The sequence below is a fragment of the Streptomyces changanensis genome (genome assembly GCF_024600715.1).
Lineage (GTDB): Bacteria > Actinomycetota > Actinomycetes > Streptomycetales > Streptomycetaceae > Streptomyces > Streptomyces changanensis.
Genome location: NZ_CP102332.1, coordinates 917,864 through 975,534, shown reverse-complemented (window position 1 = coordinate 975,534; position 57,671 = coordinate 917,864). Strand labels below are relative to the sequence as shown.

Here is a 57,671-nt window from a genome sequence, read left to right as displayed (position 1 = left end):
GTCCGCCCTGCACTTCGTCGGCGCGGCGACCTGGTCCGCGCTCTCCGGCAACCCGGTGTCGGCCGAGGTCTGGGACGACGTCCACGAGGTCCCACACGTACGCATCGGGCAGACCGCCGACCTCGTCGTCGTCGCCCCCGCCACCGCCGACACGCTGGCCAAGGCGGCCCACGGCCTCGCCGGGGACCTCCTCACCAACACGCTCCTCACCGCCCGCTGCCCGGTCGTGTTCGCCCCGGCCATGCACACCGAGATGTGGGAGCACCCGGCCACCCAGGAGAACGTCGCCACGCTGCGGCGCCGCGGCGCCGTCGTCATCGAGCCCGCCGTCGGCCGCCTCACTGGTGTCGACACGGGCAAGGGGCGTCTCCCCGACCCCGGAGAGATCTTCGAGGTGTGCCGCCGCGTCCTCGCCCGCGGCGTCACCGCGCCCGACCTCGCCGGCCGGCACGTCGTCGTCAGCGCCGGCGGCACGCGCGAGCCGCTGGACCCCGTCCGGTTCCTCGGCAACCGCTCCTCCGGCAAGCAGGGCTACGCCCTCGCCCGCACCGCCGCCGCCCGGGGTGCCCGCGTCACCCTCGTCGCCGCCAACACCGGCCTGCCCGACCCGGCCGGCGTGGACGTCGTCCCGGTCGGCACGGCCGTGCAGCTGCGCGAGGCTGTACTGAAGGCCGCCGCCGACGCGGACGCCGTCGTCATGGCCGCCGCCGTGGCCGACTTCCGCCCCGCCGCGTACGCCGAGGGGAAGATCAAGAAGCGGGAGGGGAAGGAGCCCGAACCCGTCGCCCTCGTCCGCAACCCCGACGTCCTCGCGGAGCTCTCCGCCGACCGCGCCCGCCCCGGCCAGGTCGTCGTCGGCTTCGCCGCCGAGACCGACGACGTGCTCGCCAACGGCCGTGACAAGCTCCGCCGCAAGGGCTGCGACCTGCTCGTCGTCAACGAGGTGGGGGAGCGCAGGACCTTCGGCTCGGAGGAGAACGAGGCCGTCGTCCTCGGCGCCGACGGCAGCGAGACCCCGGTGCCGCACGGCCCGAAGGAGGCCCTCGCGGACACCGTGTGGGACCTGGTCGTTCCCCGCCTCGCCTGAGGGCGCCCGACCGTGATTCCCCTCACAGCCCCCGGCGCCCGCGAGCAGGGCGAACTCCCGCGTTCGGACGGGTGATCTTGCCGGTGCCGGTGCGGCCGATGTGGCCAATCAGGCTCCCGTTGTGCGAGACACCTGGTCCAATGCCCGAGAGTGCCCGATAAACTGTTCCCGGAACGACGCGGGGCGCAGCCCCCTGCCGGTCCGCCAACGATCAGCCAGCAGCCGCTGCAAACCCAGGGAGCGTTGTGTCCCGTCGTCTGTTCACCTCGGAGTCCGTGACCGAAGGTCACCCCGACAAGATCGCTGACCAGATCAGCGACACCATCCTCGACGCACTGCTGCGGGAGGACCCCACCTCCCGCGTCGCCGTGGAGACGCTGATCACCACCGGCCTCGTGCACGTGGCCGGCGAGGTGACGACCAAGGCGTACGCCGACATCCCCACGCTGGTGCGCAACAAGATCCTGGAGATCGGCTACGACTCCTCGAAGAAGGGCTTCGACGGCGCGTCCTGCGGCGTCTCGGTCTCGATCGGCGCCCAGTCCCCGGACATCGCGCAGGGTGTGGACACGGCGTACGAGAAGCGCGTCGAGGGCGATGAGGACGAGCTCGACAAGCAGGGCGCCGGCGACCAGGGACTGATGTTCGGCTACGCCTCGGACGAGACGCCCGAGCTGATGCCGCTGCCGATCCACATCGCGCACCGGCTGTCCAAGCGGCTGACCGAGGTCCGCAAGAACGGCACCATCCCCTACCTGCGCCCCGACGGCAAGACCCAGGTCACCATCGAGTACGACGGCGACAAGGCCGTCCGTCTCGACACGGTCGTCGTCTCCTCGCAGCACGCCTCGGACATCGACCTGGAGTCGCTGCTCGCGCCCGACATCCGCGAGTTCGTCGTCGAGCACGTGCTGAAGCAGCTCCTGGACGACGGCATCAAGCTGGAGACCGAGGGCTACCGCCTCCTGGTGAACCCGACCGGCCGCTTCGAGATCGGCGGCCCCATGGGCGACGCCGGCCTCACCGGACGCAAGATCATCATCGACACGTACGGCGGCATGGCCCGGCACGGCGGCGGCGCCTTCTCCGGCAAGGACCCGTCCAAGGTCGACCGCTCGGCCGCGTACGCCATGCGCTGGGTCGCCAAGAACGTCGTCGCGGCCGGCCTGGCCGCCCGCTGCGAGGTCCAGGTCGCCTACGCGATCGGCAAGGCCGAGCCCGTCGGCCTCTTCGTCGAGACCTTCGGCACCGCCAAGGTCGACGTGGAGCGCATCGAGAACGCCATCGCCGAGGTCTTCGACCTCCGCCCGGCCGCGATCATCCGCGACCTCGACCTGCTCCGCCCGATCTACTCCCAGACCGCCGCGTACGGCCACTTCGGCCGCGAGCTCCCCGACTTCACCTGGGAGCGCACGGACCGCGTCGACGCCCTCCGCCAGGCCGCGGGGCTGTAAAAGCGCAAGCGAACCATCGACGGCTCCGGACCGGATCGGTCCGGAGCCGTCGACATCACGGGACGCCTCGATCGGCCCAGAGGTTCTCCGGGAGTCACTCAAGTCCGCTGCCACTCCGCATCCGGACTCTCCGGACCTGCGCCGTCGTCGGTGTCGGACTCCGGTGGCACGGAGGAGGCCAGGGGATCGAAGCGTTCCCGCAGCGCCGAGGAGAGGTCGATGTCGAAGTCCTTGAGCGTCGTGGCCGTCTGCTCCGTCAGGAAGACGTACACATCGTCCTCGGGTTGCAGCCCGGCGGCGTGGAGGAATCGGGCGAAGAGGTCGGGGGCATCCCGCTCCCCGGCGTCCCCGGAGGAAAAGGACTCCGGCACCCCGAACGCGGCTCCGGGTTCCCGGTCGCCGGGAGCCTCGGGCACGAGGTGCCGGAACGGCTCCGCCACGTGCTGGTTCTTCGAAGCGGACGTCAGCTGGGCCAGCAGGCCGATGTCCTCGACGGTCTTGGCCACCGAGTCGTCGTTCTTGTTCAGCCACCAGACGACGGCGCTCCCGGTGTCCCGGAGTACGTCCTCACCGAGATAGGTGCGGCGACTCTGCTCGTACCTGCGTTCGTGCGCCCACACTGCTTCGTCCTTCCGGACGGCGGCCAGTTTGTCGAGGCGTTCCTGGTCTTCGTCGGAGAGGGTCAGGGAGACATCCAGGGCCATCGAGCGCACCAGTCCGGAAGCGTCCGGTTCCATGGTGGCCAGCAGGCCGCCCAGCTCATGGCGCACGAGCGCGCACCGCGAAGGCTTGCGATCAGTGGTGATCGCCCGCGCCCTATCGAGGATGGCCTCCACGGCGAGCCCGCTCGCGTGGACCGCGGGTGACTCCGCTGACGGCTCCGAGGGGCACCAGCGGACGGTGGCAGAGAACAGGAAGTCGTAGTCTTCCGCCTTGCTGGGCAACGCCACCCCGGTGACGCGTACCTCCCGGCGTTCCACCGGTGGAATGGGGAGGTCGGGATCAGGCAACGACCCCGGTGGGAACAGATCCGTGCGGTGACGACCGGCGCCCACGAGCAGGAACGGAAGCACCAGGAGGAGACCGCCGGCCACAGGCCAGACCCACAGGGCCCAATCCTGGGACAGACCGATGATGGCGACGAGCAGTGCCGAAATGAGGGTGACGAATACGGTGATGGTCTTCTGGCCGGTGGTCACGGTGCCGGTGCCTCCTCGTTGCCCGCCGCACGGTTGCTGCGCTGGCTTTCACTGATCTTCTGCATGACCACTTCGGCCACCGCTCCGCGCGACGCGTCCCCCGGGGAGCATCCGGTGGCCCAGGACCGCGCCGTCGCGTACAGGCGCACCTGCGCCTCGCTGCTCTCCTGGCAGGCCTCGACCAGGACGTCGAGCAGCAGGTGTGCGTAGCGGGTTTCCGCGCTCACACATGCGCCGAGCCACGCGTACACGGGGCGGCGCCACGCCTCCCACGCCACGTCCCTCAGAACGCCCCGCCAACCGTCCACCAAGGACCGGACCACCTCCGCCTCGGCGACCAGGGGCACGGCCCGGCCGCCGACCGCAAGCAGGCGCGCAGGATCCGTGAGGGGGAGGAAGAGCGCGAGGTCGGTCCCTCTGTTGCGCTGTGTTCCCGGGCGCGCGAGCCTGCCCAACATCCACCGGTGCAGGCGATGGTCCCCGAGGGCCAGTTCCACGAGTGCTTCACGCGCTTCCGTACCGGGCCCCTCGTGCGTGGCGAGATGGTGAAGCCGAACCATCGCTGCGTAGGGGTGGCGAACCGGCAGGACGGCGAAGCAGACACTGATCAGTACCCGCCTCAGTCCCTTGGAGATGTTCCGGTCAGTGGCCCACTTGTAGATCCTGTTGCGGCAGTCCCGGCCGATCCTGTGGTCGTGCACCCCGTACTTCAGGAGATGGGCCGCGGCCCGGACCGCCGCTCCGCGGTCGGTCCGGGAGGCCCAGCGTTCCACCAGGTGGAAGAGGTCCTCGGGGCGTCGCGTGCGGCAGCACTGTTCAGCGAAGCGGATCACCAGACGTTCTGCGTCGGCGTCGGTCAGACCCGGTAACCACAAGGCGCTCCCCACCCAGTCCCGGAGCGGGCCGTGCAGATCGGGGTGGTTGTCCCAGAAGTGGTCGCGCACGGCTTCGTCGAAACGCAGCTTGTCGAACCGCACCAGCCTGTCGGGTCCCTGCCCGGCCCGGATCCGTTCCAGCCGTCCACCCAGGCCCTGTCGTTCGAGGAGCGAGGTGGTGTTCTCAGGGTGGGAGACGTCCGCCAGCAATCGTGTCGCGGCCAGATGCACCGTGTCCGCTCGGGCGCCATGCAGCATGGCCGCCGACAGTAGGAGTGCACGATGCGGAGCCCGACGGAGTCTCTTCAGGAGATCGACGACGTCGGGGCCGCAGTCGGTGACCGCGGCGATCGCTGCCTCGCACCAGTGGAGGAAGCTCTCGCCAGGGCCTGCCGAGCGGCCGGCCTCGCACAGGAGGTGCGCCAGGTCGGCGACCTCGCGGAGCGGCGGGCGCTGGTCGAGGTGCTGTCGCAACCGCGCAGGCAGGGGATCGGCGACCGTTGCGTCCAGGCCGGCCAGCCGCAGGCGCCGCTTGATGAGGTCGTGCTCCAGGCGGTGCCGCGGTGGCCGGCTGATCTCCACACGCAGTGCCCCGTACTCCGGGCTCAGGAGACGGCCGACCCGGTGGGGGAGCACCACCGCCAGATGCGCCCTCCTGTCCCTCACCACCTTGCGGAAGCCGGACAGCCTTGCTTCGACGTGAGGCCAGTCCTGTTCGTCCCTACCCGACAGGTCGAGGAGGAGCTGGTCCGCCTCACCCACCTGCTGCGGATCCAGCCATTCCTCCTCCGCCTCCCTGTACGGGAGCAGTTCGAGGAACCGCCCTTCCTTACGAGGCAGACTGCAGAGCAGTACGCGCGCCGTCGCCCGCCTTCCACTGCCGGGGGAGCCGTCCACCAGCACCGTGTGGCGCTCCTCCAGCACGTCGTAGGCCGTGGTGTATCCCACGGGGTGGATGAACCGGTGGCGCAGCCACTTCAGTTCGTCCTCGGCCACGGCCCTGGGCGCCTTGCCCTGGGAACTGTCGGCCAGTCGCCGGGGGTCTGCGTCCCCGTTCGAGAAGAACGTGTAGTTGTTCTGGGTGCCATGGCCGGTGTGTACCTGAGCGGCCGGCCCGTTGCCGCCCAGTGGGGGCGAGTCGTTCACTGCTGCTGGTTCCCATCCCCCTGTGGGGCATTCCAGGTGTGGTGTACACCGCCATTGTTGTCGCCGGCGACGTACTGGGCGCCGTTGCCCGTGAGGCGGGGCGCGTGGTTGTGCTGGTCGCCCGAGCCCATGTGCACGGGTCCGCGCACGTGCTTGACGACCGTGCCGCCCACATCGCCGCCGATGTCACCCGCCTGGATGCTCGTGCCACCGGTTGTCCCCGTCATCGAGTTCTGCACCGAACGCCCATCGGGGGCGGGGACGGCAGGGGACGTGGAAGCGGCGCGCCGCTGTTCCGCCTGTGCCAGTTCCGGGACGAGTTCGGCCGCGATGTCGCCGATCCTGCGCAGCCCCGAGTCGGCGTCCTGGGTGTCGAAGCGGATCGAGTGGCACCGGGCCAACGGTTCCAAGGGGGGAGGCAACATGTCCGCCCGCAGCCGTTCGGTGTGCCTCCCCACCAGGAGCGGTACGACCGGGACGGCACTGCGGAAGGCTTCCTCGAGCTCCCTGCGCACCCAGTCGTCCACGTCGTGGAGCCGGGGGGAACCGGCCCATCCGGGGCCGATGACGGCGACGACCACGCCGCTGCGCCGAACGTTCCTGAGCAGCGCCTCGTCGAAGGCGTCCCCCGCCCGCAGCGATTTGCTCGCACGGAAGATCCGGTCGCTCCCGAAGCGGTGCGACAACTCCCGGTCGACGACCAGAGCGATGTCCTCACCGTCGCCGGTGCGGTAGTTGACGAAGACGTCGGGCATGGCGGATTCCTCTCCTGGGCGGGAAACGTCACTGAGGTGCGGAATGCGGCGGAGGCGGGAAGGGTCAGCCGACCGCGGGCCTCGGCGCTGCGGCGATCGCGTCAGTGAGCCGGTGCGCGATGCTCTGGTAGGCCGGGTGGTGCGAGTACCGGGACAGGGTGCGGCCGAGGCGCCTCAGGTCGACCGCGATCGTGGCCGAGCCGACGATGTCGGCCGTCAGCAGCAATCGGTCAGCGATGCCACAGGCCTCGTCAAGATCCCCGGCCAGCGCGTGGGCGAGACTGCGCCTGAGGCCGTACCGAGCCTGCGTGCGCAGGGCTTGAGCGGGGATCCGCAGGCACTCACGGTCGAGGACCTCCACCGCCTGCGCAGGGCGGCCCAGGTCCACGAGACACCAGCCCATGGTCATCGCAGCGGGATCCGCCACGTGCGCCGTACCGATGACGGGGGCACCGTCGATCTGTGAGGCGATGCCGAGCAACTCCCGGGCTTCGTCCAGGTTGCGCATGCACGCGTCGTACTCCCCGGCGAGCGCGTGTCCCTGCGCACGCCGCTGGGAGGCGAGACCACGAATGCGCGGAGGAAGCCCTCCGGACTGGGCGCTCCGGGAGAGTGCGACCGTCTCGTGGGCGTTGCCTCGGTAGTAGGTGATCAGGGCGCGACGGACGTGGGCGTACGAAGCGAGGTGTTCGTCTCCCGCGGCCGCCGCGAGCGCCACGGCTTGTTCCGTCCAGCGCAGGGCGGCAACGTCGTCCCCACCCTCCTGCGCCATCCACCCGGCGAATTCGGCGTAGCGGGCGGCGAGTCCCACGAGCCCCCGGGCGGTGTGCCGGCCGGTGCGTTCGGCCAGCGACCGCAGAAGCCGGATCTGTTCGACCAGGGCGGGGAGGACCGCGGTCGGCGGCGCCGACTGCCCGAGGCGCCGGAACTCGTCGAAGAGCCCACGGGACACTTCCAGCAGGGTCTCACCGCCCGTATCACCGTGGGCCGCCGGTGCTTGAGTTCCAAGCGCCAGGACGCCGGCGGCCCCGGCTCCCAGGAGCTGCCGCCTCCCCAAGGTGGGGCCGTGGTCACCGGACGGTCCGGCCGGGATCGGGCCGCTCTGAGTGCGGACGGGCGGTGGTAACAGCGCCTCCAGAGCTCCGCGGGCCGCCAGCTCCGCGTCGCACAACCGGGCCAGTTGCGGCGAGGGCGGCTTGGCACCCGTCTCCACCTTGCTCAGCTGACCCTTGCTGTAGTGCACCCGGGACGCCAGCTCGCCCATCGTGAGTCCGGCTTCGATGCGGCGCCTGCGCAATTCCGTGCCGAACATGTGTGCCCGCTGAAACACCTGTCTCCGTCCCCCTCGTGCACCGACCACCAGATGCCCGGTCGTCCCTCGTCGCCCCGCCAGGTTCGGGCTCTCGGAGAACCTCCGGCAAGGCGAACGCCGCGGTTTCCCGTTTCCTCTTCGACCGCCACCCGGGCGCTGCTTCCGCACCGGAGGGAACCCGATACCCACGGTGATGTCGAGATGGCCGTTTCGGCCATGACTGCTTACCGGGCCGTTCTGTCAGCGGGATCTGATAGTCATGGGGCTGTGAGCAGCGAGGACGGGAAGGTGGAGGGTGGCCGGGGGCCGGGGGACGAGCCGCCCGAGCAGCTCGCGCTGATACGGGAGAGCGTCCGGGCGGCGAAGGCGCCGCGGGCCAGGCCGCGGACGTGGCGGGGGGCCGCGCTCGCCGCGGAGCTGCCGGTCGCGCGGGTCGTGGTGAACAAGGGCGTGCTCCACCTCGACCAGTTCTTCGACTACGCCGTGCCCGCGGAGCTCGACGCCGTCGCCCAGCCCGGTGTGCGGGTGCGGGTGCGGTTCGGGGCCGGGGCGCACCAGGTGCGGGGCGGGCGGCGCGAGGGCGGGCGCCTCATCGACGGGTTCCTGGTGGAGCGGCGCGCCGACTCGGACTACTCCGGGCCCCTGGCGGCCCTCGCCGACGTGGTCTCGCCCGAGCCCGTCCTCAGCGCCGAGCTGCTCGCCCTGGCCCGGGCCGTCGCCGACCGGTACGCCGGGAGCCTCGCCGACGTCCTCCAGCTGGCCGTCCCGCCGCGCAGCGCCCGCGCCGAGGGCCGCCCCTCCCCGGAGCCGCTGCCGCCGCCCGTCGCGCCGGAGCCGGGGACGTGGTCGCGGTACGCGCGCGGGGAGGCGTTCCTGGCGGCCCTCGCGCGGGGCGCCGCGCCGCGGGCCGTGTGGAACGCGCTTCCCGGGCCGCACTGGGCGGAGGAGCTGGCCCGGGCGGTCGGCGCCGCGCTCGCCTCGGGGCGCGGGGCGCTCGTCGTGGTGCCCGACGGGCGCGCGGCCGGGCGCGTGGACGCGGCGCTGACCGCCGTCCTGGGCGAGGGGCGGCACGCGGTGCTGACCGCCGAGGCCGGGCCGGAGAAGAGGTACGCGCAGTGGCTCGCCGTCCGGCGCGGGGCCGTGCGCGCCGTCGTGGGGACGCGCGCCGCGATGTTCGCCCCGGTGCGGGACCTCGGGCTCGTCGCTATCTGGGACGACGGGGACTCCAGCCACAGCGAGCCGCACGCGCCGCTGCCACACGCCCGCGAGGTGCTGCTGCTGCGCGCCGCGCACGACCGGTGCGGGTTCCTCCTGGGCGGTACGGGCTGCACGGTCGAGGCGGCCCAGCTCGTCGAGAGCGGCTGGGCGAAGCCCCTGGTCGCCCCGCGTGACCAGGTGCGGGCCGCGGCGCCGCTCGTACGGACGGTGGGGGACGGGGAGCTGGCGCGGGACGGGGCCGCGCGCGCCGCCCGCCTGCCGTCCCTGGCCTGGCAGGCCGTTCGGGACGGGCTCAAGAGCGGGCCGGTGCTGGTGCAGGTGCCCCGGCGGGGGTACGTACCGCGGCTGGCGTGCGAGCGGTGCCGCGCTCCGGCGCGGTGCCGGCACTGCTCCGGCCCCCTGGAGGCGCCCGAGCAGCGGGAGTTGCGCTGCGGCTGGTGCGGGCGCGGGGAGCCGGACTGGCACTGCGCCGAGTGCGGGTCCACCCGGTTGCGCGCCCAGGTGGTGGGCGCCCGGCGCACCGCCGAGGAACTGGGGCGCGCCTTCCCGGCCGTGCCGGTGCGCACCTCCGGGCGGGACCACGTCCTCGACGCCGTACCGGCCCGGCCGGCGCTCGTGGTCAGTACGCCGGGCGCCGAACCGGTCGCCGAGGGCGGGTACGCGGCCGCGCTGCTGCTGGACGGCTGGGCGCTGCTGTCCCGGCCCGACCTGCGGGCCGGAGAGGAGGCGCTGCGCCGCTGGATCGACGCGGCGTCGCTGGTGCGCGGTCAGGCCGAGGGGGGGACGGTCGTGGTCGTCGCCGAACCGACGCTGCGGCCGGTGCAGGCGCTGGTGCGGTGGGACCCCGTGGGGCACGCCCAGCGGGAGTTGGCCGAGCGGGCCGAGCTGGGCTTCCCGCCGGTCTCCCGGATGGCCGCGGTGGCCGGGCCCGCCGAGGCGGTCGCCGACTTCCTGACGGCCGTGCGGCTCCCCGCCGACGCCGAGGTCCTCGGGCCGGTCCCGGTGCGGCAGGTCGTCCCGGGCGGTCCGCGGCGTCCGGGCGACCCACCGCCCGGTGAGGTGTGGGAGCGGGCGCTGCTGCGGGTGCCGCCGGGCAGCGGGGCGGCCCTGGCGGCGGCGTTGAAGGCCGCGCAGGCGGCCCGGCTGGCGAAGGGCGGCACCACGCCCGTGCGCGTCCGGATCGACCCGCCCGACATCGGCTGACGGCTGCGGGCCGGCCGGCCGTGGACGGGCGACGGCCGCCCGGCCCGCCGCGGGGAGGGGCGGCGGGCCGGGCGGCCGGAGAGGGGAGGGTCAACCGTTGCGCGGGCCGGGGAAGGCGCCCGGGCGGATCTCCTCGCGGTGCGACGGGTCCCGCAGTGACTGGGCCGTCGGCTGCGGCGGCATCGAGCGTGCCGCGGGGACGGACGCCACGGGCGCGGTGACCGGGAGGGTGCGCGTCGTGCCGGTCTCACCCGTGTGGTCCGCGCCGGCCGCGGCCGGCTGCTGCGCCGACGCCCGGCGGGCGCCGTACCGGCGGTGTACCGCCTGCTTGGTCACGCCCAGCGCCGAGCCCACCGCGTCCCACGAGAAGCCCAGCGAGCGGTCGAAGTCCACGGCAGCGGTCACCAGCGTCTCCACGCTGTCGCGCAGCTCCTGCGCGAGCCGGACCGTGGGGGCCGGGGCCCTGCCGTAGACGACGAAGCCCGTCGAAGGGCCGGAGCGACGCGGGCGGTAGACGTTGCCCAGCTGGGCGGTGAGCGTGCGCAGAGCGTCCACCTGCCGGCGGACCCGCTCGATGTCCCGCACCAGCAGGTGCAGGCTCGCCCGGGCTTGGGCGTCGTGGGTTGCGTGGTCGGCCATTGACAAGCCTCTCGAACCGGCGTTGAAAGGGGGCGGGCCGCGGTCGGGAGCGGCCCGATACGGTCAATCTGCTTTGACAACGCGCCACCCGTGGCCGGGGTCACGCAGCGGGGGCGTATCCGCATATGCACAGGGCGCACGGATATGCGTACGCCCCCCGGCCGCCCCGCCCCCCCCGGCTCCTCGGAACCCCGGACGCCCGGGACTCCCGTCGATCACGCCGTGCCATCGGTGCCCGGTGCGCGCGCCGGCGGTCCTAGACTGGTGCGTTGCCCACCGCCCCCGCGGATCCGGCAGGGCTTCTCCCGCCGCGCTCCGACGAACAAGCGAGGTATTACGGAGTGAAGCTCGTCTTCGCAGGCACCCCCGAGGTCGCCGTACCCGCCCTGGACGCCCTCATCGCCTCCGACCGGCACGAGGTGGCCGCCGTCGTCACCCGGCCCGACGCGCCCGCGGGCCGGGGTCGCAGGCTGGTCGCGAGCCCGGTGGCGGAGCGGGCCGCCGAGGCGGGGATCGAGGTCCTCAAGCCGGCCAGGCCCCGCGACGAGGACTTCCTCGCCCGGCTCCGCGAGATCGCCCCGGACTGCTGCCCGGTCGTCGCCTACGGGGCGCTCCTGCCCAAGGTGGCGCTCGACATCCCGGCGCACGGCTGGGTCAACCTGCACTTCTCCCTGCTGCCCGCGTGGCGCGGCGCCGCCCCCGTCCAGCACGCGCTGATGGCGGGGGACGAGATGACCGGCGCGTCCACCTTCCTGATCGAGGAGGGTCTCGACTCCGGGCCGGTGTACGGCGTGGTCACCGAGGCGGTCCGCCCCACCGACACCAGCGGCGACCTGCTCACCCGGCTGGCGTTCGCGGGCTCCGGGCTGCTCGCCGCGACCATGGACGGCATCGAGGACGGCACCCTCACGGCCGTCCCGCAGCCCGCCGAGGGCGTCACGCTCGCGCCGAAGATCACCGTCGAGGACGCCCGGATCGACTGGACCGCCCCGGCGCTCCGCGTCGACCGCGTCGTCCGCGGCTGCACCCCCGCCCCCGGGGCGTGGACCCTCTTCCGCGGCGAGCGCCTCAAGCTGGTCCAGGCCGTGCCCGCGCCGGGCCGTACGGACCTGGCCCCCGGCGAGCTGGCCGTCGGCAAGAACGACGTGCACGTCGGCACCGGCTCGCACGCCGTCGAGCTGCTGTGGGTCCAGGCCCAGGGCAAGAAGCCCATGCGCGCCGCGGACTGGGCGCGCGGCGTGCGCATCGGCGCGGGCGAGCGCCTCGGCGCCGTCTGACGCACCGGCCCCGCCCCGGACCCGCGCGGGGGCCGGGAACCCGCCCCGGACCCGGCCGTCCCCGGTCCGCGGCGCCCCGCTCCGGACCGGGCCGCCGTCCGGCCCCCGCCGGTCCGGGGCGGTGCCGATCCGGGCGGTGCCGGCCCCGTGCGGGCCGATCCGGGCCGTGCCGGGGTGGCGGGCCCGCCTCGGTCACGGGTGTCCCGGGGGCCGGGGCGCACGGGTGGGCGCACTACGCTGGAAGGGTTCTACCGAATGCGAAAGCGGAGCACCTTTTGAGCGAGCAAGCCCGTCGCCGTCCCCCCAAGCCCCACCGGCGTCCCAAGAAGGACCCCGTCCGGATCCTGGCCTTCGAGGTGCTGCGCGCCGTCGACGAGCGGGACGCCTACGCCAACCTCGTCCTGCCGCCCCTGCTGCGCAAGGCGCGGGAGAAGGACGGCTTCGACGCGCGGGACGCGGCGCTGGCGACGGAGCTGGTCTACGGGACGCTGCGCCGCCAGGGCACGTACGACGCCATCGTCGCCGCCTGCGTCGACCGGCCGCTGCGTGAGGTCGACCCGCCGGTGCTGGACGTGCTGGCGCTCGGCGCGCACCAGTTGCTCGGGACGCGCATCCCGACGCACGCGGCGGTCTCGGCCAGCGTCGAGCTCGCGCGCGTGGTGCTCGGCGACGGACGGGCCAAGTTCGTCAACGCCGTCCTGCGCAAGATCGCCCAGCACGACATGGACGCCTGGCTGGAGCGGGTCGCGCCGCCGTACGACGAGGACCCGGAGGACCACCTCGCCGTCGTGCACGCGCATCCGCGCTGGGTGGTGTCCGCCCTGTGGGACGCGCTGGGAGGCGGCCGCGCGGGCATCGAGGACCTGCTGGAAGCCGACAACGAACGGCCCGAGGTGACGCTCGTCGCCCGTCCTGGCCGCGCCACCCCCGACGAGCTGCTGGAGACGCTCGGCGAGGACGCCTGCCTCCCCGGCCGCTGGTCGCCGTACGCCGTGCGCCTCTCGGAGGGCGGCGAACCGGGCGCCCTGGACGCCGTCCGGGAGGGCCGGGCCGGCGTGCAGGACGAGGGGAGCCAACTCGTGGCGCTCGCCCTGGCCAACGCCCCCCTCGACGGTCCGGACGAGCGGTGGCTCGACGGGTGCGCCGGACCCGGCGGCAAGGCGGCGCTGCTCGGCGCGCTCGCCGCCGGGCGCGGGGCCTTCCTGCTCGCGGCCGAGAAGCAGCCCCACCGAGCCCGTCTCGTCGCGCGCGCCCTGGACGGCAACCCCGGCCCGTACCGGGTCGTCACCGCCGACGGCACGCGCCCGCCGTGGCGCCCGGGCTCCTTCGACCGCGTCCTCGTCGACGTGCCGTGCTCGGGCCTCGGCGCCCTGCGCCGCCGCCCCGAGGCGCGCTGGCGCCGCCGCCCCGAGGACCTGGACGGTTTCGCGCCGCTCCAGCGGTCGCTGCTGGCCGAGGCGCTCACGTCGGTGCGCGTCGGCGGCGTCGTCGGGTACGCCACCTGCTCACCGCACCTCGCGGAGACCCGGGCGGTCGTCGACGACATCCTGAAGGGGCGCGGGGGAGCCGAGGGGACGAGCGCCGAGCTGATCGACGCCCGCCCCCTCATGCCCGGCGTGCCCGCGCTCGGCGACGGGCCCGACGTCCAGCTCTGGCCCCACCTGCACGGCACGGACGCCATGTACCTGGCGCTCCTGCGCCGCACCGCCTGACGGTCCCCCGTCGGGGCCGGACGCCGCCGGGGCGCGGTCGCCGGGCGCCCCGGCGGGACCGTCCGCCGGTACGGCGAACGTCCCGCCCGGATTCGCCGGGAATCGGGCGGACTGTCCCCGCCCCGGGACGGGAGAGCGCGGGATCGGGGCGAGGAAGGGGCCCCGAACATGGCAGGCTTGGGCCCATGGCCCAGATCAACCCCAGCATCCTGTCCGCCGACTTCTCCCGCCTCGCCGAGGAGGCCAGGGCGGTCGAGGGCGCCGACTGGCTCCACGTCGACGTCATGGACAACCACTTCGTGCCCAACCTCACCCTGGGCGTACCGGTCGTCGAGTCGCTGAGCCGGGCGACGGACATCCCCCTCGACTGCCACCTGATGATCGAGGACCCCGACCGCTGGGCCCCGCAGTACGTGGAGGCGGGCGCGGGCTCGGTCACCTTCCACGTGGAGGCCGCCGCCGCTCCCGTGCGGCTGGCGCGGGAGATCCGGGCCAAGGGCGCGCGCGCCTCCATGGCGCTCAAGCCCGCCACGCCCATCGAGCCGTTCGAGGACCTACTCCCCGAACTGGACATGCTGCTCATCATGACCGTCGAGCCCGGCTTCGGCGGACAGGCCTTCCTCGACATCATGCTGCCCAAGATCCGACGCACCCGTGAGCTGATCTCCAAGCACGGCCTGGAGCTGTGGCTCCAGGTCGACGGCGGAGTCTCCGCGGCCACGATCGAGCGGTGCGCCGAGGCCGGGGCCGACGTCTTCGTCGCCGGCTCCGCCGTGTACGGGGCCGACGACCCGGCCGGGGCCGTGCGGGCGCTGCGCGCCGACGCCGAGCGGGCGACCGCCTCCGCCGCGTGGGCGTGCGGACACTGAGCCACCGCCGGGTCACCGGCAGATGAACGCGAACCAACAGGACTGATCAGGGGTCGTCGGATCTGCAAGGATGGCCATCCGTAGTGTGAAGAGCAGTGAGGAGAACGCGGTGTCTGCAATGTCGGCGGGACGTCCAGCCCTGCGGATGGGACCCGCGGAGCTGGTGCAGGCGGCGGCCATGGCGCGCCGCTTCTATCTCGAGGGCAAATCCAAGATCCAGATCGCCGAGGAGTTCGGCGTCAGCCGCTTCAAGGTGGCCCGCGTCCTGGAGACCGCCCTGGAGCGCGACCTCGTACGGATCGAGATCCGCGTACCCGCCGAGCTGGACGCGGAGCGCTCCGACGCCCTGCGCGCCCGGTACGGCCTGCGCCACGCCGTCGTCGTCGAGTCCCCGGCCGAGGCCGAGGACGAGTCGCCGGACCCGGAGAACCTGGGCGAGGTCGCGGCCGACCTGCTCGGCGAGCTCGTCGCCGAAGGCGACGTGCTGGGCCTGGCCTGGGGCAGGTCCACCATCCACATGGCCGCCGCCCTCGACCGGCTGCCCCCCTGTACGGTCGTCCAGCTCACCGGTGTGTACGACGCGGGGACCGCCGAGCGCGGCTCGGTCGAGGCCGTGCGGCGCGCCGCCCAGGTCTCCGGTGGCGAGGCCCACCCCATCTACGCGCCCATGCTGCTGCCCGACCCGGCCACCGCGGCCGCGCTGCGCAACCAGACGGGCATCGCCCGCGCCTTCGACTACTTCGACAAGGTGACCGTCGCCGCGGTCTCCATCGGCTCCTGGGAGCCGGGCATCTCCACCGTCCACGACATGCTCACCGACGAGGAGCGCGCCCACTACGCGTCGCTCGGCGTCGCCGCGGAGATGTCCGCGCACCTCTTCGACGCCTCCGGCCGTCGCGTCGGGCGCGACCTGGGCGAGCGGTGCATCACCGTCGAGGCGGACCGGCTGCGCCGGATCCCCGAGGTCGTCGCCATCGCCGGCGGCCACCGCAAGGCGGCCGCCATCGGCGCGGTGCTCCGCTCCGGGCTGGTCACCAGCCTCGTCACGGACACCGCCGCCGCCGAGTACCTGCTGACCGAGTCCGAGCCGGGTCCGCGGCCCGCGCTGGAGCGCGCCGACCCGGACAATTGAGCCGGCCGGACCGGGACCGCCCCGCCGGATCAGGCGGGATTGGAGGAACCCACCAGGTCACCCCGCGTGACCTGGAGGTTCCGCCCGGGGGTCGAACGCGCGTCGGCATGGGACAATGAAGTACGTGCGTTTTCCCCCCGGCTGAGATGCCCGGGGGCCAACTCCGAACGACTGGGATGTTCAGCACGTGCGTTTCCTCAATGACCTGAAGCCGCCGTACGACCTGACGTACGACGATGTGTTCATGGTGCCTAGCCGCTCGGCCGTGGGCTCTCGCCAGGGCGTCGACCTCACCACCCCCGACGGCACCGGGACCACCATCCCGCTGGTCGTGGCCAACATGACCGCCATCGCCGGCCGCCGCATGGCGGAGACCGTCGCCCGCCGCGGCGGGCTCGTCGTGATTCCCCAGGACATCCCGATCGAGGTCGTCACCGACGTGATCTCCTGGGTGAAGAGCCGCCACCACGTGCTCGACACCCCGATCGTGCTCGACCCCCACCAGACCGTCGCCGACGCGCTGTCGCTGCTGACCAAGCGCGCGCACAACGCGGGCGTCGTCGTCGACGCGGACCAGCGGCCCATCGGTGTCGTCACCGACCAGGACCTGTCCGGCGTGGACCGCTTCACCCAGCTGTCCGAGGTCATGTCCAAGGACGAGCTGCTGCTGCTCGACGCGGACATCGACCCGCGCGAGGCGTTCAACACCCTCGACCACCACAACCGCCGCTACGCCCCGGCCGTGGACGGGGAGGGCCGCCTCGCCGGCATCCTGACCCGCAAGGGCGCGCTGCGCGCCACGCTGTACACGCCTGCCGTCGACGCGAACGGCAAGCTGCGCGTCGCCGCCGCCGTCGGCATCAACGGCGACGTCGCGGGCAAGGCCAAGCAGCTGCTGGACGCCGGCGTCGACACCCTCGTCGTGGACACCGCGCACGGCCACCAGGAGTCGATGATCGCCGCGGTCAAGGCCGTCCGCGGCCTCGACCCGCAGGTGCCGATCGTCGCCGGCAACATCGTCGCCGCCGAGGGCGTGCGCGACCTGATCGAGGCCGGCGCCGACATCATCAAGGTCGGTGTGGGCCCCGGCGCCATGTGCACCACCCGCATGATGACCGGCGTGGGCCGCCCGCAGTTCTCCGCCGTCCTGGAGTGCGCCGCCGAGGCGAAGAAGTACGGCAAGCACGTCTGGGCCGACGGCGGTGTCCGCCACCCGCGCGACGTCGCCATGGCGCTCGCCGCCGGCGCGTCGAACGTGATGATCGGCTCCTGGTTCGCCGGTACCTACGAGTCCCCGGGCGACCTCCAGCAGGACGCCGGCGGCCGCCTGTACAAGGAGTCCTTCGGCATGGCGTCCAAGCGCGCCGTCCGCAACCGCACGAGCGAGGAGTCCGCGTACGACCGGGCCCGCAAGGCGATCTTCGAGGAGGGCATCTCGCACTCGCGGATGTTCCTCGACCCGTCCCGCCCGGGCGTCGAGGACCTGATCGACTCGATCATCGCGGGCGTCCGCTCCTCCTGCACCTACGCGGGTGCCGCCTCGCTGGAGGAGTTCGCCGAGAAGGCCGTCGTCGGCGTCCAGAGTGCCGCCGGCTACGCCGAGGGCAAGCCGCTGCACGCCAGCTGGAGCTGACCCCCGCGCGCCGGGCCCACCCCCAGCACCCGAGGAGCCGTCCCCGCCGTCCGCGCGGGGACGGCTCCCGCGCGTCGCGGCGATCCCCGCTCCTGTCGCTCCGGGCAGTGGCCGAAAGTCGTGTCCTCCGGGTGTGCCCGGCCCGATCGGGGGTAGACGCGCCTCCGGCAACGTCGACAGGAAGGGAGGGCACCGTGTCCATGGCGATCACGGCCCCGACGGAAACGGCACCGGCGGCTCCCCTACCCCGGATCCCGGACCCCACGGAGGTCGCGCCCCGGGACGCCAAGGAACTCTCGAAGCTGTTCTTCGCGCGCCTGGCCGTCCTGGAGGAGGGCACCGCGGAGCACCAGTACGTGCGCAACACGCTCATCGAGCTGAACCTGTCCCTCGTGAAGTACGCGGCCACCCGCTTCCGCAGCCGGTCCGACCAGATGGAGGACATCGTCCAGGTCGGCACCATCGGCCTGATCAAGGCCATCGACCGGTTCGAGCTGACCCGTCAGGTCGAGTTCGCCTCGTTCGCCATGCCGTGCGTGATCGGCGAGATCAAGCGCTTCTTCCGCGACACCAGCTGGGCGGTGCACGTCCCGAGGCGCCTGCAGGAGATGCGCATCGACCTGGCCCGCGCCACCGACGAGCTCTTCCAGCAGCTGGACCGCTCACCGACCGCCGGCGAGCTCGCCGCGCACCTCGGGATCGGCGAGGACGAGGTCGTCGAGGGCCTCGTCGCGGCCAACGGGTACTCGGCCGCCTCGCTCGACATGCCGCTCGACGACTCCGGCGAGCCCGCGTCGGCGACCCTCGCCGACCTCCTCGGCGAGGAGGACCGCGCGATGCGGCTGACCGAGGACCTCCAGGCCCTCAAGCCGATGGTCGAGGAGCTCGACGACCGCGACCGGGCCATCCTCCACATGCGGTTCGTGGAGGAGATGACCCAGGCACAGATCGGCGAACGGCTCGGCGTCTCGCAGATGCACGTCAGTCGTCTGCTGTCCCGGATGACGACCCGGATGCGCGAGCGGATGCTGAGCGACGGCTGAGGTACGGCGCCTCCGTACCGGCCGAGCCTCCGCCCCGCCCGTCGGTCGCCCCCCGGGCCCGCCCGTCGGAGCGCTCCTCCGGCCGGTCGGCGTCCGGCTCCCACCACACGGCCCGGACCGTCTTGCCCGTGGGACCCGGCCGTACGTCGACCTCGTCGACCAGACGCAGCACCAGTGGCCAGCCGAACCCGCCCCCACCGCCGAAGTCCGGCCGCCGCACCTCCGGTGGCACGGGGCTCGCGTCGTCCAGCTCCAGCGTGAGCCGCCGCCCCTGGACGAGCAGCCGCAACCGCCACCGCCCGTCGGTGTGGCGCAGCGCGTTCGCCAGGAGTTCGGTCACGACCAGGCGGACGGCCGCGAGGTCGGCCCAGGGGCAGCGGTCGGCCACGAAGCCGGTGACGACGTCGCGGACCTCACCGCTGTCGGCGGTGCGTGAGTCCAGTACAAGCACGGTGCCTCCTTCCCGGCTCCGCGTACCCGTTCACCGCGGTGTTCACCACCGTGTGGCGAGGACTCACCAGTGAGACCAGGGCGTCACGGTGTGTGCATGCGTCGTCTGGTGGTGCTTCCGGGGTGCTTCCGGCGGCGGGGTCACCCGTTCACGGCGGCGTCGTCCCGGCGGCGGACGGCCAGCGCGACCGTGTCGTCGGAGTGCAGGATCAGCGTGTGCATCTCCTCGGCGATGGCGACCGGCACCTCCTCGATGGGCCGGCTGCGGTGGCGTCGCGCGGCCTCGGTGAGGCGGCGCTCGCCCTCCCGGGGGTCGCGGCGGCTCTCGGTCAGGCCGTCGGTGTAGAGCAGGAGCAGGTCGCCCGGGTCGAGACGGTCCTCGGCGACCGCCTCGCTGCCGGGCAGGGGGAAGCCGACCCCGCGCCCGGCGGCCTCCAGGAAGTGGGTGTCCCCGTCGCGCCGCACCAGCAGGGCCGGGGGGTGGCTGCCGTTCGCCAGGCGCAGGTCGCCCGTCTGCGGGTCGATCCGCACCACCTGCACCGTCGCCATCAGCTCGTGGTCGAAGTCGGCCAGGGTCTCGGCGGCGCGGGCGACGAGCGTGCGCAGGTCGTGGCCCTCCAGGGCCAGCGTGCGGACCGCGTGGGTGACGTTGAGGGCGCTGCGGGTACTGGCCAGTCCGTGGCCGAGGGCGTCCACGAGGGTGATGTGGACCGTGCCGTCGGGGAGCCGGAACCAGTCGTACAGGTCGCCGCCGGTCGGCGCGTGGCTCTCGGCCGGCTCGTAGCGGACCGCCAGTTCCAGGCCGGGCGCCCGCACCGGCGGGGGACGCAGGGCGTCCTCCAGCTGGTGCAGCATCCGGCCGTGCGCCTTGCGGAGCTGCTCGTCGCGCTCCTCCAGCTGCACGTACAGGGCGAGCACGCCGCTGTTGGTCTCGGACAGCTCGTCCTTCAGCCGCCGGTGCTCGCGCGTCAGCGCGTCCAGCCGCTCCATGAGGACGGCCGCCTCCTCCTCCAGCAGCGCGACCGGGTCGGGCGGGGCGCCCCCGGCCGACCCGGCCGGTTCGGCGTCGACGGGCCCCGGGAGGGGTACGGTCCAGGCCGCCCCGGCGGGCGGCGCCTCCAGGGCGGGGAGGGGCAGCCCGGCCAGCGGGGGAGGGGCGTCCGCGCCGGGCAGCCGCAGACGCACCGTCAGGGACGCCGCCTCCACCCTCGGGGACGGCAGGACCTCCAGCGACACGGGCCGGCCGGCCGCCAGTTCACCGGCGGCGAGCCGGCTCGCCGACAGCACGAGCCGGGAGCGGAGGTCCGGTTCGATCCCGGCCCGGTGCGCCAACCGGCGCAGGGTGGTGCGCAGTTCGTCCAGCGAGTGGTGCGTGGTGCACTGGGGTCTCATGGTCTTCTCCGGGCGGGGCCCACGGCCAGCACGGTGACGTCGTCCCTGGTGGCGCGGTGATGGTGGGCGAGGACGACGGCGAGCAGGGGGGCGGGCAGGGCGGTGAGTCCCGGGGGGAGCCCGGCCCAGCCGCCCTGGACGCCGTCGCTGTGCATCAGCAGGGTGCCGCCGTCGGCGTCCGGCAGCCGGTGCGCCGTCGGCGGCGGCATGTTCCAGCCGACCACGCCGGGTTGCGCGCCGAAGCGGTGGCGCACCCCGTCGTGACCGACCACGCAGGCGCGGACGTTGCCGACGGCGCAGTGCTCCACGGCGTCGTCGGCCGTCCGCCGCAGGAGTCCCACGGCGGCGCCCCGGGTGCTGCGGAGCGCCGTGTGGATCGTCCGTATCAGCTGGGGCAGCGGCAGACCGGGGGAGCCCCGGAAGGCGCACACGGCGCGGTCGGCCGCCTCGGCGGCGGCCGGGCCGTGGCCCAGCCCGTCGGCGACCAGCGCCGTCACCGTCCCGCCGTCGGCCGACGTCTCCAACGCCCACGCGTCGCCGCAGGAGGTCTCGCCCTCGGCGGGCAGCAGCACCGACCCGGCGTCGGGCGGGGGCGCGGCCCGTCCGGCGGGCGGCTCCCCGGCCCGCTTCGCGTGCGGGCTCAGGTGCGCGCACGCCGCCGTGCCGCGCCCCGGCACGGACCGCAGCAGGAAGTGGTCGGCGAGGTCGCGTACGGACCGCAAGTCGCAAGCGAGAGGTTCCTCCGAGGGGGCCGCGCCGGAGGGCCAGGGCGCGCTGCCCTCCGGTGCCGGGCCGGCCCCGACGGCGACGATGTCCAGCCCCGGACGCAGGGGCGGTGGCTGTATGTACACGGCGCCGCGCAGCTGCCGGGCGGCGAGCGCGCGCGCCAGCGCCCCGGCGCACTCGGCGGCGCGGTCGGCGAGGGGCCCGGGCAGCCCCGCGGCCGCGGCGGCCCGGCGGGCGACGGTGGCCGCGATGCCCACCGCTCCGTCGTCCTGGACGCCGACCCGGGCGGTCAGCGCCGTCACCGGTCGTTCCACCGGGTGGCCACCACGGTGGTGCCCTGCCCGGGGGCGGAGCGGATCTGGAAGTCGTGCACGAGCCGCCGGGCGCCGCCGAGGCCGTGCCCGAGCCCGCTGCCGGTGGTGTAGCCGTCCTGCAGGGCGGTCTCCACGTCGGGGATGCCCGGCCCCTCGTCCCGTACCGTCAGCCGCAGGCCCCGCCGACCGCCGGGGCGGAGCAACCGCAGCTCCAGCGTCCCGCCACCGCCGTGCACGTAGGCGTTGCGGGCCAGTTCGCTCGCGGCGGTGACGACGCGGGTCTGGTCGACGATGCCGAAGCCGGCCCGGACCGTGGCGGCCCGCACGGCATGACGGACCGTCAGCAGGTCCTCCTCGGACCGCACGTCGTGGCGGAAGCACGGTTCCTCGCCGAGTTCGCCGTCGGCCTCCGCCAGGTCCGCCGCGTCCGGTGCGAGTCCGCCGAGGTCCCCCACCGGCGAACGGGGCCGGCGCACCAGGTCCGCCGCCAGGGCGTCCCCTCCCCGCGTCATGGGCGGCCCTCCCCGGGTGGGTGCGGCATCCGCTGCCAGCCGAGCGCGGTCAGCCCCTGCTCGGCGTTGAGCGCCGTCTCGACGCCGGTCAGCTGCAGGCCCAGCTCGACCAGGGTGATCGCGACGGCCGGTCGCATGCCGGCCACGATGACGCGGGCGCCGAGCAGTCGGGACATGGTCGTCAGCTCCATGAGCGTGCGGGCGACGAAGGAGTCGATGATCTCCAGGCGGGAGATGTCGATGAGCACGCCGCGGGCGCCGTCCGCCGCGATGCGCTCGGTGAGCTCGGCGGTGAACGCCAGCGCGGACGTGTCGTCCAGCTCGTTCAGCAGCCCGGTGACGAGCACGTCGCCGAGCCGCAGGATCGGTACGCCCGTGGCGCGCGGGGGCGTCACTCGGTCACCGGCCGTGCGGTGGCACCCGGGTCGACGGAGGGCTGGTCGGTGAGCCGGACGGCGGCGGCCAGGGCGTCGGCGAGCGTGGCCCGGGTGAGGATCGTGGACAGGTCGATGCCCAGCTGCGCGATGGTCTGCGCGATGGGGGGACGGATGCCGCTGATGACGCAGTCGGCGCCCATCAGCCGCACCGCGTTCACCGTGTGCATCAGGTGCTGGGCGACCGCCGTGTCGACGGCCGGGACGCCCGTGATGTCGATGATCGCCACCTGGGCCTCGTTGTCCTCGATCGCCTGGAGGAGGCTCTCCATGACGACCTGGGTGCGCGCGGTGTCCAGCGTCCCGATCAGCGGGACCGCCAGCACGTGCCGCCACAGGCGCACCACCGGAGTGGAGATCTCCAGCAGCTGACGGCTCTGCCGCTGGATGATCTCCTCGCGGCCCTCCACGTACGTCTCGAAGGAGAGCACGCCCGCCGCGTCGAGGAGCCGGTTGATGAGGATGGCGGCCGAGAACAGCTCCGCGGAGTCGCGCGTGGTGTGTTGGACCGCCGTGAGCAGCGCCTCCTTGAGCGAGAGCACGGCGAGCGAGGTGGCGGTCGGCGACACCCCGGCGCGGGCGCGCCGCAGCGAGAGCTCTATGACGGTGCGCCGCAGGTCGTTGCGCGTGGTGACGAGCCGCTCCACGGGGACGTCGCTGGCGAGCCCGGCGGCGAGCGCGGAGATGAGGAGGTCGGCCTCCTCGCGGACCTCGTGCTCGCTCATGTCCGTACTGAGCACGGCCTGTTCCAGCTGGAGCCGGACCCATCGGTCCGCGATCTCCTCCTCACGATCGCGCAGCGCCTCGCACAGGCGGTCCCGCACACTCGATTCGCTGAAGTTCACACGCACCTCTCGCACCTGACGGGAGACGACCCCGGCCCGGCACCGCGAACGCGACCGGCGCCCACGGAACTTGGCCGGGGCCCCCTACACCTTCGTACAACGCAGTCGGACATCGTAGGGTTCGCCGGTGGCGGGTGCGAATTCGCGTGGTCGGTCCCGTCACAGTCGTTCCGGGTGCGCCCCTACCCCCTCGCGGCCGTCCCATGCCCCCCTGTCCGCGGGCCGCCGCGGGCACGATCCGACGGGGGAGGACGCGACCAAGGGGGTGTCTCGTCGATCAGGTCGGGCTCGCGGCGCCCGGCACGAGCCCTCGCGGCGTTGTCGCCGGTCGCCGACGCTCCGCGCCGACCCCCTCCGCTGCCGTGCGGGCGCGCGCACCGGACCCCGCTCCCTGATCCGACCTGATCGACACGACGCCCCCTAGGCCGCCGCGCGCGCCTGGAGGAAGCCGTGCGCGCGTACCGCGCCGGCCACCGCCGCGGCGATCCGGGCGTGGCCCGCGTCGTTCGGGTGGAGGCCGTCCGCCAGATGCTCGGGGGCCAGCACCGGGAATCCGGGCAGGAGGGCGAGGCGCCGGTCCCCTGCCGCCCGCAGGTCGCGTACCGCCTCCTCCATGGCCCTGCGCAAATCCGCCAGCGTCGCGCCCAGGGCGTTGGCCGTCGACTCGGCGGCCGGGCGCAGCAGCGGGGAGAGCACCAGCAGCGGCGTGTCCGGGTGGCCCCGCCGGACCAGCGTCAGGAACGCCCGCGTGACCTCGTACATCAGCGGCGCCGACGTCGGCACCGGCTCCCAGCAGTTCGTGCCCCAGGCCAGCGTCAGCAGCGAGGCGGGCAGCGTCGCCAGCTGCTGCGCGACCGGCAGCTCGCCCCGGGCCGACCCCGCGTAACCGAGGTTCACCGTGTCCAGCCCCAGGCTCCGGCCGGCGACCGCGGGCCACGCGTGCGCGGGCCGGGTGGCCCACCAGCCCTCGGTGATCGAGTCGCCGTGCACCACCCAGCGCGGGCGCGGCGGCGCCGGCCGCACCTCGCCGCCCACCGCCCGTACCCCCAGGACCACGGGGGCCTGGCTCTCCGGCGGGTGCACGGTGTACGCGCCGCCGCCCTCCCGGCCCGCCGGCAGCGGCAGCGTCACCACCGCCTCCCCGCCGGCCGGCTCCCCGGATGTCTCGGTGAGGCAGTGCCCATCCCGCCACAGGGCGAAGGAGTGGGCCACGTCACGCAGTCGCTCGTCGGGCCCGGGCACCCGGGCCCGGTAGCGCAGCTCCACGGCCCGGGTGCCGGGCCCGGCGGTGAACTCCAGGCGCACCCCGATCGGCAGCGCCGCACGCTCGGAGACGTCCCACGGGAGCACCCCCAGCGACGCGGGGTCGGCCCGCACCGCGCGGGGGCCGTCCAGCCACGCCGTGCCCCGCAGGAAGGGCAGCGGATCCAGCCAGTCCTCGCCGCTCCTCGGTGACGCCATCGGCGACCTCCCCTCGTCCCTCCGGCCTGTCCGTGTCATGGCCTCGAATGCCCCGATGTGTCGATTCATGCGGCAGCACGCAATGTTTCCCCGTCCGTGCCCGAAGTGCGCAAGGATCGATCGGCACTGCGCAACAACCCTGCATTACACAAGCGAACCTCCGCCTCGTAGGCTCAGGGCCCGTACCTGGAGTGGCGGTGACCGCCTGCTCGGCGGTTCCCCCTCCCCTGGGTCCCTTCGTGGGTTGTCTCCCCGCTGCCCGCGGGCCGCCGTCGGTCCCGCCGTACCCCCGACCGCAGCGATGAAGGAGCCCCGCAGTGCTCGATCACGGCGCAGCCCCACCGGCCACCGAGCCCTCCGCACCGAAGACCGCCGGAGCGTCCCGGTTCTCCGCCCTCGGCCGTCGCAAGCCGGTGGAAGACCTGGTCGCGGAGGGTGGTCAGGGTGAGGGCGGCTCGCTCCGCCGCTCGCTGTCCATGTGGCAGCTGACCATGATCAGTATTGGCGCCACGCTGGGTACGGGCATCTTCGTCGTCCTCGGCGAGGCCGTGCCGGAGGCCGGCCCCGCGGTCACGCTCGCCTTCGTCTTCGCGGGCCTGACGGCGCTCTTCTCGGCCCTCTCCTACGCGGAGCTGGCCGGCACCATCCCCGTCGCCGGCTCCTCCTACTCGTACGCGTACGCAACGATGGGTGAACTCGTCGCCTGGGTGTGCGGCTGGTGCCTGCTGCTGGAGTACGGCGTGTCCGTCGCCGCCGTCGCGGTCGGCTGGGGCGACTACCTCAACCAGCTCCTCGACGGCACCATCGGCGTGACCCTCCCCGAGGCGCTGACCGCGCCGCCCGGTGAGGGCGGCATCTTCAACCTGCCCGCGCTGATCGTCGTCATGCTGGCCATGGTGTTCCTGCTCGGCGGCGCCAAGGAGTCCGCCCGCGCCAACACGATCATGGTCGCCGTCAAGATCGGCGCGCTGGTCCTCTTCTGCGCCATAGGCTTCACCGGCTTCCGGTCCGGCAACTACGCGGACTTCATGCCGCTCGGCATCAGCAGCGTCGGCGCCGCGGGCGCGGTCCTGTTCTTCTCGTACATCGGCTTCGACGCCGCCTCCACGGCCGGCGAGGAGGCGAAGGACCCCAAGCGCGACCTGCCCCGGGCGATCATGCTCTCCCTGGTGATCGTCACCGCGCTGTACGTGCTCGTCGCGGCCGTCGCCGTCGGCGCCTGGGACTGGAAGAAGTTCGCGGGCTCCGAGGCGACCCTCGCCGCGATCATGAACGACGTCACCGGCCAGAGCTTCTGGGGCACGCTGCTCGCCGCCGGCGCGGTCATCTCCATCGCCAGCGTCGTCCTCACCGTGCTCTACGGCCAGACCCGCATCCTCTTCGCGATGTCCCGCGACGGCCTCATCCCGAAGGTCTTCGCCAGGGTCAGCCCGAAGACCGGCACCCCGCGCGTCAACACGGTGCTCGTCTCCGTCTTCTGCGGCGTCCTCGCCGCGGCCGTCCCGCTCGGCGAGCTCGTCAACGCCACCAGCATCGGCACCCTCTTCGCCTTCGCCCTGGTCAACGTCGCCGTGGTCATCCTGCGCCACACCAGGCCGGAGCTCGACCGCACCTTCAAGGTCCCCTTCGGTCCCCTCTTCCCGGTGCTGGGCTTCCTCTTCTGCGGCTACAGCATGTACAGCCTCGACATGGTCACGTGGGCCGTGTTCGGTGTCTGGATGGCCGTCGGCCTCGTGTTCTACTTCCTGTACGGCATGCGCCGCTCCCGATTGGCCACTGCAGAGAAGTGATCCACCCCCCGTGCGACTGAACGACCTCGACGAACGCATCGTCCACGCGCTGGCCGAAGACGCCCGCCGCAGCTACGCCGACATCGGCTCGCTCGTCGGACTCTCCGCGCCGGCCGTGAAGCGGCGCGTGGACCGCCTGCGGGCCGAGGGGGCCATCACCGGCTTCACGGTGCGCGTGGACCCGGCGGCGCTCGGCTGGGAGACCGAGGGCTTCATCGAGATCTACGCACGGGGCAACACCTCGCCCGAGACCATCCAGCGCGGTCTCGAGCGCTATCCGGAGATCGCGTCCGCGTCCACCGTCACGGGGGAGGCGGACGCGATCGTCCAGGTCTTCGCCTCCGACATGCGCCACTTCGAGCGCGTCCTGGAGCGCATCGCCGGCGAGCCGTTCGTGGAGCGCACCAAGTCGGTCCTGGTGCTCTCCCCGCTCCTGCGGCGCTTCTCCTCCGGCTCCCCGGCCTGACGCCGCCGCGCGGCCCCGGCTCCGCGGGTTGAGGCTGCCGCGCGGCCCCGGCTCCCCGGGTCGGGGCCGACGTGTGGCCCTCGCTCCCCGGCCGGAGGCCGCCCGCGGCCCCGGCTCCCGGGGGTGTGACGCCGCCGCCCCGGCCCGGCCCGACGCCGCCGCGTGCCGCCCCGGCTGCCCGGACCGACGCCGCCACCTCGCCCCGGCTCGCGCCGGCCCCCGCGCGGGCGCGGCCACCGCACCGGCGCGTCGCCCGGCGGCCGCCGGTGCCGCGGGGGAGCGCCGCGCAACGAATCACCGGCGCGGGGCCCGATCACGCAACGCTTCGGCGGTCGGTCCGCAACGGTCATGCCTTGTCCGGCGAGAAGTCCGGACCGTACCTTTCTTGGGTAATCCCCCCGCTCGCCGCACCCCGTGAGGTCCGCCCATGCCGCCGCTGCGCACCGCCCTGCTCCAGAGCTCCGGACAGCTCGGTGACGTGGCCGCCAACCTCACGCTCCTCGACGGCGCCGCCGCCCGCGCGGCGGCCACCGGCGCGGGCCTCCTCGTGGCCCCCGAGATGTTCCTGACCGGGTACGCGATCGGCGAGGACGTCCACCGGCTGGCCGAGGCGGCCGACGGGGACGCCGCCGACGCGGTCGCCGAGATCGCCGGGCGGCACGGCATCGCCCTGGCGTACGGCTACCCGGAGCGCGACGGCGACACCGTGTACAACGCCGCCCAGCTGATCGGCCCCGACGGCGCCCGCCTCGCCAACTACCGCAAGACCCACCTCTTCGGCGACTTCGAGCAGCGCTGGTTCACCCCCGGTGACCGCGCCGTCGTCCAGGCCGAGCTGGCCGGGGTCCGCGTCGGCCTCATGATCTGCTACGACGTGGAGTTCCCCGAGAACGTCCGCGCGCACGCCCTGGCCGGCACCGACCTCCTCCTCGTCCCGACGGCCCTGATGCACCCGGCGCAGGTCGTCGCCCGGTCGGTCGTCCCCGTGCGGGCCTTCGAGAACCAGCTGTACATCGCCTACGCGAACCGCACCGGCCCCGAGGGCGACTTCGAGTTCGTCGGCATGTCCGCCCTGGCCGGCCCCGACGGCTCCGCCCGGGCCCGCGCCGGCCTCGGCGAGGAGCTCGTCACCGGCGACGTCGACCCCGACCTGCTGAGCCGGTCGCGCGCCGAGAACCCGTACCTGCGGGACCGCCGCCCCGGCCTCTACACCTCCCTCGTCTGAGCGCCCCCGCCCAGCGCCCCCCACCCAGCTCCCCCTTCTTCTCCACCCGTGCAAGGAGTCCGTACCCCATGACGTCCACGGTGCCCACCGCCGTCCAGCACACCGACGCGCAGCCGCCCATCACCATGTTCGGCCCGGACTTCCCCTACGCGTACGACGACTTCCTGGCACACCCGGCCGGTCTCGGCCAGATACCGGCGACCGAGCACGGCACGGAGGTGGCGGTCATCGGCGGCGGCCTGTCCGGCGTCGTCGCCGCGTACGAGCTGATGAAGATGGGCCTCAAGCCGGTCGTGTACGAGGCCGACCAGCTCGGCGGCCGGCTGCGGACGGTCGGCTTCGACGGCTGCGACCCGGAGCTCAACTGCGAGCTGGGCGCGATGCGCTTCCCGCCGTCCTCGACGGCCCTGCAGCACTACATCGACCTCGTGGGGCTGGAGACCAGGCCGTTCCCGAACCCGCTCGCCGAGTCGACCCCGTCGACCGTGGTGGACCTCAAGGGCGAGTCGCACTACGCGGAGACCATCGCCGACCTGCCGCAGGTCTACCGGGACGTCGCCGAGGCGTGGAGCGCCTGCCTGGAGGAGGGCGCGGACTTCTCCGACATGAACCGCGCCATGCGCGAGCGTGACGTGCCGCGCATCCGCGAGATCTGGGCCAAGCTCGTCGAGAAGCTCGACAACCAGACCTTCTACGGCTTCCTGTGCGACTCCGACGCGTTCAAGTCCTTCCGGCACCGAGAGATCTTCGGCCAGGTCGGCTTCGGCACCGGAGGCTGGGACACCGACTTCCCGAACTCCATCCTGGAGATCCTCCGCGTCGTCTACACCGAGGCCGACGACTACCACCGCGGCATCGTCGGCGGCAGCCAGCAGCTCCCGGTGCGGCTGTGGGAGCGGGAGCCGGAGAAGATCGTCCACTGGCCGCTCGGCACCTCGCTGAGCTCGCTGCACGGCGGCGACCCGAAGCCGGCCGTGACCCGGCTGCACCGCACCGCCGGCAACCGGATCACGGTCACCGACGCGAACGGCGACATCCGCACCTACCGCGCCGCGATCTTCACCGCGCAGTCCTGGATGCTGCTGTCGAAGATCGAGTGCGACGACTCGCTCTTCCCGATCGACCACTGGACGGCGATCGAGCGCACCCACTACATGGAGTCGTCGAAGCTGTTCGTCCCCGTCGACCGACCGTTCTGGCTGGACAAGGACGAGGAGACCGGCCGGGACGTCATGTCGATGACGCTCACCGACCGGATGACCCGCGGCACGTACCTGCTGGACAACGGCCCGGACAAGCCGGCCGTCATCTGCCTGTCGTACACGTGGTGCGACGACAGCCTGAAGTGGCTGCCGCTGTCCGCGAACGAGCGGATGGAGGTCATGCTGAAGTCGCTCGGCGAGATCTACCCGAAGGTCGACATCCGCAAGCACATCATCGGCAACCCGGTGACCGTGTCGTGGGAGAACGAGCCCTACTTCATGGGCGCCTTCAAGGCGAACCTGCCGGGCCACTACCGCTACCAGCGCCGCCTGTACACGCACTTCATGCAGGACCGGCTGCCCGAGGACAAGCGGGGCATCTTCCTCGCCGGCGACGACATCTCCTGGACGGCCGGCTGGGCCGAGGGCGCCGTGCAGACCGCGCTCAACGCCGTCTGGGGCGTGATGCACCACCTCGGCGGCGGGACCGACCCGTCCAACCCCGGCCCGGGCGACGTCTACGACGAGATCGCCCCGGTGGAGCTGCCGGAGGACTGAGCACACGGGGGAGTGCCGACGACGGTCGGTTCGGGCCCGCGCGGGCCGACGCCGGGCGACGCGGAGCCGTGGGAGCCACTGCCGGACGGCCCGGCGCCGGACGGCCCGGCGCCGGTCCATCCGCCGCCGCGCGGTACGGCAGCGCGCGGCACGGCAGCGCGCGGCACGGCACTCCCCAGGGGCGTCAGCAGCATCCGCCCCACCAGCCCCACGGAGCGGTCGAGGCGCTCGGTGAACCCCTCGGCCAGCTCCGTGCCCCACGACCCGGGCACCCGGTGCAGCTGCCACAGCGAGCGGGCCGCGAGCCACGCCCCGTCCCGGGCCCGCTCCAGGCTCCAGCACCCCAGCAGGTGCGTCATCGGGTCCGCGACCTCCAGCAGGTCCGGGCCCGGCATCAGCTCCTCGCGGATGCGCTCCTCCAGCAGGACGAGGACCTCGCCGACCCGCTCGAAGTCGGCCTCCAGCCGGTCGGGGCCGCAGTCGAGGGCGCGGCAGGTGTCCACCACCGCCAACGCCAGGTCGTGGCCGATGTGCGCGTTGATGCCGGCCAGCGCGAACTGCAGCGGCCGCACGCCGGGGTGGCGCCGGTACGCGAAGAGCGGCCGCCAGCACGCCGGGGGCCGCCCGCCCGACGCCGCCGCGTCGACCGCCGCCACGTACCGCTCGGCGAACCGGACGGCGAGCGTGGCGGCGCCGTCGTGGTCCCGGAAGGCCCCCTCGCCGACGAGGCGCCCGATCTCGCGGGTGACCGCCAGGTAGACGTCGTTGAAGACCCCGACCCCGTCGCCCGCCGGCCACAGGGACCGGAAGCCCCGCATCCGGTCGGCCACCGCGCGTACCCCGGGCGGTTCGGCACCGGCGCTCGGGGTGAACTCGTCGATCTGCGCCATGCGGGCAGGGTCCCAGCCGCCGCGCCCGGGGGGAAGCCGCCGGGCGCGGCGTCCCCGGAACGGGCGAAGGACCGGCCGGCCGCTGCCGCGGCCCCGCCGGTCCTCCGTGCGCACCGCGTGCGCCCGAGTGCGCCTGCGCGCTCCTGTGTGCGGGGTGCTGCTACCGCCGCGCGGCCGGCTCGCCGCCGTCCCCGCCCTCGTCGCCGTGCTCCTTCCGGGCCGCGGTGTCGTACGCCGAGGTGCCCGCGTCGAGCAGGGGCTCCTGCCCCTTCAGGTGGGCCGGGGCGAACGCCCGCAGCGCGTGGTAGCCCGTGATCACGACGATGGTGCCGAGGGCGATGCCCCCGAGTTCGAAGGTGTCGGTGATCTTCAGGCTGACGCCGCCGACGCCGATGATGATGCCGGCGGCCGCGGGCACCAGGTTGAGCGGGTTGCGCAGGTCCACCCCGGCGTTGATCCAGATCTGCGCCCCGAGGAGGCCGATCATGCCGTACAGGATGACCGTGATCCCGCCGAGCACGCCGCCGGGGATGGCGGCGACCACGGCGCCGAACTTCGGGCAGAGCCCGAAGAGGAGCGCGAAGCCGGCCGCGGCCCAGTAGGCGGCGGTCGAGTAGACGCGGGTCGCGGCCATGACGCCGATGTTCTCGGAGTAGGTGGTGTTGGGCGGGCCGCCGACGGCGGTGGAGAGCATGGACGCCGCGCCGTCGGCGGCGATGGCGGTGCCGAGCTGGTCGTCCAGCGGGTCGCCCGTCATCTCACCGACGGCCTTGACGTGCCCGGCGTTCTCCGCGATGAGCGCGATGACCACGGGCAGGGCGACCAGGATCGCGGACCACTCGAAGCTCGGCGCGTGGAAGGACGGCAGGCCGATCCAGTCGGCCTGCCCGACCGCGGAGAGGTCCAGGCGCCAGTGGTCGACCGCCTCGCCGCCCCCGACGGGGGAGTGGATGCGGCCGAGGGTCAGGTCGAGCACCCACGACAGGACGTACCCGAAGACCAGGCCCAGGAAGATCGCCACCCGCGACCAGAAGCCCCGCAGGCACACCACCGCGAGACCGGTGAAGAGCATCACCAGCAGCGCCGTCCACTGGTCCTGCGGCCAGTAGGTGGCGGCGGTCACCGGCGCCAGGTTGAAGCCGATCAGCATCACCACGGCGCCCGTCACGATCGGCGGCATCGCGGCGTGGATGACCCGCGCGCCGAACCGCCGCACGGCCACACCCGCCAGGAACAGCGCGAGACCGACGACCAGGATCGCCCCGGTGACGGTGGAGCTGTCGCCACCGGAGGCGCGGATCGCGGCCGCGACCCCGACGAACGACAGCGAGCAGCCGAGGTAGCTGGGCACCCGGCCGCGCGTGGCGAGGAGGAAGATCATCGTCGCGACGCCGGACATCATGATCGCGAGGTTCGGGTCGAGGCCCATGAGCACGGGCGCCACGAACGACGCGCCGAACATGGCGACCACGTGCTGGGCGCCGAGCCCGGCGGTCCGGGGCCAGGACAACCGCTCGTCCGGGCGCACCACGGCGCCGGGAGCAGGGGTCCGCCCGTCGCCGTGCAGGGTCCAGCGCACGCCGAGGTTCATGGGTGGGTCGCTCCCGTTCTCCGGGGCTCGCCCGGTGGGTGGACGGCGCCGCGTGAGGCGCGGCGGCCGGTGGTGAACGGACGCCATGGTAATGCGACGCGTGTGCGGTTCCGGCCGCGTCCGGGAAGCGCGCGGGCCGGGGCGCGCCCACGGCGGGCGTGGTCGGTCGCCGGGCGCCGGTCGTCGGTTGCCGGGCGCCCGGGCACGGGACCGTCGGGCCGGTCCCCCCCCCGCGGTGGTCCGGGCACGGGCGGCGCCGCGTCGCGGGGCGGGGGCGGTCGGGGCGGTTCAGGCGCCGCGGTCGCCGCTGCCGGTGGTACGGCCCGCGGGAGTACCGGTCGCCGCAACGCCGCCGCGCCCGCGCGGGCCCAGCACGTTCGCGCCGAGCACCAGGCCGAAGGCCAGCAGGGTCACAAGCCCGAACGACACCGTCAGCGACGTCACGTCCGCCAGCCCGCCGATCGCGGAGGGGGCGATCAGCCCGGAGGTGTACGTGATGGTGGCGACGCCTGCGATGGCCTGGCTCGGGTTGGGCCCGCTGCGCCCGGCCGCGGCGAACGCGAGCGGTACGACGACGGCGACCCCGAGCCCCATCAGGGCGAACCCGCCCATGGCCGCCACCGGGTGCGGCGCGGCGACGACCAGGACGCCGCCCGCCGTCGCCACGACGCCGCCGGTCCGCACCGTGCGCACGGCGCCGAAGCGGTCCACCACGCGGTCGCCCACCAGCCGCGCCACCGCCATGGTGAGGGTGAACGCCGTCGTGGACGCCGCGGCCGCGCCGGCCGACGCGCCGAGCACGTCCTCCAGGTACACCGCCGACCAGTCGAGGCTCGCGCCCTCCGCGAAGACCCCGCAGAAGCCGATCGCGCCGATCACCAGCGCCGAGCGCGGCGGGAGCGCGAACCGCGGCGGCGCCGCCTCGCCCGGCTGGCTGCGCAGGTCCAGCACGCCCTGGCAGAACACCAGGCCCAGCACGGTGAGCACCGCCGCGGCCAGCAGGTGGTGCAGGCGGGCGTCGGCGCCCAGGTGCGCGGCGACCGTACCGGCGGCGGAGCCGATCAGCGCGCCCACGCTCCACATGCCGTGCAGGCTGGACATGACGGACCGCCCGAGCCGGTTCTCCACCTCCACGCCCAGCGCGTTCATCGCCACGTCGGACATGCCGGAGGTCGCGCCGTACACGAACAGCGCGGCGCACAGGCCGAGGAGGTTCGGCGCCAGCGACGGCAGGACGAGTGAGAGCGTCCACATCGCCAACAGCCCGCGCAGCGCGGTGCGCGCGCCGAACCGGTGGCTGACGGCCGCGGCCAGCGGCATCGCCAGGGACGCACCGAGGGCGGGGAAGGCCAGGGCGAGGCCCAGCTGTCCCGGGCTGACCCCCGCGTGCTCCTGGATCCACGGAATGCGGGTCGCGAAGCTGCCGGTGACCGCGCCGTGCACGCAGAACACGGCGGCGACGGCGTACCGCGCCCGTTTGACCTTCTCCACGCCGTACGGCACGGACCCTCCCCGGTTCCCCTGGTGTTCGGTGTGTTGGTGTGTGCGGGTGTGTGGTGTCTCGGTGGTGCCGGCACACGCGGGTGCCGCGCCGCGTAAATTATCAGGAACCCTGCCTGAAAGTAAGGTCTGAAAGGATCCCGGCATGCCCTCCGCCCCCGCGTCCCCCAGCACCGCCCGGGCCATCAACGACCGGCTCGCCCTGCGTCTGCTCCAGGACGAGGGGCCCCTGACGGCCGCCGAGTTGAAGAGGCTCACCGGGCTGTCCCGGCCGACCGTCGCCGACCTCGTCGAACGGCTCCAGGACGCTGGTCTCGTACGGATCGTCGGGGAGTCAGGAGCGGAGCGGCGCGGCCCGAACGCCCGTGTGTACGGGCTCGTCGCCGACCGCGCCCACCTCGCCGCCCTCGACGTGCGGCTGCGCGGCGTCACGGTCACCGTCACCGACCTGCTGGGCGCGCCGCTCGCCGAGGCCGCCGCGCCCATCGGCGGCGACACGGAGACGGGGCCGGCCGTCGAGCGGGCCGCCGCCCTGCTGGAGCGCACCGTCCGGGAGGCGGGAGCGACCCGGCTGCACACTGTCGGGATCGGCGCCCCGGGCCTCGTCGACCCGGCCACGGGAGCGCTGCGCGACTCGGCGGGCCTGCCCGCCTGGCACCGCCGCCTGGTCACCGCCCTGCGCGAGCGGCTCTCCGCGACCGTGCTCGTGGAGAACGAGACGAACCTCGCCGCGACGGCCGAGCTGCGCGAGGGGGCCGCCCGCGACCGCGACACGTTCGTCCTGCTGTGGCTCGGGCACGGCGTCGGCGCCGCCGTCGTCCTCGACGGCGCCCTGCGCCGCGGCGCGTCGGGCGGGGCCGGCGAGATCGGCTTCCTCCCGGTGCCCGGCACGGGCGCCCTCCCGTCGGCGACCGACTGCGCCGGGGGCTTCCACGCCCTGGCCGGATCGGCGGCGGTACGGGAGCTGGCGCAGGCGTACGGCATCGAGGCCGGCGGCCCCGACGACGAGGGCGAACCGGCGGGGGCCTCAGCGGTCCGGGCGGCACGGGAACGGCCGGTCTGCTGGGACGGTACCCGCGCCGCGGCCGACCCGGCGGACGGCGGTCCGACCGGGGGCGGCCCGGCGGACGGCGGTCCGACCGGGGACGGTCCGGCGGACCGGTGCCGGGCGTACCGCCGCGTGGGGGACGGGCCGGGCGACGCGGCCGGGGCCTTCCTGGACGCCCTCGCCGAACGCGTCGCCCTCGGAGCCGCCGCCGTCACCGCCGTGCTCGACCCCGGCTGCGTCGTCCTGGGCGGCGAGCTCGGCCACGCCGGCGGCGCTGCGCTCGCCGAGCGCGTCGAGGCCCGCCTCGCGACCCTCTCCCCGCTGCGCACCGAGGTCAGGGCCAGCACCCTGGGCGGCGCGGCGGTCCTGCGCGGCGCGCTCCTCACCGCGCGGGACGCCGCCCAGGACGAGCTCTTCGGCGGGCCGCCCGCGACGGCCCACTGACCCCCGCCGACCTGCGTCACCGGCCGACGGCGACGGCCCACTTACCCCGCCGCGCCGTCCCGCCGCCACCGGCCGACCTGCCCGGCCGCAGCCAGGCGCGGGCCGACCGCCCCGCCTCCCGGCCCGGCGCCCCCGGGTCAAGCGGCAGCCGGGCGCCCGCCCCCCGCCTCAGCCCGCCGCCTCAGCGCGCACGAGCCCCAGCGTTGCCCAGTGCGGGCCCGTGCGAGCCCCAGCGTCGCCCAGCACCGGGCCCAGCGCGGGCCCTGGGGGCCCGGCGCCGGCCGGTGCAGGCGCAGCGTCAGTCCCGGTGCGGGACCGGCGCCGCCCAGTGCGGGCCCGGCGTCAGCCCGAGTGCGCGTCCGGCGCCGGCCATCCTCAGCGCGGTGGCGCGCCCGCCCCGAAGCGGCGCTCCAGGTACTGCTCGAAGGTGCCCGTGCCGGACGCACGCTCCGGCGCCAGATGACCCCCGGCGCGGAAGGCGCGGTACGTCGGGCCCGCCAGCGGTACCGGCACCACGCGCCGACGCCGCCCGCTCGCCCGCAGGTAGGCGCGGGCCAGTTCCTCGAACGGGAGCACCTGCGGGCCTCCGAGGTCCGGTACGCGCCCGGCGGGACCCGCCCCGGCCAGCTCCGCGAGGCGGGCCGCCACCTCCGTGACCTCGACCGGCTGGTCCGCGACGCCCGCGGGCACGGGGAGCACCGGCAGCCGGGCGCACCCCTCCAGCACCCGTACGACGAGGTCGTGGAACTGCGTCGTCCGCAGGATCGTCCACCCCGTCGCCGACGCCTCGACGAGCCGCTCCACGGCCAGCTTCGTCCGGTAGTAGCCGAGGGGGACGCGGTCGACGCCGACGATCGAGATGTACACCAGGTGGCCGACCCCCGCCCGCCGCGCCGCGTCGAGCAGGTGGTGGGCGGCGCGCTCGTCGCCGCCGCGCGGGGAACTGGCGCAGTGGACGACCGTGCCGGCGCCCGTCACCGCCGCGTCCAGGCCCCTGCCGTCGCGCAGGTCGACGGCGTACGGCGCCGAGTGGCGGCTGACCACCCGCACCTCGTGTCCGTCCGCGCGCAGCCGTTCGGTGACGTGCCGCCCGAGTGTGCCCGTACCGCCCGTCACCACGATCGTGCCCATGGGTCCGTCCTTCCGTCGCCGGGGTGTGTCACCGGCTACGACCGGACGGGTGCCCCCGGATGTGACAGCCGTGCCAGCTGTCGCGCGGCGAAGGCCAGCTTCCGCGGGTTGACCACGTTGTGCACGGCCGTGACGGCCCCGTCACGCACCTCGAACGACGCGACCGCGACGAGCGTGTCACCCGCGCGGGCCACGAGCGCGGGCGCGCCGTTGACCTCCGCGCACGTCAGGTTCATCCCGGCGTTGCGGGTGAGGAGCCCGGCGAGGAAGCGCAGCACCTTCTCACGGCCGGTGATGGGACGGCGCGCCGCCGAGACGGCGCCGCCGCCGTCGCCCCACCAGGTCACGTCGGCGGCCAGGGTCTTCTCCAGCCCGGCCAGATCGCCCTCCCGCGCCGCCGCCAGGAAGGACTCGACCAGCTCCCGGTGGCGCCGCTCGTCCGGCCCCGGAAACCGCGTTCCCGCGGCGGCCACCCGCGCCGCGGCCCGGTGGTGGAGCTGGCGGCTGTGAGCCTCGCTGACGTCCAGGAGCCCGGCGATCTCCCGGTGGCCGTAGGCGAACGCCTCCCGCAGCACGTACACCGCCCGCTCGGTCGGCGTCAGCCGCTCCAGCAGCACCAGCAGCGCCGTCGACACCGCCTCGCGCCGCTCCGCGGACTCCGGCGGTCCCAGGACCCCGCCCGGCTCGCCCTCCGTGACGACCGGCTCCGGCAGCCACGGGCCGGGGTACGTCTCGCGCCGGGCGCGCGCCGAGGTGAGGCGGTTCAGGCACAGGTTGGTCACCACCTTCGCCAGCCACGCCCCCGGGTGCTCGACCTGGCGCCAGTCGGCGCCGCTCCACCGCAGGTAGGCGTCCTGCACCACGTCCTCGGCCTCCTCGGCGGAGCCGAGCATGCGGTAGGCGAGACCGAACATGCGGGGGCGGTGGCTCTGGAACTCGTCGGCTGGCTCGGCTGCGGCGCTCACACCGGACAGCCTGCCACGCGAGAAACGACCGGCACGCCCGGGATCGAGCGCCCGGAAGCGACCGACCCGCCCGGGGGGGGGGCGAACGCCCGGGAGTGGCGGGGAACGCCCGGAAGCGCCCGATCATCGGGAGCCCCGGACACGACGGGAACGCCCGGACAGGAGGGAAGCGCCCGGACACGACGGGAGCGCCCCGGGGACGACAAGGAGACCCGGCGGCGGGCAAGGGCCTTTCTCACCGCCACCGGGTCTCCGCCTGTCGTCAGGCGCCGTGGTCAGACGTCAGCAGGAACCCAGGTCCTGCCAGACGCCCCACTCGCCGGTGGAGCCGGGCTCCTCGCCCCGCGTCCACCACTTCGCCTTCCAGGTGTGGTTCCCGTGCGACACGGTCGCGCCGCCGCCGTACGAGGCCGCCGCGTCCCACGCCGGCGCCGTGCACGCGCCCGGCGTGGGTGTGGGCGTGGGCGTCGGGTCGGTCGGTCCCGGCGTCGGCCCGGTGCCCGTGCCGGGCTCCACGACGGTGGTGCCGCGCGCCAGGTCGCCGGCGAGCGCGTACGTCGTGCCCGCGATGTTCACCGTCCAGTTCGACGGGGTCGACACCGGCAGGTAGTAGTTGAACGACAGCTCCACCGACGCGCCCGGCGCGAGGGTCTGCCAGGCCGGCAGCTTCAGCGAGACGCGGTGGAAGTCGCCCTTCAACCCGCCCACGTTGCCGCCCGTGTGGTCGCTGCTGATCACCTTCGTGCCGAAGCCGGACTGGTCGGAGGCGTTGCCGGGGGCGGAGGTGGCGTAGTCGAACTGGAACTCCGTGCCGCCCGGGAGCGTCGTCTTCGTGTTGTTGGTGATCTTCACCTTGGGCGTGATCGGGTAGTTGGAGTCACCGAGCTTGAACTCGCCGAACCCCACGCCGATGTCCACGGCCTTGGTGGGCAGCGCCTTGTTCGAGACCTTCGCGCCGTACGGGGCGGCCGCCTTGAACTTGTCGTACATCAGCGTGGTCAGCGTCGAGCCGGGCTCGTACTGGCCCTTCGCCGCGTTCCACGCGTAGTCGCCGGCCAGTTCCCAGACCATCGTGCCGCCGATGCCCTTGTCGACCACGTAGTCGGCCTTGCGGGCCACCGACTGCTCGTCCTCCGTCGACAGGAAGACCTTCTTCTCGGCGTTCCACAGCCACGGCGCGACGAGCGTCGAGTCGTACTTGCGGGCGTAGGTGCCGGTCAGCCGGGTGTCGGCGGGGAAGCCGTAGCTCTTCAGGTAGTCCCCGGTGACGCCCTTCTCCAGGTTCTTGGCGTGCCACATCGGGTTGGAGCCCGCCGGGGACTCCTTGCCGTTGTCGTCCTTGTCGTGCCAGAGGTTGTCGATGCCGACCGCGCCGTCACCGCACTTGGTCAGGCCGGAGCCGGCCGGGCAGCTGGTCGCCGCCGCCCTGCCCCACAGGCCGTCGGTGCCGCCCTGCACGTTCTTGAAGCCGCGCGTGTAGTAGGGCAGGCCGATGTTGATGCGTCCGGCGGGCATGGAGCCGCGGAAGTAGTGGTACGCCCAGTCGGTGTTGAGGTAGCCGATGCCGCCGTACTGCTGGCTGCCGTACACGTTGGCCGCGGCGAGCTCGGCGTCCTTGCCGTCGTCGAAGAGCGAGGCGTTGGGGCCGACGTACTCGTTCCAGGCGCCGTGCAGGTCGTAGGACATGATGTTGACGTAGTCGAGGTACTTCTGCTGCTGGTACGTCTCCATGCCGCGCAGCAGGTACCCCGACGAGGGGGCGGCCACGGTCAGCATGTAGTGGCGCCCGTCGGCGGCCCCGGCGCGGTCGAGCTTCTCGCGCAGGGTCTTCATCAGTGCCGAGTAGCCCTGGACGAGGCCCGCGCGGCGGGGGTTGGCGATCGACCAGTCGAGCGGGTTGCCGGCGTCCTTCATGGTCGTCGCGTACTCGTAGTCGATGTCGACGCCGTTGAAGCCGTACTTCTTGACGAACGCGACCGCCGAGTCGGCGAAGGTGTTGATCCCGGCGTGGTTGACCGAGCCGTCGGCGTTGGTCGCCATCGAGTAGAAGCCGCCGGAAGCGACGCGCTTGCCTCCGTCGTCGAAGTAGCCGCCGGTCTCCGCCCAGCCCCCGACCGAGATCAGCGTCTTCACGTCGGGGTGCTGCTTCTTGTACTTGTTCAGCAGGTTGAAGTGGCCCTTGTACGGCAGGCCCGGGTCCATCTCGGCGCCCGGGACGCCCGGCCAGGTCATGCCGGTGGCGGCGTTGTTCGGAGAGTCGCCCCCGACGGAGATCTTGTTGTCCCCGCCGACGTGGGCGAAGGCGTAGTTGATGTGGGTGATCTTGTCCCACGGGATGTTCGAGGCGAGGTACGCGGGGGTCCCGTCCTTGCCGGTGCGCCAGCCGGTGAAGTAGCCGATGACGCGGCGCTGGTGGTCGGCGCCCATCTTCTCGCGGCCCTGGGCGTCGTAGACGGAGCAGTACGGGACGTCCACGCCGGGGGTCTTGTACAGACCGTCGGGGCGACAGGACTCGTTGTCGACGGCGGCGTGGGAGACGCCGCCCGAGAGCGAGCTGAGCAGCAGTCCGGCGACGGCGGCGCCGGATGCGAGCAGCGAGGCCCTCGCACGGGGGGATGACAGCACGGTCGGCTCCTCCTGGGGAGTCGGGCTTCACACAACGTGCGGCGTATGGCAGGGGATTGGTCGTGCCGGGCCCGGGTGTGCGCACACCGGAGGGCGGTCTCCGCGGAGAGGTGACGCAGACATTAAGAGGACTAGACCAGAGCGTCAATAGGTCTGGACCAATTGATCCGCGCGGAGGTGGGAGCCGGTGACCGCGCACCGATTCACCGGACGCTGTGAGTCACTCCACAGAGGATCACCCGTATGGGCGGGGCGTCGCCGTGGCACACTTGCCCTGTATCAGCAGCAGCGCACTCCGGGGTCGGTGTAATTCCGAACCGGCGGTTACAGTCCGCGACCCGGCCGCATCCAGTGGCCGGTTGACCAGGTGAAATTCCTGGACCGACGGTGAAAGTCCGGATGGGAGGCAGTGCGCGGCGGGCGACCCCAGCAGGGGTGCGCCGGCCGTCTGCCGGTCGCCGGGCGTTCCCGGTCGCCGGTCGGCGCCGTGGCGTACCCGGACGGCGGTGTCGTACCCGCTCCCTGTCGTCATCGACAGCCCCGGAGTCCGTGCCCGACGAGGCAGGAGGACCCGGTGGCCCCAGTAGCCGATGTGGACGCCATGCGCCGAGCCGTCGCGCTCGCCGCCCGCGGACTCGGCTCCACCAGCCCCAACCCGGTCGTCGGGTGCGTCGTCCTGGACGCCTCCGGCCACGAGGTGGGCACCGGGTACCACGAGCGGGCCGGCAACCCGCACGCCGAGGTGCACGCCCTGCGCGCGGCGGGCGTCCTCGCCCGCGGCGGCACCGCCTACGTCACCCTCGAACCCTGCAACCACACCGGCCGCACCGGCCCCTGCGCGCAGGCCCTGATAGAGGCCGGGATCGCCCGCGTCGTCTACGCCGTCGCCGATCCGGACCCGCGGGCCACCGGCGGAGCCGACACCCTCCGCGCGGCGGGCGTCCGGGTCGAGGGGGGCCTGCTCGCCGACGAGGCCGAGGCGGGCAACGCCGCCTGGCTCACCTCCGTACGCCTCGGCCGCCCCCACGTCCGCTGGAAGTACGCCGCCACCCTCGACGGCCGCGTCGCCGCCGCCGACGGCACCAGCCGCTGGATCACGTCGCCCGAGTCCCGCGCCGACGTCCACCGCCTGCGCGCCGAGGCGGACGCCGTCGTCGTCGGTTCCGGAACCGCCCGCGCCGACGACCCGCACCTCGCCGTCCGCGGCGTCGACGGAGCCGTCCAGCCGCTGCGGGTCGTCGTCGACACCGGGGCCACCGCGGTCAGGCCCGGCGCCCGCGTCCTCGACGACGCGGCCCCCACCCTGGTCGCCGTCGCCGACGACGCCACCGTCGACCACCTGGCGGGGACCGACACCGTACGGCTCCCCAGGGCCGCCGGCGGACGGGGCCTCTCCGTCCCCGCCCTCCTCGCCGCCCTGCACGAGCGCGGCGTCCGCTCCGTCCTCCTCGAGGGCGGCCCCACCCTCGCCGGCGCCTTCGCCGCCGAGGGCGCCGTCGACGAGGTCGTCGGCTACCTCGCCCCGGTCCTCCTCGGCGCGGGGCCCGCCGTGCTCGGCGACGCCGGGATCGCCACCATCGCCGACGCCCTGCGGCTGAGCGTCACCGACACCACGCGGATCGGCCCCGACCTGCGCGTCACCGCCCGCCCCCGCCCCACCACCAAGGAGACGTGAGTGTTCACCGGAATCGTCGAAGAACTGGGTGAGGTCACCGCCGTCGAGACCCTCGACGACGCCTCGCGCTTCCGCCTCCGCGGCCCCGTGGTCACCCGGGGCGCGAAGCACGGCGACTCGATCGCCGTCAACGGCGTGTGCCTCACCGTCGTCGAGCAGGAGGGCGACGAGTTCACCGCCGACGTGATGGCCGAGACCCTCAAGCGCTCCAGCCTCGGCGCCCTCACCGTCGGGTCCCCCGTCAACCTGGAGCGGCCCATGGTCGCCGACGGTCGCTTCGGCGGACACATCGTCCAGGGCCACGTCGACGGCACCGGCACCGTCGTCGAACGCGTCCCCTCCGAGAACTGGGAGGTCGTCAAGGTCTCCCTCCCCGCCGAACTCGCCCGGTACGTCGTGGAGAAGGGCTCCATCACGGTGGACGGCGTCAGCCTCACCGTGGTCGAGGCGGGCGACGACCACTTCACCGTCAGCCTCATCCCCACCACGCTCGCCCTCACCACCCTCGGCACGAAGCAGCCCGGCGACCCGGTCAACCTGGAGGTCGACGTCATCGCCAAGTACGTCGAGCGCCTCCTCGGCACCCGGGGAGGCAGCCGGTGAGCGCCCTGGACTGGCTCAACAGCGAGGCGTTCGCCGCCTTCGGACAGCGCATCATCTGGTCCGACCTGCTCGGCAACACCATCGGCCTCGCCGCCCTCGCCCTCGGCTGGCGCCGCTCCCTGTGGACGTGGCCCGCCCAACTCCTGTCCGGTGTCGTCCTCGTCGCGGCCTACGCCTCCGCCCACCTCTCCGGCGGGGTCGGCAAGCAGCTCCTCGTCATCACCGTCGCCCTGTGGGGCTGGCGGCAGTGGCGGCTCGGCCGCGGCCAGGCCCAGGACGGCTCCATCGCCGTCCGCTTCGCCACCTGGCGGGAGCGCGGGTTCCTCGTGGCCGGCGCCGTCGCGGGCACCCTCGCCGTCGGCGGCCTCTTCACCCTCTACCCGTCGCTGTCGTGGAGCCCGTGGGCCGACGCGTACATCTTCGTCGGCACGCTCGTCGCGATGGTCGCCCAGGCCCGCGGCCTCGTCGAGTTCTGGTTCGCGTGGCTCCTCGTCGACGTCGTCGGCGTCCCGCTCGCCTTCGGCAGCGGCCTGGCCTTCTCCGGCCTCGTCTACGTCGTCTACTTCGCCCTCGTCCTGTGGGGCATGCGCGACTGGTGGCTCCGCACGCGCACCCCGGCCAAGGCTCTGGAAGGAGCACCGGCATGACCACCGCACCCGAGCTGTCCGTGTGGGACCCCGCCGACCTGACCCTCGACCCCGTCGAGCAGGCCGTCCGCGACATCGCCGCCGGACGCCCCGTCGTGGTCGTCGACGACGAGGACCGGGAGAACGAGGGCGACCTCGTCATCGCCGCCGAGAAGGTCACACCCGAGATCGTCGCCTTCATGATGAGCGAGTGCCGCGGTCTGATCTGCGCCCCCATGGAGGGCGACGAGCTGGACCGCCTGCGGCTCCCGCAGATGGTCGCCGACAACACCGAGTCCATGGGGACCGCCTTCACCGTCTCGGTCGACGCGGCCCCCGCCCACGGCGTCACCACCGGCATCTCCGCCGCCGACCGCGCCACCACCCTCCGGCTCCTGGCGAGCGGCACCGCCGAGGCGGCGGACTTCGTCCGGCCCGGCCACGTCTTCCCGCTGCGCGCCCGGCCCGGTGGCGTCCTCGCCCGCGACGGCCACACCGAGGCCGCGGTGGACCTCGCCCGGCTCGCCGGACTCCGCCCGGCCGGGGCGATCGTCGAGATCGCCGGCGAGGACGGCGTCATGCTGCGGCTGCCCGAGCTCGTCCCGTTCGCCCGCAAGCACGGCCTGACGATCATCTCCATCGCGGACCTCGTCGCCCACCTGCGCGGGGGCGCCCGCGCGGCCGCCCCCGCCCCGGCCCCGCGGCCGACCGTCCGCCGCGAGGCCGAGGTGCGGCTGCCCACCGCGCACGGTGACTTCACCGCGTACGGCTACCGCTCCACGACCGACGGCGTCGAGCACGTCGCCCTCGTCCACGGCGACCTCGGGGACGGCGAGGACGTCCTCGTCCGCGTCCACTCCGAGTGCCTCACCGGCGACGTCTTCCACTCCCTGCGCTGCGACTGCGGCCCCCAGCTGCACGCCGCCATGGACCGCGTCACGGAGGCCGGCCGCGGTGTCGTCGTCTACCTGCGCGGTCACGAGGGCCGTGGCATCGGCCTGCTGTCGAAGCTCCGCGCGTACGAGCTGCAGGAGCGCGGGCGCGACACCCTCGACGCCAACCTGGAGCTCGGCCTGCCCGCCGACGCCCGCGACTACGCCGCCGGCGCCGAGATGCTCGCCGACCTCGGTGTGCGCAGCGTCCGCGTCATGACCAACAACCCGGACAAGACCGCCGCCCTCGCCCGCCACGGCCTCACCGTGCTGGGCCGGGAGGCGATGCCCGTGCAGGCCGGCGAGCACAACGTCCGGTACCTGCGCACCAAGCGGGACCGCATGGGCCACGACCTGCCCTGGCTCGACCCCGCGGCCGACGTGTCCCCCTGCGCGACCCAGTAGCGCCGGCACCGCGGCACCCCCGTACCATCCCGCACCACCGGTCGCGCACGCCCCGGCGCGTACGACCAGGCGCGCATGACCGGCGGCAGCACGGCCACGCACCACGCACCACCCGGCACGACGCCACCAGGCACCACCCGTCAGAGCAAGCGACACGCACCACCCGAGGAGAGACGTGAGCGGCAAGGGCGCACCCGAACTGACCGTGAAGAACTGCGGAGACCTCCGGGTCGCCGTCGTCGCGGCCCAGTGGCACGAAAAGATCATGGACGGCCTGGTCGACGGCGCCCTGCGCGCCCTCCACGAGCTCGGCATCGACGAGCCGACCGTGCTGCGCGTCCCCGGCAGCTTCGAGCTGCCCGTCGTCGCCAAGGTCCTCGCGGGCCGCGGCTACGACGCGGTGGTCGCCCTCGGCGTCGTCATCCGCGGCGGCACGCCCCACTTCGACTACGTGTGCCAGGGTGTCACCCAGGGCCTCGTCCAGGTCTCCGTCGACACCGGCGTCCCCGTCGGCTTCGGCGTCCTCACCTGCGACACCGAGGAGCAGGCCCTCGACCGCGCCGGCCTGGAGGGCTCGAACGAGGACAAGGGTCACGAAGCGGTCACCGCCGCCGTGGCCACCGCGACGACCCTGCGCACCGTCAGCGAACCCTGGCGCTGAGTGCGAGTCCCGCACCCCGTACCCTGAGGACATCATGGCGAACAAAACCTTCGAACAGCTCTTCGCCGAGCTGGAGCTCAAGGCCAGGACCGGCGACCCCGCCACCTCCCGCACCGCCGAACTGGTGGACAAGGGGGTCCATGCCATCGGCAAGAAGGTCGTCGAGGAGGCCGCCGAAGTCTGGATGGCCGCCGAGTACGAGGGCAAGGACGCCGCCGCCGAGGAGATCTCGCAGCTGCTGTACCACGTCCAGGTGATGATGGTCGCCCGCGGGATCTCGCTCGACGACGTCTACGCCCACCTCTGAGCCGCCCGGGCGCCCGCCGCCCGGGCCGCCGCCCGCCGGTCACGGCCGGGCCGTCCGGTCCGGCCGGGACCGCGGCACCACCGCCGCGCCCACCCCGAAGCACCCCGAAGCACTCCGACGCAAAGGAAGCACGTCCCATGCTGCGCATCGCCGTCCCCAACAAGGGTTCACTGTCCGGGCCTGCGTCGGCGATGCTCCATGAGGCCGGCTACAAGCAGCGCAAGGAGTCCAAGGAGCTCGTGCTGGTCGACCCGGAGAACGAGGTCGAGTTCTTCTACCTCCGCCCCCGGGACATCGCGATCTACGTCAGCTCCGGCAAGCTCGACATCGGCATCACCGGCCGGGACCTCCTGCTGGACTCCGGCGCCGACGCCGAGGAGATCCTCCAGCTCGGCTTCGCCCGCTCCACCTTCCGCTACGCCACCCGGCCCGGCACGGCGAGCGGCCCGGCCGACTTCCACGGCATGACGATCGCCACCTCCTACGAGGGCATCGTCGCCAAGCACCTCGACGACCACGGCATCGACGCGTCCGTCGTCCACCTCGACGGCGCCGTCGAGACCGCCGTCCAGCTGGGTGTCGCCCAGGTCATCGCGGACGTCGTCGAGACCGGCACGTCCCTGCGCAACGCCGGTCTGGAGATCGTCGGCGAGCCCATCCTCACCTCCGAGGCCGTCGTCGTGCGCCGCACCGGCGCCCCCGCCGACGACCCCGGCGTGCAGCGGTTCCTCCGCCGCCTCCAGGGCGTCCTGGTCGCCCGCAGCTACGTGATGATGGACTACGACTGCCGCGCCGAGCACCTGGAGCGGGCCGTCGCCCTCACCCCGGGCCTGGAGTCCCCCACCATCTCCCCGCTGCACAACGAGGGCTGGGTCGCCGTCCGCGCGATGGTCCCCGCCAAGGACGCGCAGCGCATCATGGACGACCTGTACGCCCTCGGCGCGCGGGCCATCCTCACCACGGCGATCCACGCCTGCCGCCTCTGAGTCCGGAAGCCGACCCGCCCACCATGACCGACGCGCCCAGCGAAGTCCCCGCCCTCCCCGTCACCTTCCGCCCCCGGCGCACGCGCGCCGTGCTCCTCACCGTCGGCGCCGTCATGTTCGCCGTACTGACGGCGGTCGCCCTGATACTGGAGCGGCTCCACCCGGGGGAGCGCATGAGCTTCATCCTCACGGCCGGCCTGTTCTACGGGGTGCTCATCCTGATGAGCCGCCCCAAGGTGGTGGCCGACGAGGACGGCGTCACCGTCGTCAACCTGACCCGCAGCCGCCGCCTGTCGTGGCCGGAGATCCTCCGGGTCAACCTGCGCGTCGGTGACCCGTGGGTCTTCCTCGACCTGAGTGACGGCACCAGCCTGCCCGCCCTCGGCATCCAGCCCGGCATCGGCCGGGCCCAGGCCATCCGCGACGCACGGGCGCTGCGCGCCCTCGTCGAGAACCGCGGGACGGGCGCCGAGCAGCGCTGACAGCCCTCCGCACGGCACCCGGCCCTCGCCCGCAGGCGGTGGGCCGGCCCGTGCGCGACGCCCCGCCCGTCAGTACGCGGGGGGCGGGGGGTCCTGCGGACCGTGGGAGGTCGGGCCGCGGCCCGAGAGGACCTCGCCGTACGCCTGCATCAGGTCCGGCAGCCGCAGCGTCGCCAGGTCCTCCCGCGTCGGCGTCGCCGCGTACCCGGACAGCCGCAGGTCCCGGTACGCGCACGACTTCTCGTACAGCGTCCGAAGGAACCGGCCGTTCCCCAGCTCGTCGATCCACCCCTGCTCCACCACGTGGCCGCTGATCGAGCGCAGCTCCTCCAGCGACTCCTCGTCCCAGAGGTCACCGTTCCCGGCGGCCAGCACGCGGCCGATCTCCGTCAGTTCGAGCGGCCGGTAGGAGGGGAAGTCGACCCGCGTGGTGAAGCGGGACGACAGTCCGGGGTTCGCGGCCAGCAGCCGATCCATCCCCTCGGGGTAGCCGGCGAGGATCACCACCAGGTGGTCGCGGTTGTCCTCGGCGCGCTTCAGCAGGACCTGGAGGGCCTCGTCGCCGTAGGCGTCGCCCTTGCTGTAGCCGGTGTTCGACAGGGAGTACGCCTCGTCGACGAAGAGCACCCCGCCGAGCGCGGAGTCGATCAGCTCGTTGGCCTTCACCGCCGTCTGGCCGAGGAACTCGCCGACCAGGTCGGCCCGCTGCGCCTCGACGAGGTGGTCGCCGCCCAGCAGCCCGAGCGCGTAGAAGACCCGGCCGAGGATGCGGGCGACGGTGGTCTTCCCGGTGCCGGAGGGGCCCGAGAAGACAAAGTGACGTTTCGGCGGTTGTACCGGCAGCCCCTGCGCCGCGCGCAGCCGTGCCATCTCCAGCTGTGCGGACAACGCCTTCACCTGGCGCTTCACCGGTTCCAGCCCCACCATCCGCTCCAGCTCGGCGATGGCCTGGCCGAGCAGCCCCGGGTCGACGGGGCTCGCCGGGAACGGGGGAGCGGCCGGCCGGCCGGCCACGGCGCCCGCCGCCTTCTCCCGTGCCCCGCCCGACGACGCGGGCACGCCGGGCACGGAGGGGGCCGGCCCCGAGGACCCGCCCGGACCCGGACCCTGGCCCGGACCCGGACCCGGAACGCCCTGCGGCGGGGCGTCCGGTCCGGTGTACTCCTGCCCGTCCAGCGGTGTGTCGAGCAGGTCGGCGCCGAGCCCGCCGTCGCCGCCGATGCCGGCTCCGGCGCCCGCCAGCGACACGGCCGCGACACCCGCGGCCTCCTCCGGCGAGCCGTCGAACCCGTCGTACTCGGCGATGGCCGCCAACCGCGCCGCGGTGTCCATGAACGCCGGGTCCACCCGGTGCACCGCCCGGTACAGCGGCAGGGCGGCGGCCGTGCGGCCCGTGCCCTCGTGCGCCCGCGCCAGCCAGTAGCGCAGCTCCTTGCGCTGCGGCTGCTCGCTGCGGCACCGCATCAGCGCGGCCGACAGCAGCGGCTCGGCCTGCCCGTACATCTCCAGCCGGACCCGCGCCATGCCGCCGAAGAGGCCGGCCTCGATGCCGAGCAGCGGATCGTCGACGAGCGGCTCGGTGTGCCGCACGAGCTGGTCCCAGTCCTTGACGAGGTACGCCCGGCAGGCGTGCAGGAACCGCACCTGCGGGTCGGTGTCCACGGGCGGCAGCCCGGCGAGCGCCCGGTCGAGCTCGGGGACGTGGCGGCCGTCCAGCCAGTGCGAGGCGTGCGCGAGCAGCAGGTCGCGGGGGCTCTCCAGCACCGGCTGCACCCACCAGCCCAGCCAGTACCAGGAGTTCAGCGTCCTCCGGTGCCGCCGGCGCTGCTCGCAGAACCGGTCCCGGTGGTGGTACATGCGCAGCAGGGCGGTCGTCGTGTCGACCCGCAGGGCGTGCAGCCCGAGCCAGGCGTCGGCCATGCCGGGGTCGATCCGCACCGCGGTCCGGAACTCCTCCTCGGCCTGCGGATACGCCCCCATGGTGTAGGCGTCGACGCCCCGCAGCCAGGCGAGCTCGGCCGGGGCCTGTGTGCCCTGCGTGCCGATGTCCATCGGGTCCCCCACAACACGTGTCCCCGGAGCCCTCCGGCCGGGCGGGCGCCCGTCGGAAGTCTTCCCAATCGCCTTCTCGTGGACGGGTTTTGACCGCACCGGAAGGCATCGTACCTGCGGGGAAGCCGCGCGATTAAGGGCGCAACCAGCGCTCGGGGGGCGGCCGCGGGCGCGCTCGGACCGGTGACCCAGGGTGAGCATGGGGTGGCCGATCGGGCCGCGGGGAGGGGGTGGTGGGCAGAACGAAGCCCCCGATCACGGGGGAACAACCGGGGGCTTCGCGTCTGCGGCGACTCCGAAAAGCCGCACATTGAGAACGTAAGACCTGTCCGCCCCGTCGGTCAAGCGAAGTTGAGGCAGTCTGCCCGGCTGTTTTCCGACACCTCCGAAGCCGCCCGGGAGGTCGTCACCGAGAGTGACGAATCGGTTCCTCACCGACGGCCGGAAGGCGCCTCGGACGCCACTCGTATCCCCCTCTGCACTCGCGTACCAGGATGTCCGCGAAGGGCAGGGACGGGTCGTGGGCGAAATGGCGGGTCTCCGCCACTGTCCATCCGTCCCAGAACGTGGACTGCCCCGGCCCGTCCCGGTGTCGCCCGCGCCGCCAGGACTCCTCGGGCGGGCGTTCCATCCACAGCAGTCGCGCGAGGTGGGGCCGCAGGGCGCGCCGCCCCGCGCCCACGCCCTCGACGAGGACGACGGGGGCGGGCGGCAGCCGCCGGGGCGGCGCGAAGCGGCGTGAGGTCCAGTCGTACGGGTGATACTCCGCGGCCTCGCCGCGACTCAGCCGTTCGAGCACCTGCTCCCGCAGTCGGCCTGTCCACCCGAACAGCTCGTCGTGCGTGGCGAGGTCGTCGAGGCGCAGGACGGGGGCCCCGCCGAGCGCGGCCGCGAGGCGCGCGGCGAAGGTCGACTTGCCGGACCCGGCGTGCCCGTCGACCGCGACCAGCCGCACCGGACCGCAGGAGGGCGGCAGCGCGCGCAGCCCACCGGCGAGCGCGCCCAGCCCGCAGTGCGCGCCGGGCGTCCCGGACGCGCCGGGATCGCCGGGGCCTGCGGGGCTCCGGCCCGGTGGGGGACCAGGTGCGGGGACGGCTGCGGACATGCCGCCACCCTACGACGCGGTACGACACCGGAACCGGGCCGCACCGCACCGGGCCGCGCCGTGCCGCACCGTGTCGGGCCGGCCTGCCCCGGACGAGCCGGCCGCCGCGCCGCACAGGACGTGGCTGTCGCCGACCGCCGAGCCGCGCCTTGCCGGCTTCGCCGGGCGGCACCGCGCCGCACCACGCCCGGCCACACCGCACTGCGCCCGGCCACACCGCACTGCGCCCGGCCACACCGCACTGCGCCCGGCCACACCGCACTGCGCCCGGCCACACCGCACTGCGCCCGGCCACACCGCACTGCGCCCGGCCACACCGCACTGCGCCCGGCTACACCGCGCTGGACGCGGCCGTCCCGACCGCCGAGCCGCACAGCGCCAGCTGCGGCCGTCGGCCCGGCGGGACAGTGTCGGCCATGCCGGCCCTGTCCGCCGCCCCGCGCCGGCCCCCACTCCACCGCCCCGCGCCGGCCCAGTCCGACCCCGCCGGGGCCGACGGGGTCGGACTGGGCCGGGCGGAGGGTCGTCGTCCGGGGTCCGTGCGGGTTGCCTGGCCACGGGGGTGACCGCCGTGGATAGTGGGCCCGCCGACCCGTTCCGTGACCGGTCCCGCACCGACCGGGGCCGCCCGACAGGGGGAATGCCCGCATGTCCGACCCGACCTCGCGCAGGACCGTGCTCGCCGCCGCCCTCGCCACGGCCTCCGCCACCGTCGCGGCCTCCGCCGCCTCCCCGGCCCAGGGCGTCGCGCCCGCGGCCCCGCCACCGGTCGACCCCGCCGCCCCCGCCGTCGACCCGACCGCGGCGGCCGGCCCGCCCGGCAGGCCGCTCGTCGACAACCGCTTCTGGACCTCCCCGGCCGACTGGTACTCCGGCACGGGCGAGGGCGTACGGGTCGACGCGGGCCGCCGCCCAGGCCTGGTGGTCGACGTCCCCGCGGGCCGTCTGGACCACACCGACCCGCACACGGGCACCACGGCCGGCTGGGAGTACGCCACCTGGACCTCGCCCCGGCACGCGCCGACCGTCCCCGCCACCGAGGTGGTCGCGTCCTGGAACGCCGACACCCCCGACGGCACGTGGATCGCGGTCGAGCTCTCCTGCGGCTACGGGGACGGCACCGACAGCCCCTGGTACACGATGGCCCGCTGGGCGGCCGGCGACCGGGACGTCCGGCGGGCCTCGGTCGACGGCCAGGGCGACGGACGGACCGCCGTCTCCACCGACACCCTCGCGGTGCGCGACCCCGCGAGCGGCCTGCGGGTGACCTCCTACCGGCTGCGCGTCACCCTCCACCGCGCACCGGGCACCGACCGCACGCCGACCGTGTGGCGGCTCGGTGCGATGGCCTCCGACGTCCCCGACCGCTTCACCGTCCCCGCCGCCGCGCACCGGGTGGTCCGCGAGTTGATCGTCCCGCGCTACTCGCAGACCGTCCACACCGGCCAGTACCCGGAGTACGACAACGGCGGCGAGGCCTGGTGCAGCCCCACCTCCTCCCAGATGGTCGTCGAGTACTGGGGCCGCCGGCCCACCGCGCGCCAGCTGGCCTGGGTGAACCCCGACTACGCCGACCCCCAGGTCTGCCACGCCGCCCGCCACACCTACGACAGCCAGTACCGGGGGTGCGGCAACTGGCCGTTCAACGCCGCCTACGCCGCCACCTACGAGGACCTCCAGGCCGTCGTGACGCGTCTGCACTCGCTCACGGACCTGGAGACGCTGATCGAGGCGGGCATCCCCGTGATCACCTCCCAGTCTTTCCTGGAGGGCGAGTTGACGGGGGCGGGGTACGGCACGACCGGCCACCTGATGGTCGTGGTCGGCTTCACCGCCGACGGGGACGTCATCGCCAACGACCCCTCCGCGCCCACCAACCAGGCCGTCCGCCGCGTCTACCGCCGACGCGAGTGGGAGACGGTCTGGCTCCGCACCAGGCGCCATGACGCCACCGGCAGGACCGTCACCGGCCCGGGCGGCGTCTGCTACCTGTACTGGCCCACGGAGGCCACCCCCGCCCAGCGGCGTGCCCTCGCGGAGGTCGGCGTCCCGGCGTGAGCAACGTCTCCCCCCGCGGCGGCTTCGACGCTGGCACATTGGAGTGTCGTAGGGGGACCTCCTCAGCCGAACCGACCGACAGCGAGAAGCCATGACCGCGAACGCAGCCGCCGCGCCTTTCGTCCGTGCCCGCACCGGTGGTCCGAAGGACGACGGCCCCACGTGGCTGGAGCACGCCCTGGGCTGGGTCCTCGTGATCGTCGTCGCCATGCTGGTGACCGACACGGGCCTCATCTGACGTTCCCGCACTGACCGCCCGGCCCGCCGGGCGGTCAGTGAACGAGCGTTATCGAAGGGTGTCTTTCCGCTGGTGACGGGAGCCACCCGATCGGGCATACTCGAGCCGCCACAGCCGCTGAACTGCCGATTCCGTGATCCGGACGGGCAGCATCGGCGAAGCAGTGAGACACGGCGGCGCCGCCCGACCCTTCGCGCGCGCCCGCCGCAGCGCCCGACAGGGAGGAGAGCGCCGCTATGCCCGACCGCGCCCCGCAGCCGGTGGACCGCCAGCTGCCCACGGAGGAGTCCAGGGATCTGATCGCCCTGGTGCGTGACGTCGTCCAGGGGGAGATCGTTCCCCGGGCCGCCGAGGAGGAGGACGCCGGGCACTTCCCGCGCGAGGTCTTCTCCCTGCTCTCCGAGGCGGGCCTCCTCGGCCTGCCCTACGATTCCGGCCTCGGCGGCGGCGACCAGCCGTACGAGGTGTACCTCCAGGTCCTGGAGGAGCTCGCCGCCGCCCGGCTCACCGTCGGCCTCGGCGTCAGCGTCCACACCCTCGCCTGCCACGCCCTCGCCGGCTACGGCGCGAAGGAGCAGCAGACCGAGCACCTGCCCGCGATGCTGGGCGGCGGACTGCTCGGCGGGTACTGCCTCTCCGAACCGGCCTCCGGTTCCGACGCGGCCTCCCTGCGCACCCGGGCCGTCCGGGACGGCGACGACTGGGTCATCACCGGCACCAAGGCGTGGATCACCCACGGCGGCGTCGCCGACTTCTACACGGTGATGGCCCGCACGGGCCCCGAGGGGCCGCGCGGTGTCACGGCGTTCCTCGTCCCCGGTGACGCCGAGGGCCTCACCGCGGCCGCGCCCGAGAAGAAGATGGGCATGAAGGGCTCGCCCACCGCCCAGATCCACTTCGACGGCGTACGCGTCCCCGACGCGCGCCGGATCGGCGACGAGGGACAGGGCTTCACGATCGCCCTGTCGGCGCTGGACTCCGGGCGGCTGGGCATCGCGGCGTGCGCGATCGGTGTCGCCCAGGCCGCCCTGGACGAGGCCGTGGCGTACGCGCGGGAGCGGCGGCAGTTCGGCCGACCCATCGCGGACTTCCAGGGGCTGCGCTTCATGCTCGCCGACATGGCGACGCAGATCGAGGCCGGCCGTTCTCTCTACCTCGCGGCCGCCCGGCTGCGGGACGCGGGCCGGCCGTTCTCCCGGCAGGCGGCGATGGCGAAGCTGTTCTGCACGGACGCGGCGATGAAGGTCACCACCGACGCCGTGCAGGTGCTCGGCGGCTACGGCTACACCGCCGACTTCCCGGCCGAGCGCTACATGCGCGAGGCGAAGGTGCTGCAGATCGTCGAGGGCACCAACCAGATCCAGCGGGTGGTCATCGCCCGTCACCTCGCGGGACCCGAGAGCCGCTGAACTCCGCGGTCCCCACATCGCCGGGGTGCGCCCACACCGGCGCCGCCGTGAGCCTGGTCCACTCCTGGTCGCGGCGGCCCGGCAGCGTACGCCCCGAGCCGGCCCAGTGGCGCAGCAGCGCCCGGTAGATCGGCGGGTCCCCCGCCTGCGGGAGAGGTGCGTCGCCACCGGCCGCCGCGCCGGGCACCACCAGGCGGCCCTGGACGTAGCCGCTCGTCGAGTACGTCGTGTACAGCGAGGTCATACCAGGGCAACGCGCACCGGCATGCCGGGTCACTCCCGGTGGCAATAGGCCGCCAGTTCGCGGCGTACCCGCGGCGTCCGGGGGCGTACACCGGTACGGTGCCCCGCCGCGGGGCGCCCCGGCCGCGCGGGCGCGCGCCGGGGCGGACGGGCGGAACCGGTAGGGGTCAGGCGGCCCGGCGCAGACGCGGGGACGCGGCGCCGCGCATCCGCGGCACCTTGATCGGACGGGACCCGGGCCCGCCGACGTGTGAGAACGGCTGCGTGCGCCAGTCGAGCCCCTGCGGGAGCGTCAACAGCAGCCCCAACTCCTGCTCGTGCGGCCCGGACGCCGCGTCCACGGGCCGCGCGTCGGCGGCGTCCCGTCCCGAGCCGCCGCACACCGACAGCACGAACGGGTTCCACGGCGTGGGGCACAGCGCGTGCTCGGGCAGGACCTCCTCGTCCGCCAGCAGTGCGATCGGCTGCGCGCAGTCCGGGCAGACGACCCGGAACATCTCGAACGTGTCGTACGCGTCGAGCTCTTCGGCCTCTACCGAATCAACAGGCTCCTGCATGGAGAATCTCCCCCTCAGGCGGGCCGACCAGGCATGCGGCCCCGACCACAGCAAGCAATTCCCCCTCACGCGCGCGGATAACCGTCCGGTATCGAACGACCGTGACCATGAACCTGTGGCTTTGGTCACATGCCGCTCGCAGGTGCCCGTACGGTGTGCCGCCGACTGGGCTGGAGGGCGCCCTGGGCAATAGGTTGACCGCATGGAGGAGCTGGATCGTCAGATCGTCGAGTTGCTCGTCAAGGACGGGCGCATGAGCTACACCGACCTGGGCAAGGCCACGGGCCTGTCCACGTCGGCGGTGCATCAGCGCGTCCGCCGCCTCGAACACCGCGGCGTCATCCGCGGGTACGCGGCCGTCGTCGACCCGGAGGCGGTGGGGCTGCCGCTGACCGCGTTCATCTCGGTGAAACCCTTCGACCCCAGCGCCCCCGACGACATCGCGGAACGGCTCGCCGACATCCCCGAGATCGAGGCGTGCCACAGCGTGGCGGGCGACGAGAACTACATCCTCAAGGTCCGCGTCGCGACCCCGCTGGAACTGGAGCACCTGCTCACCCGCATCCGCTCGCAGTCGGGCGTCTCCACCCGCACGACGGTGGTGCTCTCCACCCCCTACGAAGCCCGCCCGCCCCGCGTCTGACCCGCCGCCCACCGTGCCCCGCCGTGCCACACCTCGCCCGCCCCGCCTCACCGTGCCCCGGCGGGGCCTGGCACCGGGCGTGGACCCGGGCTCGCGCCGGCCGCCGTCCCGAGCTGCGTCCGGCGGCCGTCCCGATGTGCGTCCGGCCGCGGTCCCGGGCCCCGGCCGGGGGCGGCGGCCGCCGCTGTCTACGCTGGTCACCATGACCGAGCGCGAACCCGAACACCGCACCGTGCTGCTGCGCGGTGGAGACGTCCACAGCCCCGCCGACCCCTTCGCCACCGCGATGGTCGTCGAGCGCGGCCACGTCGCCTGGGTGGGGTCGGAGGGCGCGGCCGACGCCTTCGCCCCCGGCGTGGACGAGGTGATCGACCTCGAAGGCGCCCTGGTCACCCCCGCGTTCACCGACGCCCACGTGCACACCACCGCGACCGGGCTCGCCCTCACCGGCCTCGACCTGTCCGGTGCCCGGACCCTGGACGACGCCCTCGCCCTCGTACGGGAGTTCGCCGCCGCCCGCCCCGGCGACCGGGTCCTGCTGGGCCACGGCTGGGACGCCGCACGGTGGCCCGAGCGGCGGCACCCGACCCGCGCCGAGCTGGACGCGGCGACCGGCGGCCGCCCCCTGTACCTGCCGCGCGTCGACGTCCACTCGGCGGTCGCCACGACCGCCCTGCTCGACCTCGTCCCCGGTGTCGCCGCCCTCGACGGCTACCACCCCGAGGCGCCCCTCACCGGCGCCGCCCACCACGCCGTGCGGGCCGCCGCCCACGCCGCGGTCACCCCCGCCCAGCGCACCGCGGCCCAGCGCGCCGCGCTGCGCCACGCCGCCTCGCTGGGCATCGGCACCGTTCACGAGTGCGGCGGACCCGAGATCTCCGACGAGGACGACTTCACCGCCCTGCTGGCGCTGGCCCGGGCGGAGGGCCTGCCGCGGGTCGTCGGCTACTGGGCGGAGCCCGTCGCCGGGGAACAGGACGCCGCGCGCGTCCGCGCGCTGGGGGCCGTCGGCGCCGCCGGCGACCTCTTCGTGGACGGCTCCCTCGGCTCCCACACCGCCTGCCTCCACACGGCGTACGCCGACGCCCCCCACACCGGCGCCGCCCACCTCGACGTGGCCGCCGTCGCCGCGCACGTCACCGCCTGCACGCGCGCCGGGCTGCAGGCCGGCTTCCACGCCATCGGCGACGCCGCCGTCACGGCCGTCGTCGACGGCGTCCGGGCCGCCGCGCAGACCGTCGGCCTGGCCCGCGTCCGCGCGGCCCGGCACCGGGTGGAGCACGCGGAGATGCTCACGCCCGAGACGATCGCCGCCTTCGCGGAACTCGGCCTCACCGCCTCCGTGCAGCCGGCCTTCGACGCGGCCTGGGGCGGAGAGGACGGCATGTACGCCGAGCGCCTCGGCGTCGAGCGGGCGCGCACCCTCAATCCGTACGCGGCGCTGCTGCGCGCCGGCGTGCCGCTGGCCTTCGGCTCCGACAGCCCGGTCACCCCGCTGGATCCCTGGGGCGGCGTCCGCGCCGCCGCCTTCCACCGCACGCCCGAGCACCGCGTCTCCGTCCGCGCGGCCTTCACCGCCCACACCCGCGGCGGCTGGCGGGCCGCGGGCCGGGACGACGCCGGGGTCCTCGTGCCCGGCGCCCCCGCCGACTACGCCGTGTGGCGCGCCGGCGACCTGGTGGTGCAGGCCCCGGACGACCGGGTGGCCCGCTGGTCCACGGACCCCCGCTCCGGCACGCCGGGGCTGCCGGACCTCACGCCGGGCACCCCGCTGCCCGTATGCCTCCGAACGGTGGTCTCCGGGCAAACGGTGTTCGTCCGACCGAACGAGTGACATGGGGGCGTTCCGGTCGCCGGGCGGCCCGCGGCGCGGTCGGGCGCGACCTGCGGATCTTCGTCGCTGACCTGGGCCTTCCCAAGAGGACCGCAGGTGAGGCGGGTGTTGACAGGCAACGGTGAACGGCCGGTAGGTTCGGCCGGGTCCACCACGGACGTCCCACCGGCAGAGCACGGCCTGCCCGTGGCCGCAGAGCGCCGCTGGATCGCGGGGTGGTGTGCCGCACCGGCGCACCACCGCTGGGAGCCAGGTTCAGCGCGAGCGTCCCGCGGCGCGGCGGGGTCGATCCGGACGGGGCGTCCCCCCGGCTCCCTGAGCCGGGGCGGGGTGCGACCCGGGTGGGGCCCGGACGTTCAGTAGACAACGGCTCTCGGACGACCCGCAGCCAGCGGGCCCCAGGTCGGCCCGAAGGACGCCGGGCCCCCGAGCGGACCGGGCCGCGCCACCTCAAGCACGCACGCCCCGATACCACGACCGGTCCGCCGATCGGGCTCGCTATGGTGGGCATCCGCGACAGGACGTGAGGGGCAGTAGTGAAAGACGACGGTCAGAGTCAGCGGCGGTACGGACCGCTCGGCAGGGCCTTGGTGATCGTTCCGACCTACAACGAGGCGGAGAACATCGGGCCGATCGTCTCCCGGGTGCGGGCCGCCGTGCCCGACGCGGACGTCCTCGTCGCGGACGACAACAGCCCTGACGGCACCGGCAAGATCGCCGACGAGCTGGCCG

General features: G+C 74.1%; 49 protein-coding genes, 1 pseudogene and 1 riboswitch (2 of these 51 running past the window's edge). Of the genes and pseudogenes, 28 read left to right on the top strand and 22 right to left on the bottom strand.

The features are described 5' to 3' along the window. Positions 1-1,087 carry the 3' portion of a bifunctional phosphopantothenoylcysteine decarboxylase/phosphopantothenate--cysteine ligase CoaBC gene (gene coaBC, locus NRO40_RS04190; RefSeq protein WP_107115028.1) on the top strand. 122 nt of this gene lie to the left of the window's left edge, so the window shows 1,087 of its 1,209 coding nt (coding positions 123-1,209); its start codon lies off the left edge, out of view; it ends in the stop codon at positions 1,085-1,087. A 245-nt stretch (positions 1,088-1,332) separates the two neighbouring features. Beyond that, positions 1,333-2,541 carry a methionine adenosyltransferase gene (gene metK, locus NRO40_RS04185; protein ID WP_058941081.1) on the top strand — a complete coding sequence of 403 codons (1,209 nt, stop codon included), beginning with the start codon at positions 1,333-1,335 and terminating at the stop codon, positions 2,539-2,541. A 98-nt stretch (positions 2,542-2,639) separates the two neighbouring features. On the opposite strand, the gene NRO40_RS04180 is transcribed toward metK, so the two are convergent. From NRO40_RS04180 to NRO40_RS04165, 4 genes are all read right to left on the bottom strand, one after another. Next, positions 2,640-3,740 (bottom strand): hypothetical protein, encoded by a 1,101-nt coding sequence (locus tag NRO40_RS04180; RefSeq protein ID WP_058941080.1) that lies wholly within the window; start codon positions 3,738-3,740, stop codon positions 2,640-2,642. Continuing rightward, on the bottom strand, positions 3,737-5,761 hold the full coding sequence (locus tag NRO40_RS04175) for a hypothetical protein (RefSeq protein WP_257375330.1): 2,025 nt from the start codon (positions 5,759-5,761) through the stop codon (positions 3,737-3,739). Before NRO40_RS04175 ends, NRO40_RS04180 begins: the two co-directional genes overlap by 4 nt. Beyond that, positions 5,758-6,516 (bottom strand): toll/interleukin-1 receptor domain-containing protein, encoded by a 759-nt coding sequence (locus NRO40_RS04170; protein WP_058941077.1) that lies wholly within the window; start codon positions 6,514-6,516, stop codon positions 5,758-5,760. The genes NRO40_RS04175 and NRO40_RS04170 overlap by 4 nt, the downstream gene beginning before the upstream one ends. Positions 6,517-6,580: 64 nt before the next feature. After that, positions 6,581-7,828, bottom strand: a complete 1,248-nt coding sequence (locus tag NRO40_RS04165; RefSeq protein WP_058941126.1) for a helix-turn-helix domain-containing protein — start codon at positions 7,826-7,828, stop codon at positions 6,581-6,583. A gap of 267 nt (positions 7,829-8,095) precedes the next feature. Here NRO40_RS04165 and NRO40_RS04160 point away from each other — a divergent pair, with 267 nt between their 5' ends. Beyond that, entirely contained in the window at positions 8,096-10,249 is a 2,154-nt protein-coding gene (locus NRO40_RS04160; protein WP_058941076.1) for a primosomal protein N', read from the top strand. A gap of 90 nt (positions 10,250-10,339) precedes the next feature. Here NRO40_RS04160 and NRO40_RS04155 read toward each other — a convergent pair whose 3' ends face one another. Then, complete coding sequence (locus NRO40_RS04155) at positions 10,340-10,888, bottom strand: hypothetical protein (RefSeq protein WP_058941075.1); 549 nt, start codon at positions 10,886-10,888, stop codon at positions 10,340-10,342. 341 nt (positions 10,889-11,229) lie between these two features. Between NRO40_RS04155 and fmt the strand changes: the two genes are divergently transcribed. The 6 genes from fmt to NRO40_RS04125 all read left to right on the top strand — a co-directional run bounded on the left by fmt (position 11,230) and on the right by NRO40_RS04125 (position 18,554). After that, complete coding sequence (gene fmt, locus NRO40_RS04150; RefSeq protein ID WP_058941074.1) at positions 11,230-12,165, top strand: methionyl-tRNA formyltransferase; 936 nt, start codon at positions 11,230-11,232, stop codon at positions 12,163-12,165. Positions 12,166-12,440: 275 nt separating this feature from the next. Next, the gene (locus NRO40_RS04145) at positions 12,441-13,877 is read left to right on the top strand and encodes an RsmB/NOP family class I SAM-dependent RNA methyltransferase (protein ID WP_058941073.1); all 1,437 of its coding nucleotides are present in this window, start codon (positions 12,441-12,443) and stop codon (positions 13,875-13,877) included. Positions 13,878-14,062: 185 nt separating this feature from the next. Then, positions 14,063-14,746, top strand: a complete 684-nt coding sequence (gene rpe, locus NRO40_RS04140; protein WP_058941072.1) for a ribulose-phosphate 3-epimerase — start codon at positions 14,063-14,065, stop codon at positions 14,744-14,746. Positions 14,747-14,864: 118 nt separating this feature from the next. Next, positions 14,865-15,878 (top strand): sugar-binding transcriptional regulator, encoded by a 1,014-nt coding sequence (locus tag NRO40_RS04135; protein WP_058941071.1) that lies wholly within the window; start codon positions 14,865-14,867, stop codon positions 15,876-15,878. A 187-nt stretch (positions 15,879-16,065) separates the two neighbouring features. Then, positions 16,066-17,511, top strand: coding sequence for a GuaB1 family IMP dehydrogenase-related protein (locus tag NRO40_RS04130; RefSeq protein WP_058941070.1), 1,446 nt, complete (start codon positions 16,066-16,068; stop codon positions 17,509-17,511). Positions 17,512-17,711: 200 nt separating this feature from the next. Next, on the top strand, positions 17,712-18,554 hold the full coding sequence (locus tag NRO40_RS04125; RefSeq protein WP_058941069.1) for an RNA polymerase sigma factor SigF: 843 nt from the start codon (positions 17,712-17,714) through the stop codon (positions 18,552-18,554). On the opposite strand, the gene NRO40_RS04120 is transcribed toward NRO40_RS04125, so the two are convergent. The 7 genes from NRO40_RS04120 to NRO40_RS04090 form a co-directional block, all read right to left on the bottom strand. After that, a complete protein-coding gene (locus tag NRO40_RS04120; RefSeq protein WP_079046875.1) occupies positions 18,493-19,005 on the bottom strand; it encodes an ATP-binding protein in 513 nt (170 codons plus the stop codon). The genes NRO40_RS04125 and NRO40_RS04120 overlap by 62 nt on opposite strands. Positions 19,006-19,145: 140 nt before the next feature. Further along, positions 19,146-20,396: a PP2C family protein-serine/threonine phosphatase gene (locus NRO40_RS04115; protein ID WP_058941068.1), complete on the bottom strand. Its 1,251-nt coding sequence runs from the start codon at positions 20,394-20,396 to the stop codon at positions 19,146-19,148. After that, the gene (locus tag NRO40_RS04110; protein ID WP_257375329.1) at positions 20,393-21,436 is read right to left on the bottom strand and encodes a SpoIIE family protein phosphatase; all 1,044 of its coding nucleotides are present in this window, start codon (positions 21,434-21,436) and stop codon (positions 20,393-20,395) included. The genes NRO40_RS04115 and NRO40_RS04110 overlap by 4 nt, the downstream gene beginning before the upstream one ends. Further along, positions 21,421-21,948, bottom strand: a complete 528-nt coding sequence (locus NRO40_RS04105) for an anti-sigma regulatory factor (RefSeq protein ID WP_079046874.1) — start codon at positions 21,946-21,948, stop codon at positions 21,421-21,423. Before NRO40_RS04105 ends, NRO40_RS04110 begins: the two co-directional genes overlap by 16 nt. After that, positions 21,945-22,343 (bottom strand): STAS domain-containing protein, encoded by a 399-nt coding sequence (locus NRO40_RS04100; protein WP_058941066.1) that lies wholly within the window; start codon positions 22,341-22,343, stop codon positions 21,945-21,947. Before NRO40_RS04100 ends, NRO40_RS04105 begins: the two co-directional genes overlap by 4 nt. After that, the gene (locus NRO40_RS04095; RefSeq protein ID WP_058941065.1) at positions 22,340-23,227 is read right to left on the bottom strand and encodes an STAS domain-containing protein; all 888 of its coding nucleotides are present in this window, start codon (positions 23,225-23,227) and stop codon (positions 22,340-22,342) included. Before NRO40_RS04095 ends, NRO40_RS04100 begins: the two co-directional genes overlap by 4 nt. A 420-nt stretch (positions 23,228-23,647) precedes the next feature. Next, positions 23,648-24,688 carry a GDSL-type esterase/lipase family protein gene (locus NRO40_RS04090; protein ID WP_058941064.1) on the bottom strand — a complete coding sequence of 347 codons (1,041 nt, stop codon included), beginning with the start codon at positions 24,686-24,688 and terminating at the stop codon, positions 23,648-23,650. Between the two features lie 317 nt (positions 24,689-25,005). On the opposite strand from NRO40_RS04090, the gene NRO40_RS04085 reads away from it, so the two are divergent. From NRO40_RS04085 to NRO40_RS04070, 4 genes are all read left to right on the top strand, one after another. Then, positions 25,006-26,478 carry an amino acid permease gene (locus tag NRO40_RS04085; RefSeq protein WP_058941063.1) on the top strand — a complete coding sequence of 491 codons (1,473 nt, stop codon included), beginning with the start codon at positions 25,006-25,008 and terminating at the stop codon, positions 26,476-26,478. Positions 26,479-26,488: 10 nt separating this feature from the next. Then, positions 26,489-26,944 (top strand): Lrp/AsnC family transcriptional regulator, encoded by a 456-nt coding sequence (locus NRO40_RS04080; protein WP_023589679.1) that lies wholly within the window; start codon positions 26,489-26,491, stop codon positions 26,942-26,944. Between the two features lie 427 nt (positions 26,945-27,371). Next, positions 27,372-28,169 (top strand): carbon-nitrogen hydrolase family protein, encoded by a 798-nt coding sequence (locus NRO40_RS04075; protein ID WP_058941062.1) that lies wholly within the window; start codon positions 27,372-27,374, stop codon positions 28,167-28,169. A 68-nt stretch (positions 28,170-28,237) separates the two neighbouring features. Further along, on the top strand, positions 28,238-29,929 hold the full coding sequence (locus tag NRO40_RS04070; RefSeq protein ID WP_058941061.1) for a flavin monoamine oxidase family protein: 1,692 nt from the start codon (positions 28,238-28,240) through the stop codon (positions 29,927-29,929). A 176-nt stretch (positions 29,930-30,105) separates the two neighbouring features. On the opposite strand, the pseudogene NRO40_RS04065 reads toward NRO40_RS04070, so the two are convergent. The 3 genes and pseudogenes from NRO40_RS04065 to NRO40_RS04055 all read right to left on the bottom strand — a co-directional run. Next, positions 30,106-30,819 (bottom strand): annotated as a pseudogene (locus tag NRO40_RS04065) (DUF5995 family protein); the annotation flags it as partial. Between the two features lie 160 nt (positions 30,820-30,979). Further along, positions 30,980-32,410 (bottom strand): uracil-xanthine permease family protein, encoded by a 1,431-nt coding sequence (locus tag NRO40_RS04060; protein WP_058941060.1) that lies wholly within the window; start codon positions 32,408-32,410, stop codon positions 30,980-30,982. A 288-nt stretch (positions 32,411-32,698) separates the two neighbouring features. Further along, positions 32,699-33,913 (bottom strand): MFS transporter, encoded by a 1,215-nt coding sequence (locus tag NRO40_RS04055; RefSeq protein ID WP_058941059.1) that lies wholly within the window; start codon positions 33,911-33,913, stop codon positions 32,699-32,701. A gap of 142 nt (positions 33,914-34,055) precedes the next feature. On the opposite strand from NRO40_RS04055, the gene NRO40_RS04050 reads away from it, so the two are divergent. After that, complete coding sequence (locus NRO40_RS04050) at positions 34,056-35,402, top strand: ROK family transcriptional regulator (protein ID WP_058941058.1); 1,347 nt, start codon at positions 34,056-34,058, stop codon at positions 35,400-35,402. A 375-nt stretch (positions 35,403-35,777) separates the two neighbouring features. Here the strand turns inward: NRO40_RS04050 and NRO40_RS04045 are convergent, their stop codons facing one another. The 3 genes from NRO40_RS04045 to NRO40_RS04035 form a co-directional block, all read right to left on the bottom strand. Further along, positions 35,778-36,533, bottom strand: a complete 756-nt coding sequence (locus NRO40_RS04045; protein WP_058941057.1) for an SDR family oxidoreductase — start codon at positions 36,531-36,533, stop codon at positions 35,778-35,780. Between the two features lie 35 nt (positions 36,534-36,568). Further along, positions 36,569-37,498, bottom strand: coding sequence for an RNA polymerase sigma-70 factor (locus NRO40_RS04040; protein WP_257375328.1), 930 nt, complete (start codon positions 37,496-37,498; stop codon positions 36,569-36,571). 282 nt (positions 37,499-37,780) lie between these two features. Continuing rightward, the gene (locus NRO40_RS04035) at positions 37,781-40,120 is read right to left on the bottom strand and encodes a chitinase C-terminal domain-containing protein (protein WP_107115030.1); all 2,340 of its coding nucleotides are present in this window, start codon (positions 40,118-40,120) and stop codon (positions 37,781-37,783) included. Between the two features lie 289 nt (positions 40,121-40,409). Further along, a riboswitch (FMN riboswitch) is annotated at positions 40,410-40,540 on the top strand. A 184-nt stretch (positions 40,541-40,724) separates the two neighbouring features. Here NRO40_RS04035 and ribD point away from each other — a divergent pair. The 8 genes from ribD (at position 40,725) to NRO40_RS03995 (ending at position 46,800) form a co-directional block, all read left to right on the top strand. Next, positions 40,725-41,798, top strand: a complete 1,074-nt coding sequence (gene ribD, locus NRO40_RS04030; protein WP_058941124.1) for a bifunctional diaminohydroxyphosphoribosylaminopyrimidine deaminase/5-amino-6-(5-phosphoribosylamino)uracil reductase RibD — start codon at positions 40,725-40,727, stop codon at positions 41,796-41,798. Next, positions 41,799-42,401 carry a riboflavin synthase gene (locus tag NRO40_RS04025; RefSeq protein ID WP_058941054.1) on the top strand — a complete coding sequence of 201 codons (603 nt, stop codon included), beginning with the start codon at positions 41,799-41,801 and terminating at the stop codon, positions 42,399-42,401. Further along, positions 42,398-43,048, top strand: a complete 651-nt coding sequence (locus NRO40_RS04020; protein WP_058941053.1) for a nicotinamide mononucleotide transporter family protein — start codon at positions 42,398-42,400, stop codon at positions 43,046-43,048. The genes NRO40_RS04025 and NRO40_RS04020 overlap by 4 nt, the downstream gene beginning before the upstream one ends. After that, positions 43,045-44,364, top strand: coding sequence for a bifunctional 3,4-dihydroxy-2-butanone-4-phosphate synthase/GTP cyclohydrolase II (locus NRO40_RS04015; RefSeq protein ID WP_058941052.1), 1,320 nt, complete (start codon positions 43,045-43,047; stop codon positions 44,362-44,364). Before NRO40_RS04020 ends, NRO40_RS04015 begins: the two co-directional genes overlap by 4 nt. A 175-nt stretch (positions 44,365-44,539) precedes the next feature. Beyond that, positions 44,540-45,025: a 6,7-dimethyl-8-ribityllumazine synthase gene (ribH, locus tag NRO40_RS04010; RefSeq protein ID WP_058941051.1), complete on the top strand. Its 486-nt coding sequence runs from the start codon at positions 44,540-44,542 to the stop codon at positions 45,023-45,025. A 34-nt stretch (positions 45,026-45,059) separates the two neighbouring features. Beyond that, entirely contained in the window at positions 45,060-45,332 is a 273-nt protein-coding gene (locus tag NRO40_RS04005; protein ID WP_058941050.1) for a phosphoribosyl-ATP diphosphatase, read from the top strand. A gap of 137 nt (positions 45,333-45,469) precedes the next feature. Then, a complete protein-coding gene (gene hisG / locus NRO40_RS04000) occupies positions 45,470-46,318 on the top strand; it encodes an ATP phosphoribosyltransferase (protein ID WP_058941049.1) in 849 nt (282 codons plus the stop codon). A gap of 23 nt (positions 46,319-46,341) precedes the next feature. Next, positions 46,342-46,800: a PH domain-containing protein gene (locus NRO40_RS03995; RefSeq protein ID WP_058941048.1), complete on the top strand. Its 459-nt coding sequence runs from the start codon at positions 46,342-46,344 to the stop codon at positions 46,798-46,800. A gap of 69 nt (positions 46,801-46,869) precedes the next feature. Here NRO40_RS03995 and NRO40_RS03990 read toward each other — a convergent pair whose 3' ends face one another. After that, a complete protein-coding gene (locus tag NRO40_RS03990; protein ID WP_058941047.1) occupies positions 46,870-48,852 on the bottom strand; it encodes an AAA family ATPase in 1,983 nt (660 codons plus the stop codon). A 406-nt stretch (positions 48,853-49,258) separates the two neighbouring features. Then, positions 49,259-49,957: a uridine kinase family protein gene (locus tag NRO40_RS03985; RefSeq protein ID WP_232790985.1), complete on the bottom strand. Its 699-nt coding sequence runs from the start codon at positions 49,955-49,957 to the stop codon at positions 49,259-49,261. A gap of 648 nt (positions 49,958-50,605) precedes the next feature. Here NRO40_RS03985 and NRO40_RS03980 point away from each other — a divergent pair. The 3 genes from NRO40_RS03980 (at position 50,606) to NRO40_RS03970 (ending at position 53,662) form a co-directional block, all read left to right on the top strand. Continuing rightward, positions 50,606-52,015, top strand: coding sequence for a peptidase C39 family protein (locus NRO40_RS03980; RefSeq protein ID WP_058941046.1), 1,410 nt, complete (start codon positions 50,606-50,608; stop codon positions 52,013-52,015). 91 nt (positions 52,016-52,106) lie between these two features. Beyond that, complete coding sequence (locus NRO40_RS03975; RefSeq protein WP_107115026.1) at positions 52,107-52,253, top strand: SCO1431 family membrane protein; 147 nt, start codon at positions 52,107-52,109, stop codon at positions 52,251-52,253. A 236-nt stretch (positions 52,254-52,489) separates the two neighbouring features. Next, positions 52,490-53,662, top strand: a complete 1,173-nt coding sequence (locus tag NRO40_RS03970; RefSeq protein WP_058941045.1) for an acyl-CoA dehydrogenase family protein — start codon at positions 52,490-52,492, stop codon at positions 53,660-53,662. Here NRO40_RS03970 and NRO40_RS03965 read toward each other — a convergent pair. Together NRO40_RS03965 and NRO40_RS03960 are read right to left on the bottom strand one after the other, a co-directional pair. Then, positions 53,625-53,906: a hypothetical protein gene (locus NRO40_RS03965; RefSeq protein WP_408056976.1), complete on the bottom strand. Its 282-nt coding sequence runs from the start codon at positions 53,904-53,906 to the stop codon at positions 53,625-53,627. The genes NRO40_RS03970 and NRO40_RS03965 overlap by 38 nt on opposite strands. Before the next feature lie 166 nt (positions 53,907-54,072). Beyond that, positions 54,073-54,462, bottom strand: a complete 390-nt coding sequence (locus tag NRO40_RS03960) for a hypothetical protein (protein WP_079046873.1) — start codon at positions 54,460-54,462, stop codon at positions 54,073-54,075. Positions 54,463-54,664: 202 nt separating this feature from the next. Here NRO40_RS03960 and NRO40_RS03955 point away from each other — a divergent pair, with 202 nt between their 5' ends. The 3 genes from NRO40_RS03955 to NRO40_RS03945 all read left to right on the top strand — a co-directional run. After that, entirely contained in the window at positions 54,665-55,105 is a 441-nt protein-coding gene (locus tag NRO40_RS03955; protein ID WP_058941044.1) for an Lrp/AsnC family transcriptional regulator, read from the top strand. Positions 55,106-55,307: 202 nt separating this feature from the next. After that, complete coding sequence (locus NRO40_RS03950; RefSeq protein WP_058941043.1) at positions 55,308-56,939, top strand: amidohydrolase; 1,632 nt, start codon at positions 55,308-55,310, stop codon at positions 56,937-56,939. Between the two features lie 590 nt (positions 56,940-57,529). Then, positions 57,530-57,671, top strand: the 5' end (the start) of a protein-coding gene (locus NRO40_RS03945) for a polyprenol monophosphomannose synthase (RefSeq protein WP_408056975.1). The gene runs 578 nt beyond the window's last position; 142 of the gene's 720 nt are visible here — the first part of the coding sequence; it begins with the start codon at positions 57,530-57,532; the stop codon falls past the right edge of the window.

Coding starts and splice junctions, on each gene's coding strand:
- NRO40_RS04170 (WP_058941077.1), bottom strand. CDS start 6,516: ATGCCCGACGTCTTCGTCAACTACCGCACCGGCGACGGTGAGGACATC.
- NRO40_RS04165 (WP_058941126.1), bottom strand. CDS start 7,828: ATGTTCGGCACGGAATTGCGCAGGCGCCGCATCGAAGCCGGACTCACG.
- NRO40_RS04155 (WP_058941075.1), bottom strand. CDS start 10,888: ATGGCCGACCACGCAACCCACGACGCCCAAGCCCGGGCGAGCCTGCAC.
- rpe (WP_058941072.1), top strand. CDS start 14,063: ATGGCCCAGATCAACCCCAGCATCCTGTCCGCCGACTTCTCCCGCCTC.
- NRO40_RS04135 (WP_058941071.1), top strand. CDS start 14,865: ATGTCGGCGGGACGTCCAGCCCTGCGGATGGGACCCGCGGAGCTGGTG.
- NRO40_RS04125 (WP_058941069.1), top strand. CDS start 17,712: ATGGCGATCACGGCCCCGACGGAAACGGCACCGGCGGCTCCCCTACCC.
- NRO40_RS04115 (WP_058941068.1), bottom strand. CDS start 20,396: ATGAGACCCCAGTGCACCACGCACCACTCGCTGGACGAACTGCGCACC.
- NRO40_RS04105 (WP_079046874.1), bottom strand. CDS start 21,948: ATGACGCGGGGAGGGGACGCCCTGGCGGCGGACCTGGTGCGCCGGCCC.
- NRO40_RS04090 (WP_058941064.1), bottom strand. CDS start 24,688: ATGGCGTCACCGAGGAGCGGCGAGGACTGGCTGGATCCGCTGCCCTTC.
- NRO40_RS04075 (WP_058941062.1), top strand. CDS start 27,372: ATGCCGCCGCTGCGCACCGCCCTGCTCCAGAGCTCCGGACAGCTCGGT.
- NRO40_RS04070 (WP_058941061.1), top strand. CDS start 28,238: ATGACGTCCACGGTGCCCACCGCCGTCCAGCACACCGACGCGCAGCCG.
- NRO40_RS04060 (WP_058941060.1), bottom strand. CDS start 32,410: ATGAACCTCGGCGTGCGCTGGACCCTGCACGGCGACGGGCGGACCCCT.
- NRO40_RS04050 (WP_058941058.1), top strand. CDS start 34,056: ATGCCCTCCGCCCCCGCGTCCCCCAGCACCGCCCGGGCCATCAACGAC.
- NRO40_RS04045 (WP_058941057.1), bottom strand. CDS start 36,533: ATGGGCACGATCGTGGTGACGGGCGGTACGGGCACACTCGGGCGGCAC.
- ribD (WP_058941124.1), top strand. CDS start 40,725: ATGCGCCGAGCCGTCGCGCTCGCCGCCCGCGGACTCGGCTCCACCAGC.
- NRO40_RS04015 (WP_058941052.1), top strand. CDS start 43,045: ATGACCACCGCACCCGAGCTGTCCGTGTGGGACCCCGCCGACCTGACC.
- NRO40_RS04005 (WP_058941050.1), top strand. CDS start 45,060: ATGGCGAACAAAACCTTCGAACAGCTCTTCGCCGAGCTGGAGCTCAAG.
- hisG (WP_058941049.1), top strand. CDS start 45,470: ATGCTGCGCATCGCCGTCCCCAACAAGGGTTCACTGTCCGGGCCTGCG.
- NRO40_RS03995 (WP_058941048.1), top strand. CDS start 46,342: ATGACCGACGCGCCCAGCGAAGTCCCCGCCCTCCCCGTCACCTTCCGC.
- NRO40_RS03990 (WP_058941047.1), bottom strand. CDS start 48,852: ATGGACATCGGCACGCAGGGCACACAGGCCCCGGCCGAGCTCGCCTGG.
- NRO40_RS03985 (WP_232790985.1), bottom strand. CDS start 49,957: ATGTCCGCAGCCGTCCCCGCACCTGGTCCCCCACCGGGCCGGAGCCCC.
- NRO40_RS03980 (WP_058941046.1), top strand. CDS start 50,606: ATGTCCGACCCGACCTCGCGCAGGACCGTGCTCGCCGCCGCCCTCGCC.
- NRO40_RS03975 (WP_107115026.1), top strand. CDS start 52,107: ATGACCGCGAACGCAGCCGCCGCGCCTTTCGTCCGTGCCCGCACCGGT.
- NRO40_RS03970 (WP_058941045.1), top strand. CDS start 52,490: ATGCCCGACCGCGCCCCGCAGCCGGTGGACCGCCAGCTGCCCACGGAG.
- NRO40_RS03965 (WP_408056976.1), bottom strand. CDS start 53,906: ATGACCTCGCTGTACACGACGTACTCGACGAGCGGCTACGTCCAGGGC.
- NRO40_RS03960 (WP_079046873.1), bottom strand. CDS start 54,462: ATGCAGGAGCCTGTTGATTCGGTAGAGGCCGAAGAGCTCGACGCGTAC.
- NRO40_RS03955 (WP_058941044.1), top strand. CDS start 54,665: ATGGAGGAGCTGGATCGTCAGATCGTCGAGTTGCTCGTCAAGGACGGG.
- NRO40_RS03950 (WP_058941043.1), top strand. CDS start 55,308: ATGACCGAGCGCGAACCCGAACACCGCACCGTGCTGCTGCGCGGTGGA.